Genomic DNA, 55,155 nt, shown 5'->3' with positions numbered 1-55,155 from the left:
GGGGTTGATGCCCGGGGATCTTGATGCGCCGCACAGCTGGACGTACGTCGGAGACGTTGCCCGTACCCTCATCGCGGTGGCAGACGACCGCACCGCCTGGGGACGCGCGTGGCATGTGCCGACTCCCGAGCCGATGTCCGTGCGCCAGCTCGCCAACCGTGCCGCGGAGCTTGCGGGGGCGCCGGAGGCTCGGGTTGCGAAGCTGCCGGCGTTCATGCTGAGATTCGCCGGTTCCGCCGCGCGCGAGCTGGTGGAGATGCTGTACCAGTGGCAGCGGCCGTTCGTGCTCGACTCCACCGCGGCGACTGTTGCCTTTGGCATCAAACCGGTGCCGACCGACGACGCACTACGAGAGATGCTCGGAAAGGGCACCGATGAGCTCTAGCAGACCCGGCCGCGCGTTCCGGCGCCTCCTCATCACGCTGGTGGTGCTGGCGCTCCTGCTGGTCGTCGTCGACCGGGCGGCGGCGTACGTCGCGGAGAACCAGCTGGCCTCGATGGCCGAGAAGGAGGCGGCGCAGTACGACGTGCGCGCCGCGGACACCTCGGTCCACATCGGCGGGTTCGGCTTCCTGCCGCAGCTGGTGAAGGAGGACTTCTCCAAGGTCACGCTGACGATGAAGCAGCCGACCTTCTCGGGCATCCCCGCGGAGGACCTGAAGGTCGACCTGACTGACGTGCATGTACCGAAGGCGCTGCTCACCGGCGACCGAGGTGCGGCGGTGACCGTCGACTCGACCGCACTGCGACTGCAGCTCGCCCCGGCGGAGCTGGCCAAGCTGGCGGCGCGCAGTACCGGCCTGAGCGGCCTGACGATGGCCGTCGTCGACGACAAGCTGCACGCGAAGCTGTCCCTGCGTGGTATCAACGCCGACGTCACGATCGTCCCCAAGGTCAGCAAGGGCCGGATCGTGCTCGTGGTCGACCAGCTGTCCGACTCGATCCCGTCCTTCATCCGCAGCGCGGTCAAGAACCAGCTGGCCCGCGGCATCGTCATCCCCAAGCTGCCGTTCGGCGCCCAGCTCGACCAGGTCAGCGTCGAGGGCAGCTCGGTCCTCCTCACCGCCTCCGCCGCCGACCTGAAATTCAACACCTGATCCCGAAAACTGCCCTTGGGTTCCGATGGTTCGCGATATATCGTCGAACTATCGGAACCTCGAGGACGGAAACGGGTGGTTGTGATGGGTGGATCGGCGTACGCCGCGGGCTGGCCGTGGCGGGAGTTCGCGCGTCAGTGCGGGAGCTTCGACGAGTTGAAGGAAGAGCTGCGCGCGGCGATGACCGGCCGGCGTGGGCCGCGTGGGCACGGCGGCCACCAGCAGCACTTCGGCGGCCCGCAGTGGGGCATGTTCGGCGGCGGACAGATGTTCGGGCCGCCCTGGGGCCAGCCGCCGCGGTGGCGCGGGCCGAAGGCGCGGCGGGGCGACGTACGGGCGGCGATCCTGGCCGTGCTGGCGGAGCAGCCGATGAACGGGTATCAGATCATCCAGGAGATCGCGGAGCGCAGCGGTGGTATGTGGAAGCCCAGCCCGGGCTCGATCTACCCGACGCTGCAGCAGCTCGAGGACGAGGGCCTGGTGACCGCGGACGCGGAGACCGGACGGCGCACGTTCCGGCTGACCGACGAGGGTCGCACGTACGTCGCTGAGCACCAGGACGAGGTGTCTGCGCCGTGGGAGGCGATGAGCGCGCCGACCGGTGACGACGAGAGCGGGCTGAAGCCGATGCTCGGCCAGGTGGCCGGTGCGATGTGGCAGATCCTCGCGACGGGTACGCCGGAGCAGCAGGCGAAGGCAAAGGAAGCGCTGGGCGAGCTTCGGAAGAAGCTGTACGGCATCTTGTCCGCGGACGACGGCACCGACGGCGCGGAAGGCAGCGACGGCGCAGAAGGCACTGGGGACAGGTCATGACCACGCCTGCCCACGACGACGGCGCTGACTGGAGTGGTCGCCGGGGCGCGCGTACACCCCGGGGCCCTCGGGCACCCCGGGGCGGAGCGCCCTGGGACGGCAAGTGGAACGGCCCCGGGCGTGGCTGGCCGGGCGAGCTGCGCTGGGTCGGCGACTGGAGCGGCCCTGGTCCGGAGCGGCACAGCGACGTACCGCAGAAGCCGGTGCGCATCGGTGACGCGGAGCGGGACCAGGCGGTCTCGCAGCTCAGTGAGCACTTCGTGGCCGGTCGGATCACGCAGGCCGAGTTCGAGGAGCGGAGCGAGCAGGCGTCCCAGGCGCGGTACGTCGCTGACCTCGTGCCGCTCTTCGACGACCTGCCCCAGGAGCAGCCGCAGCCGGCGGCCGTCGTACGGCGCCGTCCGAGCGGACCACCGCCGTTCATGATGCTGCTGCCGTTCCTCATGGTCGGTCTGGTGATCAGCTCGATTGCACTGGCCGCACCGTGGTTGCTGTGGGGCGTCTTCTGGGTGGTGATCATCAGCGGCATGTCCCGCCGCCGGTGGAGTCACTACCGCCGCTGACGAGCCCTCGGGATCTCTTCGGCGAACTCGACGACGAAACCGTCCGGGTCCGTCACATGGACCGTCCGGTGTCCCCACGGACGGTTCGCCGGCCCGCTCAGCACCGGTACGCCGGCCGCCCGCAGCCGCTCGGCCACGTCGTCTGCGGACGTGACCGCCACCACCACTTCCCCACCGGCCCCCGGCGCCACCGCCCGACCGGTCAACCACTCCGCCCGCCGCCGCTCGTACAACGCGAACCGCACCCCGCCGGCAGCGAACTCCGCGTACCCCGCGTCCATGAACTTGTACGACAGCCCGACCACGTCCCGGTAGAACTCCACCGACGCGGTCAGGTCCGAGACGTACAGAATCACGTGACTGATCTCCACGGCATGCCAAAGTACCGTGATCGGCACCGACAATCCGGGAGACGCTCATGGCGAAGGTACGCGTGGAGAACTTCACGATCACGGTCGATGGCTTCAGCGCCGGCGTCAACCAGCGGATGGACGCGCCTTTCGGCGACGGTGTCGACGGCCTGCACGACTGGATGTTCGCGGCCCAGGACGACAAGGCGGCCGGCCGGGGCGGGATCGACGCGAGCTACATCGGGCGCTACGACGACACCACCGGCGCGACGATCATGGGCCGGAACATGTTCGGCCCGTTCCGCGGTCCGTGGGAGGACGAGTCGTGGCAGGGCTGGTGGGGCGACAACCCGCCGTACCACCGCGACACCTTCGTGCTGACCCACCATCCGCGCCCGACGCTGCCGATGAAGGGCGGTACGACGTTCTACTTCACGGACGACCCGATCGAGCAGGTGCTCGAGCGCGCCCTCACCGCGGCGAACGGCAAGGACGTGACGATCGGGGGCGGCGCGGCCACGGTCCAGCAGTACCTGCGCGCCGGCCTGATCGACGAGCTGCACGTCGTCGTTTCCCCGATCCTCGCGGGCGCCGGCGAGCGTCTCTTCGACAACCTGGCCGACGGCCTCGGGAACTACCGGGTCGACTCCGTCGTCAGCTCGCCCAAGGCGACGCACGTGCAGATCGTCCGTCGGTGATCACGGCACGCGGGTGAGCCACTCCTCGGTGCCGAACTTCTCCACAACCCGTTCCTGAGCGAGCGAAACCGTGTCGTCATCGATCGTCCCGGAGGACAGCCCGTAGCGGCTCCGGAAGGTCCCGACCATCCGCGAGATCACGTCCGAGCGCTCCAGCCCGGTCTGGCTACGCAATGGGTCGACGCGCTTCGCCGCGCTCGGCGTGCCCTTGTCGGACAGCTTCTCGCGGCCGATCCGCAGTACGTCGAGCATCTTCGCGGCGTCCATGTCGTAGGCCATCGTGACGTGGTGCAGGACGGCGCCACCCGCGAAGCGCTTCTGCGCCGCGCCCGCGATCTTGCCCGCCGGCGAGGTGATGTCGTTGATCGGCTGGTACGTCGCCGCGATGCCGAGATCGTTGAGCGCACCAATGACCCAGTCGTCGAGGAACGCGTACGACTCGACGAACGACAGCCCGGAGACCAGCGACTCAGGTACGTACAGAGAGTAAGTAATGGTGTTGCCGGGCTCCACGAACATCGCGCCGCCGCCGCTGATCCGCCGGACGACGGTCACGTCGTGCCGGGCCGCGCCGTCGAGGTCAACTTCGTTACGTAAAGATTGAAAGCTGCCGATGATGACTGCGTTCGACGCCCACTCCCAGACCCGCAGCGTCGGCGGCCGCTCGCCGGAGCCGACCTGCTCGGTCAGCACCTCGTCCAGCGCCATCTGCAACGCCGGCTCCCGCGGTACGTCGTGGACGAACTCCCACGCGTGGTCACGCCACCCGGTGGCGCCGGTGAGCGCACGCCGTACCGCGACGGCTACCGCCTCCGGAGAGAACCCGAGCATCTCCACGCCGTCACCGAGCACGCCCCGCACCCGGGCCGCGATCTGCGCTGCCGGCGTCGCCACCGGCAGACCGCCGAGCGCGCCGTTGATCCGCTCCAGCGCGTCGTCCGGCTCGAGGAAGAAGTCACCGGAGATCTGCGCGCTCCGGACGTGCTCGTCGACCACGTCCAGGTCCGCGACCACGAGCTTCCCGCCGGGCACCTTGTACTCACCATGCATATTCGGAAACAACTTGCCCGGTTCAACGGTTGTTCCCACCACTTCACGTCTGCTTCGGCCTACACTCCGGGCCATGGCGGAGATGAGTATGAACAAGGCGATCCATGCCGCGTTCCGGCGGGACCTGGATCGCTTCATTGACGCACTGGGGCGGTTCCCGGCCGGGGACCGGCAGCGGGCCATGCAGCTGACTGCGGCCTGGAGAAACTTCGACGAGCAGCTCGTCCGGCACCACGAGGGTGAGCACGAGATCGCCTGGCCGGCGTTGGAGAAGGTCGGCGTGAGTCGCGACCTGCTCGCGCAGATGGACGCCGAGCACGACACGATGGCCACCGCACTCGCCACGACGCGGTCGGCGATGGCCGCGCTGCACGGGTCCGGCAGCGCCGAGGACGCGGCGGCCGCACTCACCGCGATGCGGGAGCTGCAGCGGGTCACGGTCCAGCACCTCGACCACGAGGAGGCGGAGATCGAGGCCGCCTATCTGGAGAACCAGAACCGCCCGGAGATCAAGGCGATGGGCCGCGAGTTCGCCAAGGTCGGACCGGTCCAGGGCGGCACCTTCTTCGCCTGGGCCCTCGACGGCGCCGGCCCGGCCGAGTCCGCGGCCATCACCGGCACGGTCCCGAAGCCTGTCCTGGCAGTGATCACAGGTCTCTTCGGCCGCAGCTACCGCACCACAGTGGCTCCGGTATGGCGGAGCTGATCAAGCAACCAGAGCTGACCAGGCAACCAGAGCCGATCGGGCAACCGGACCTGATCAGGCAGCCGGCTTGAGCTCTACGGCGACCTGCCAGACGCGCCCGCGGACGGTGTCGATGTCCGCGGAGGCGTCGACCTCGTAGTGGATGCCGCGGCCGGCGTACAGGTTGAGGAGCGGTGCGGTCTGCGTGTGGTACACCTCGAACCGGCGGCGGATCACTTCTTCGGTGTCGTCCGAGCGGTGCTCGATCTCGGCGCGGCGCAGCAGCCGGTCGACCAGCACCTCCGAGTCGACGAGCAGGACCAGGGCCGCGTCGAGCGCACGCCCTTGCCCCCGCAGGATCTCGTCCAGGACGGCGGCCTGCTCGAGCGTCCGCGGGTACCCGTCCAGGACCCACCCGGACCGGGCGTCGTCCTGGGCGAGCCGGTCGCGGACCATGTCGTTGGTGACCTCGTCGGGGACGTATTCGCCCGCGTCCAGGTAGCGCTGTGCGGTCCGGCCGAGCTCGGTGCCGCGCGCGACGTTGCTCCGGAAGAGGTCTCCGGTGGAGATCACCGGTACGCCGAGATGCCCGGCCAGGTGGCCCGCGTGCGTACCCTTCCCCGCTCCGGGCGGGCCCATCAGCAAGACAGTGGTCACCGCGATCCTCCTGGCTGTCCGGTAAGCCCAATACAATATTGGACCTTTCGCCCGCGCGATACGGCGTACATCACTCCGTACCGCGCGGTTACGTCACACCCCGCGCAAACCTGCGCGCAGCAACCGGATTTGCTACTTCGCGCGCATGTCCATCGTTGCCAGGTTCAGAATTCCCACTCCGGGCGCAGCTCGATGGTGTCGCCCGGGCCGGCGAACTGGGCCGCCAGCTCCTCCGCGCGCTCCCGGGTGGCGCAGTTCAGCACGAAGAACCCGGCCAGCTGCTCCTTCGTCTCGGCGTACGGCCCGTCGGTGCTCACCGGCCGCTTGCCCTCCCAGCGGTAGACGCGGGACGTCGACGGCTTGTCCAGCGCGAGCCCGCTGACCAGCTCGCCGGACTCGGACAGCTCGGTCAGCAGCCGGTCGAACTCCTTGCCCATCGCCTCCCGCTCGGCCGCCGGGACCGCGCGTCCGACCTCGGTGAAGTCGATCGTCGGATGTCCCCACGGCTCCATCTGCGAGTGGATCAGCACCACGTACTTCATCTCTTGACCTCCAGTTCGCCCGGTCGCCCTCTGCGCCCGGCACCCACTACGTCGGAGGCGCCCGGAACCCCTCGACATTTTGCCGCCCTGTATCTCAGGTCACATCCGGTCACACTCACCGCACCGAGCTCCGTCAGCCTTTCAGAACCCCACGAAGGAGCGGAACGATGATCCTGGTGACAGGCGGGACCGGAACGATCGGCAAGCTGGTGGTACCGCAGCTGCGAGCGGCCGGCCGGGAGGTGCGCGTACTGAGCCGGCACGCGCAAGCAGGTGGCGTCGCCGTCGACCTGATGAAGGGTGACGGCCTCGACGAGGCCCTGGAGGGCGTGGACGTCGTACTGCACCTGGCCGGCGGGCCGAAGGGTGACGACATCGGCACCCGCAACCTGGTCGCCGCGGCGGAGCGAGCCGGCGTGGGCCACCTGGTCCACATCTCGGTGACCGCGGTCGACCAGCTCCCGCTGGGCTACTTCAAGTCCAAGCTGGGCGCCGAGCAGGCCGTACGGGCGTCCTCGGTGCCGTGGACCGTACTGCGGGTCGCGCAGCTGCACGACTTCGCCTGGAACACCGTGCGGGCAATGGCCAAGCTGCCTGTCCTGCCGATGCCCGGGGGCATCCGCTTCCAGCCGGTCGCTGCGGAGGACGTCGCCCAGCGACTCGTAGAGCTCACGCTCGGCGCACCGCAGGGCCTCGTCCCCGATCTGGTCGGCCCGCAGGTCTACAGCCTGCCGGAGCTCGCCCACGACTACTTGCGGGCCACCGGCAAGCACCGGGTCTCGCTGCCGATCCGCGTGCCCGGCAAGGCCGGCAAGGTCTACCGGGCCGGCGGCAACCTCACCCTCACCGGCGCCGACCACGGCACCCACACCTGGCCAGACTTCGTCGCCGCCCAAGCCTGACCAGCCGCGCAAGCCCCGCAAGCCCGGCAAGCCCGGCAAGCCCGGCAAGCCCGGCAAGCCCGGCAAGCCCGGCAAGCCGCGCAGGCTTCCCCGGGGGCTGCCTGCCAGGCCATCCTTGGCGCATGGCGATGGTGGGGCGCCAGGGGGAACTCATGGCGCTGCAGGGGTGGCTCGACCAGGCCCGCGCGGGAAGCGGGCGGCTGGTCGTGTGTAGTGGCGCGGCCGGGATCGGGAAGACCCGGCTGGCCCAGGAGTTCGCCGGCGTCGCACTGGCCGGCGGTACGCCGGTTGTCTGGGGCCGGTGCGCCGAAACCGACGGCGCACCGGCGTACTGGCCGTGGCGGCAGGTCCTCCGGTCGCTCGCCCTCGATGCCGACCACCTCCTCTCCGGCGACGACCGCTTCCGCCTCTTCGAGCAGGTGACCGACGCGGTACGGCGAGCAGCGGGTCACGGCCTCGTCATCGTGCTCGACGACCTCCACCGCAGCGACGAACCGTCCGTGCTGGTCCTGCGCCAGCTCGCCGGACACCTCGCGGAGCTCCCAGTCCTGCTCCTCGCCACTACCCGCGACCCGAACAACCTCGGCGACCTGTCCACCGCGGATCGCCTGCCACTGCAAGCGTTCGAGCGCCCGCAGGTGGCCGAACAGTTGCAACCAGCAACAACCGATCCCGAGCTGGTGGCCGAAGTGCATCGGATCACCGGCGGCAACCCCTTGTTCGTCCGTGAGGTTGCCCGGGCGATCGCGGACCGGTCCTGGCAGCCGGACCAGCCGCCGCGGTCGGTGCTCGACATCGTCGCGGCACGGCTGGACCGGGCGTCGCCGGCTTGCCGCGCGCTCGTCCAGGCAGCGGCGATCGCCGGCCGCGATGTCCAGCTGCCCGCGGTCGCCAAAGCCCTGCGCCGGCCGGTCGAAGACTGCCTGCCGCTGGTCGACGAGGCGATCGAGCTCGGCTTCCTCGAGCACGTCGGTACCGAGGTCCGCTTCGTCCACGCGCTGACCCGCGACGCGGTCGAAGCCTCCCTCACGACAGCAAATCGCATCGCCCTGCACCGAACTATTGCCGATGCCCTCGACCCCGAGGATCAACTCGCCGAGATCGCCGGCCACCACGTAGTCCTGGCCCGGTACGGCGACGGCACCACGGCCCGTACCTGGTTGGTCCGCGCTGCGGAGGACGCCGTACGCCGGCTTGCCTACGAGGAAGGCGTCCGGCTCTACCGCGAGGCGCTTCAGACGCGGCCGATCGACACCGCGGAGTCCTGCGAGCTGCAGCTCGCGCTAGGGCGTGCGGCCTACCTAGCCGGCGACCTGACCGCGTGCTGCGCGGCCGCAGTCGAGGCAGCAGCCCAGGCCCGGACCCCGGAGCAGGCGGCCGAGGCGGCGCTCGTACTCGAGGCAGTCCCCGACCCGAGCATCAACGCCACCACAGAACGCCTCTGCGCCGCTGCGCTGGCCCTGGCCGTCGACACCGCGACCAGAGCGCGACTGGTTGCCCTCCGCAGCCATCTGGCCTTCTACGCCGGTGAGCAGTCGCTACTGGACGCGCTGAGCGCAGAGGCGCTGACACTCGCCCGCAGCAGCCAGGACGACAAAGCGCTGGCCGCCGCACTCCGCGCCAGGCAGGAGGCCTGCCCAGGTCCGGACGGTCGCAGCGAGCGGCTGGACCTAGCGACAGAGATGCTCGCACTGGCCCAGCGGACAGGTGACCCGCGCGCGGAGATGTGGGGTGAGATCTGGCGGTTGGACGCGTTGATCGAGAGCGGTCGACTCTCCGCGGCCGCCGAGGAGCTGCCGCGGCTGCAGGTCGCGACTGATCGGCTGGGCGGACCTGTGGCCGCATGGCACCACGACCGGATCGCTGCCTGCATAGCCCAGGCCCGTGGTCGGTACGCCGAGGCCGCCGCGCTAGGGCGTCGCGGCTACGAGCGGATGCGGCCAGTCGAACGTGCGCCCGCCACCGGCGCGTACTTCGCCCTGCAGGTCGCGCTGGCCGCGCACACCGGGATCACCGACGACATGCGCCCGTTCACCCAGCAGGGCTTCGATCCACCACCCCGGTTCGCCACGGTGTCGTTGCTGTCCCGGGCGCTGCTCCTCCTCAGTGCAGGCGAGCCCGAGCAGGCCGCAGCGTCGTACCGCCTGGCTGGTCCGGTCACGGAGTGGTCGTTGCCGGCCTTCTTCGTCCTGCCCGGCTACGTGTACGGCGCACTCGCCAGCTGCGGCCTTAAACAGCACGACGACCTCGCCGTCCTGCTGGACCGCCTCCAGCCGTTCCGCGGAGAGCATGCCGTAGGCAACGGAGTCGCGTACATGGGTCCGGCCGAGCTCGCGATCGGGAAGTCCGCGGCCGCGCTCGGCCAGCTCGACCTGGCGATCGAGAACCTCACCGCGGCAGTGACCGCGGCCGAGACGGCCGGAGCCGCCGGGTTCGTCGCGGAGGCGCAGTACCACCTTGCCGCGGCTCTGGACAGCGCCGGCGACCGCGAGCGAGCCCGGCCGCTGGCCGTCGCAGCTCACCGGCAGATCGAGGCGCTCGGCATGACGGCGTACGTCGATCGGGCGGCCGCACTGCTGGCCCGGCTGACCGGCGGCCACGGTCTGAGCGGACGCGAGGTGGAGGTCGCCGGCCTGGTCGCCGAAGGGCTGACGAACCGCCAGATCGCCACCCGGCTGGTGATCTCCGAACGGACCGCGCAGAACCACGTCCAGCACATCCTGACCAAGCTCGGCTTCACCACCCGCAGCCAGATCGCGACCTGGTCCGCCCGGCGCTGAGTACCCCGGATGAGTGATCTGGCGGATTCCGCCCGGCGCTCCGGCTCCTAGCGTGAAGAACGTCCGCACGAACTAGGAGGAAACATGCAGTGGATCACCGTCGTCACCCCGCCGTTCGCGACGATCGAGCAGTTCGACCAGGTCATGCACGAGGTCGGCACCGAACCCGAAGGCCTTCAGGAACGGTATGTCGGCAAGGCCGCCGACGGCCTGCGCGTCGTCGCGCTGTGGGAGTCGAAGCAGCACGCCGACCGGTTCTTCGCCGACCACCTCGGTCCGGCGCTGGCCAAGGTCCTCGGCCCGGAACCGTCCGGCCGGCCGGAGATCCTCGGCGTCGAGATTGCCCGGACCTACATCCGCCAGCCGGTGGGCTGAGACCAGAGCCTGAGACCTAGAGCCGCCAGCCGGTGGGCTGACGGTTCAGGTACGGGTCGAGAAGCCCGGTCGTTCGGGGGTCGGCCGGGTGCTGGGTGAGGTGGCGGGCGATGCCGGCCAGGAGGTCTGCCACCTGCACCCGCGGGTCGTGCTTCGAGTCGACCTGCGTGAAGCTCAGCAGCGGCGGCGGCTGGATGGTCTCGGCCAGGAAGGCACCCAGCCGGGCAACCCGTCCGCGGGTCAGGGCGCTCTGCTCGTCGTGGACCACGGCGACGGAGCGCTGACCGGCGCTCCAGAACAGGAGGGTCTCGGCCAAGGCCGGCACCAGCGGCTCCAGAGGCGGCGGGATGGAGGGGTCCTCGTCGATCAGGCGCTGCATCACCTCCTCGACCCGAGCGCGGGACAGCGGCAGATCGGGCGGCATCGTGGCGAAGAAGCGGTCCACGGCCGCGTGGTCCATCAGCCTGACCCGCTTGGTCCGGGTCAGGTCGGTGAACGCGGTCAGGAACTCGGTATGCGGTCGCAGGGCGAGCGCGGCCGCCGAATGATCTGTCCCGAGGCTCGTGCCCGCGCCGTACGACGGCTCCTCGGTGAACAGCTCGAACACCCGCGCGGCGACGTACGTCGTCTTGTCGATGACGTGGACGTGCGCGTGTCCACGCAGGGTCGTCAGCAACCACTCGAGCGCCGGCCGCTGCTCGCGCCGCAGCAGCTGGCTCGACTTGTACTCACCCCGGCGCCGCGACCGCAGTACGGCGATCAGGTCGGCCGCCGTGGGTACGTCGAGATCGATGCTGGCGTGGGTGATCAGGGGCGAAACGGGATCGAGGAGGTTCGATCCGGAGAACCCGGACTCGTCACACGCGACCTCGACCGACATGCGACCCATGGTGGTCTGCGTACCCACCACGGCACCACCGAATTCTCAGGGCTTGCGACCGAGCGCCACCAGCAGCAGCTGGCCGGCACCCGCCGCGCTGACCCCTGGACCGTCCAGCGGCCAGGAGGCCAGGTCGACCAAACCGGGCGGAACCAGCTGGAGCCCAGTGAGGAAGCCGCCGACCTCGGCGGGCGTGCGGAACCGCAGGTTCGGGAATGCCTCCCCCAGCTTCTCCTCGATCGACCTCGCGAACGAGGCGAACCGGCTGCCGTCCCGCGGGTTCACCGGGTGCGTCAGCGCCAGGTACGAACCGGCCGGGACCGCGGCCAGGTACTCCGCGACGATCCGGGCGGCCTGCTCGGTGTCCGGGATCGCTTGCAGGACCATCCCGAGCAGGAGCCCGACCGGTCGGGAGAGGTCGATCGCCTCGGTGACGACGGGATGCCGGAGCACGGCGGCCGGGTCGGTCAGGTCGGCCTCGGCGAAGAAGCTGTGCTGGTAGTCGGCGAGCAGCGCCTGGCCGTGCGTGACCGCGGTCAGGTCGTTGTCGACGTACACCACGACGCCGTCGGGATCGGCGCGCGCGACGATCTCATGGGTGTTGTCGAGCGTCGGCAGCCCGGCGCCGAGGTCGAGGAACTGGCCGATGTGGCCGTCGATGACCATCCGGCCGATCGCGTGCGCGAGCCAGCGGCGGTTCGCCGCAGCGAGCTGCGGGGTCTCCGGGGCCAGCTTGACGACGTCCTGGTACAGCCGGCGCTCGACCTCGAAGTTGTTCTTTCCGCCGAGGAACAAATCGTAGAGCCGCGCCTCGGACGGCTGGTCGAGATCGATGGTCCGGTACTCGGCGGGCGCGCCCCGGTGCGTGTCGTCGGCCTCCGGCATCGCCCGGTCCCACCTCGTCTCCACACCCGTTGCCACAATCCGAAAAGCCGGATTGCCCGAGAGGCTACCGCTCCTTTCCCCGACCCGAGAAGTTGGGCCGCCCGCGATGAGTTTTGGCCGGCTCGCTCGTCTCAACGAAGACAACCCAGCAAGGAGGACCGAATGGCGAAGGTGCTCTACTCCGTGACGATGTCGGTGGACGGGTTCATCACCGGACCGGGCGGGGACATGCAGTGGATGCGGCCGTACCTCGGGCCGAACCCGGCCGTCGACGAGCTGACCCCGCGGATCGGGGCCATCCTGGTCGGCCGCCGGTCGCACGACGGGGACGATCCGTACAAGGGTGAGGCCGGCGAGGGTGAGGCGTTCGGTGGTGGATGGAGTGGGCCGCTGTTCGTGCTCACCCATCGACTGCCCGAGCGATCGGAGCTGGACGTCACGTACGTCGACGACTTCACCAAGGCGCTCGCGGCCGCGAAGGAGGCGGCGGGCGACCGGTACGTCAACGTGATCGGTGCCAATGTGGCGAAGCAGTGCATCGAGGCGGGCGAGCTGGACGAGGTGCTGGTGTTCTACGCCCCGGTGCTGCTCGGCGACGGGACGCGGCTGTTCGACCACCCGGGCGGGCGAACGGTGCCGCTCCAGCGCATCCGCAGTACCGAGACGCCGACGGCCAACGGGTTGTGGTTCACGGTCGGTTAGAAATCGGCGGCGGTCGAGCTCATGACGGCCCGGACCTCTACCGAGCGCCCGGCTCTCCGGGCGTCCGGCAGGAGTCGCGCGAGCTCGACCGCCCGCTCGCGGTTCTCGACGTCGATGACGTAGTAGCCGTCGATCGGCGCCGGGTCGTCGGCGCAGTCGGGCAGCCGGACGGACAGTTCGGGGTGCGCGAGCAGCTCGCCGCAGACCAGTTCGCCGGCGTCGTACGCGGCCCGCTCGAACTCGTCGCGGCGCAGCCCTGGCTCGCCATCACCCTGCAGGATCAGTAAGAACTTCATCGGCGCACTCCTCTCACTGGTACGACGGAGTCGAGGCCGCGGTTTTGACATGATGGGCCGATGTTCGTGCGTACCGAGCGGCTGGTCCTGCGCCGCTTCGCTCCCGAGGACGCCGCCGCCTTCGCCGCCTACCGTTCCGATCCGGACGTCGCGCGGTACCAGTCGTTCGAACCGCCGCTGCCGCTGGCCGAGGCGATCGAAACGGTCACGCACTTCGGCGCGGGCGATCCGGAGGCGGCCGGCTGATTCCAGTACGCCGTCGACCTGGACGGGGTGCTGATCGGCGACCTCGGTCTGCGCCTGTACGACAACCTGATGCAGGCCGACCTCGGGTTCACGTTGTCCGCGGCCCATCAGGGCAAGGGCTATGCGTCCGAGGCGGTTCGCGGGCTGCTGGAGCACCTGTTCGTCGAGCGCGAGCTGCACCGGGTCTCGGCCGAGGCCGACGCCCGCAACACCGCCTCGGTCCGCCTGCTCGAACGCGTCGGCTTCCGGCGCGAAGGCCTGCGGCGGTCCAACACCTGGTTCAAGGGCGAGTGGACCGACGACGTAATCTTTGGCTTGCTACGCGACGATTACCTCAGCCGAGTGCGGCCCAAGCCCGGGCCGTCAGTTTGATCGAGCCGTCTGCCTCGATCGGCAACCGCGAGCGCACCTCTTCCTCCAGCGCGGCCTGATCGGCCGGCGACAGGCTCCGCAGGTAGGCCGGTGCGACGCCCTGACCGCCGAGGAACGGCTGCCAGTAATCGTCGAACGACGCGAACACCGTGGGTACGACGATCTCGCGCGTATGCATGGTCTCGAACCCGGCCTCGCGGAACAGCCGCTCCAGGCCGTGCGGCGTACAGAACGAGAACCGCCGGCCCTCGTCCTCGTCGCCGTCCTGCGGGCGGATCGCGTGCACGGCGTCGAAGAAGTAGCGCATCAGTTGCATGCCGTCCGCGTAGTCCCAGACGTAGACGGCGACCGCCGACCCGATCTCCCGCATCCGGCGCAGCGCCTCGACCCGCTCGGGGATGAAGTTGAGCACGAGCCCGGCAACCACCACGTCGTACAGTCCGTCGGGCAGGTCCGCGGCGGAGCGCACCTGGAAGTCGGCCCGCGGATCGTCGACAGTGCGCCGCGCGTAGCCGACGAACCCGGCCGACGGATCCACCCCGAGCACCTCCGCGGGATCCCCCAGCTGAAGGATCGTGCTGGTCAGCGCGCCGGTCCCACAGCCGACGTCAAGCCAGCGCAACCCGGCCGGCCGGTCGAGCCAGCCGACGAACTCCGCCGCCACCAACCGGCTCCAGCGGCCCACGTACGACTCGTAGATCTCCCCGCTCGACCACTCGCTCATCCCCGCAGACTATGCCCGCGATGGCTGGGATCACGCGACCTTCACGCCGGTCAACTGCTCGGCGACCGACCAAAGGCGCGCGTTCGTCTGCTCGTCGAGAGCTCGCGTGGGTTGGTTGGTGAGCTTGGTCGGTCCGACCAGGCCGAAGAGGCCCGAGGGTCCGTAGTACGCGCCGTGGCCGGCGTCCGGGCTGGTTGCGGCGTACAGGAGGGGCTCTGTGCCGATTTCGACGTCCTGCTTCGGGATCGGGTTGTAGCGCATGAACAAACGCATCAGGAGCGGGGGCTGCTCAGCGCCCAGTGCGGCGCCGGCGGTCTGCAGGTTGGTGCGCGTGTAGCCGGGGTGGGCGGCGTTGCTGAGCAGGTGCCAGCCGCGATCGGTGGCGAGCTTCGCGAGTTGGTTGCTCATCATCAGGTCGGCCAGCTTGGACTGCGCGTACGCCGCCGTCCGCCGGTAGCGCTGCTCCCACTGCAGGTCGTCGAACTGGATCTGCCCGCGGTTGGCGGCCCCGCTGCTCATCGTGCTGACTCGGGCGCCCGGGGTGCGCAGCAGGAGCGGCAGCAGCTGGACCGTCAGCGCGAACGGGCCCAGGAAGTTCGAGCCGAACTGCAGCTCGAAGCCGTCCTTGGTGGTGAACCGGCGCGGCGGGATCATCACGCCGGCGTTGTTGATCAGGACATCGAGCTGCGGCTCGTCGGCAGTCAGCTTCTCGGCGAACTCGCGGACGGAGTCCAGGTCGGCGAGGTCGATCCGGCGTACCTCGAGCTGGGCATCGGGGTGCGCGGCCAGGATCTCGTCGCGGGCGGCCTCGCCCTTGGCGACGGTCCGGACCGCCATCACCACCCGGGCGCCGGCCGCGGCCAGGCGCTTGGCGGCTTCCTTACCGGTCCCGCTGTTGGCGCCGGTGACGACGATGAGTTTGCCGCTCTGGTCGGGAACGTCGTACATGAGCTGCTCCTGGGTAAAAGACTGATGGTCTGTTATGTCCAGACGTTAACAGACCATCGGTCCGATAACAACAGACCAGCGGTCTGTAGAATGTGAGCGTGATGACATTCCAGCGCGCGCGGAGCGCGGAGCAGCGGGCGGTGCGGCGGAAGGCGATCCTGGAGACCGCGGCCGCGATGCTGACCGAGATGCCGGTCGCCGACCTCAGCCTGAACGAGCTGAGCCGCCGCGTCGGCCTGGCCAAGTCCAACGTGCTGAACTACTTCGACTCCCGCGAGGCCGTGCTGCTGGAGCTGTCCAGCAGCGAGCTCGCGACCTGGGTCGACGAGCTGGAGAGCGCCCTGGCGGACGTGTCCACCGCGTTGCCGGTCGACGAGCGCGGCGAGCGGCTGGTGGCGGCGGTGGTCGAGACGCTGAGCCGGCGGCCGGTGTTCTGCGACCTGGTCAGTGCGCAGGCGTCGGTGCTCGAGCGGAACATCACGACCGAGACCGCGCTGGCGTTCAAGCGCGCGGCCGCCGCCGCCTACGCGCGGATGATCTCGGCCGTGGCGGCGGTCCTCCCGGAGCTAGGCCCGGACCGGGCAGGCCACTTCATCGCCACCGCGAGTCTGCTCGCCGGCGCGATCTGGTCGCATTCCCACCCGGTCCCGGCCATCATCGCGGCGTACGAGGCGGACCCGTCGCTGCACGCCATCAGGATCGCCTTCGGGCCGACCCTCACCGAGAGCCTGACAACCTTGCTGTACGGCGCCCTCCCCCGGCCTACGGCGTGAACACCGGCGCCGTGTCGACGTACACGCGGTAGTCGGTGACCAGGCCGGCCGCGTCGACATCCCAGATCGAGACCGCGGGGACCGTGACTAGGAGGGCCATGCTCCCGGAGGCGCGGGTGACGCTGGCCGACCTGTTCGACGAGGCTCAGCAGGTGCTCGCCCGGGCGATGCCGCGGGAGAGCAGTTGCTGCCACGCGGTTGATCCGGCGACGCTCGTCGAGACCCGGTACTCCGCCGAGCGGATGCCGGCGCCGAACGCGTACGTCGCCGAGATCGCGTACCGGTCCGACGACTACAACTCGTTCACCGAACTGACCCAGGGCGCGCGGCACGCCGGGATCCTCAGCGAGGCGACCGGCGGCGACCTACGCCGGAGTCTGCGGTACCGCGAGCTGGTCGGCCGGATCAATGCTCAGTGACCCGGCCGACTGGGCTCTACCGGCTTACGGGAGGTAGTAGTTCGGGTTCGGGAGCTTGAAGGTGCGGTCGGCGAAGCCGCCCTTGAGGTCGGAGAACTGGTCGCCGAAGTTGGCGACGATCTCGTAGCCGAGCGACTCGATGTGCGCGCGGGTGGCCGACTTGTAGTGGATCGTCGTACAGGCGCCGTTCGGGTCGGCGGCGCACGCCTGCCTCAGGTAGTCCGGGTAGTCCGCGAGGGCGGGCTTGGTGAACAGGCCGTCCTCACCGTTGCGCAGCGGGGTCGGGTCCGGGTAGCCGGCGTCGACGCCCACACCGTCGGACGTCAGGTTGCCGAGCGTGGCCTTCTCCTGCGCGGCACCGCGGCCGGTCAGGAAGAAGATCGCGTACCCCTCGCGCTGGGCGGTCTTCGCCAGGTCGACCATGCCCGGTACGGCGGGGAACTTCTGGTTCAGCACGAAGTCCGCGTTCGTGGTCGGGTTGAACGCCCAGTTGCTGGCGATCTCGTAGTTCCACGTGGCCAGCGAGGTGTCGTCGACGTCCAGCAGGATCGCCTTGGTCCGCCGCGTGTGGTGCGGCACCGAGATCCAGCGCTTGCCGGCGGCCGCGACCGAGCGGGCCTCCTTGGCGTAGTTGCTGTCGTCGGCGAAGGCGCCGGAGCCGAGCGGATCGCCGTAGTAGTTGCGCAGCTGCTGACGCAGTACGTCGATGTTCGTGACCTGCTTCTCGCTCCGCGGCGTCGACGTCTGGATCGCCGGCTGCTGCGCCGCAACGCCGGCCGAGTACGCGACGCCCCCGATGACCGATGTCATTGCGACGGCGGCAACGCTGGTCAGAACGGCCCGGCGGGACGGCCGGCGCCAGGAACGGATGCCCATGGTGACCCCTTCGGAAAACAGATGGCTTTGCGTCAGCAAACTAACCCAGGCCGGGCCGCGATCGACGCAGGCCGGTGGGATTCCAGGGGAATCCTGCGTTCAGACAGATTTCACGTACCGGTGGCACGGCACCGGTAGCGTTCCGGAGTCGACTGCTGCCTCGTAGTCGAACGCTCCGCCATCCGTCCAGCCACTGCGCTCGTAGAAACGGCGAGCACGCGCGTTGCCGGTCGCAACCGCCAACCAGGCCTCGCCGTACCCACCAGCCCGCACCAATTCTTCGGCCGCACCGAGGAGTACGCCGGCCACCCCGGACCCCCGGTGGTCACGGGACACGTACACCTGCTCGACCTCGTCCCCCACCACCATCACGAATCCCGCTACCTCGTCCCCCACGACAGCAACGGTCGTGTCCGCGATCCGCTCGGCGGCCCGGGCCCAGAACGATTCCTCGGTCCGCACTGCCACCAGCTCGTCCGGAACATGTCCGAGATGCCCGTCCCGCCACCCGTCGTACCAGATCCGGGCCACCGCGTCGGAGTCGTCCGCACCGGCCCTCCGGAGCTCTACAGTCATGCCGATCAGCGTAAGCACCGAGAGGGACCGGCAGCCGATGACGACGCCACTGGATCCATACCATCCGCTCGTACCGTGGACGCAGACGATCGTCGACGCAGTCCGGGACAAGGTACGGCGCCACATCCGGTGGCGTGGCGTCGAGGTCGTCGTCCTGCCCGACGACCACCCCGGCGTGGACCGGGTGTCGGCTCTGCGCGCTGCCAACGGACCGGTCGCCCTGCCGCAGCTACTCGCCGACGTGGTCCGGGACGCCCGAACCCGCGCCGACGAGTTGCACCCGTTCTGGGACAACAAGCTGCTCGTCGAGGCGACCGGGGTGGTGATGTCGCAGGCCGCAGCGCTGAGCAGCCCGGAGGTTGCTCCAGTCGGAGATCTGCCTCAGCCCACTCCCGGCGCCGATGCAGCGCGCCGGCAGCGGGCAGGCGACAGCGGGCTCTTCCTGCCGGAGGCCGAGCTGGACATCGGTCTCGGCGATGTCTGGACGCAGCAGCACCTGCCCGAGCTCTGGCCGAAGCTGGAGTCCGCCTGGCTCGCCGGTACGGAGGACCGTCCGGACCTCACCTTCGCCGGGCGGGACCCCGCGGCAGCGAAGGCCACGCGCGCGCTGCTGACCGAGATCGTCCGCCAGCAGGGCGACGGCAAGCCCGTCGAGGCCGAGGACTACGCCGCACTGTCCGACTCGCTGCTGTCGACCACGCCGGGTTGGCGCTGGGACGAGATCGTGTCCCTGCTGCCGGGCACCGACGAACTGTCCGAAACCGACCGCTGGCGGTCCCCCGACACGCTTCGCGTCGGTTTCCACGACGCGGTGCAGAACCACAACCCCCGGCTCGCCACCGACGCGGTTCGGGCGGTGGCGGAGCGGGCTGACCCACTGTTGCGACGGCTCGTCGACGATCCTGCGATCGGTCGGCCGCGGCTCGTCGCAGGTGGCGGTGATGCCGGTCGTGGCGCCGTGTGGAGCTCCACCTTCCGGCACGGCCGCGGGCAGCAGGAGCGTTAGTCGGGGTCGTAGGCGAGGTTGGGGCGGAGCCAGCGCTCGACCTCGGCGACCGGCAGGTTCCGCCGTACGGCGTAGTCCTCGATCTGATCCCGGCCAAGACGGCCGACGCTGAAGTAGCGCGCGGCCGGGCTGGCGAAGATCAGGCCGCTGACCGCGGCGGCCGGGGTCATCGCGAAGGACTCCGTGAGGCCCAGGCCGATCTTCTCGGCCTCGAGCAGGTCGAAGAGGTCCTGCTTCTCGCTGTGGTCGGGGCTGGCCGGATAGCCGAGCGCTGGGCGGATACCCCGGAAGCGTTCGGCGTGCAGGTCCTCGAGCACGGGCTCGGCGTCCGGCTCGAACCACGCCTTGCGCGCCTCCAGGTGGATCCACTCGGCGAACGCCTCGGCCAAGCGGTCGGCCAGTGCCTTCACCATGATCGAGCGGTAGTCGTCGTTGCGTTCCTCGTACGACTTCGCCAGCGCTTCGGCACCGTGGATCGCGACCCCGAACCCGCCGAGGTGGTCGCCCGCCGGCGCGATGTAGTCCGCGAGGCACCGGTTGTGCCGCCCGGCCGGCTTCTCGGTCTGCTGCCGCAGCATCGGGAAGGTCCGGTCGATCCCGTCGAGGACGATGTCGTCGCCCTCGCTGTGCGCCGGCCAGAACCCGTACACGCCCTCGGCCGTGAACGACCCGTTCGCGATGATCTCGTCCAGCAGCGTGTTCGCGTCGTCGAACAGCTCGCGGGCGACCGGCTGGTCGAGGATCGCCGGGTACTTGCCCTTCAGCTCCCAGGCCAGGAACAGGAACTGCCAGTCGATCAGCTCGCGCAGCGTCGCGATCGACGGCGTCACCCGGCGCAGGCCGGTGAAGTCCGGCACCGGCAGCTCGCCGTACTCGACCGGCTCCCGGTTGGCGCGCGCCTCGGCGAGCTTCAGCAGCGGGCTGCGCTGCTTGTTCGCGTGCTGCTCGCGGAGCCGGTCCTGCTCCAGACTGTTGCTCTTGGCAAGCTCTTCGGCGCGCTCGGGGTCGAGCAGGTCGGACACCACACCGACCACCCTGGAGGCGTCCAGCACATGCACCGTGGTCTGGTTGTACGCCGGAGCGATCCGGACCGCGGTGTGCTGCTTCGACGTCGTCGCACCACCGATCAGCAGCGGCAGCTTCAGCCCGCGCCGCTCCATCTCGGCGGCGACCGACACCATCTCGTCCAGCGACGGGGTGATCAGCCCGGACAGGCCGACCGCGTCCGCACCCTCGGCCACCGCGGTGTCGAGGATCCGGGCCGCCGGCACCATCACGCCGAGGTCGATCACCTCGTAGTTGTTGCAGCCGAGCACCACGCCGACGATGTTCTTGCCGATGTCGTGGACGTCGCCCTTGACCGTGGCCAGCACGACCTTGCCCTGGCCGCGGACCATCTCCTCGCGGCCTTCGCGGCGGGCCTGCTCCTTCTCCTCCTCCATGAACGGCTCGAGGTAGGCGACCGAGCGCTTCATCACCCGGGCGCTCTTCACCACCTGCGGCAGGAACATCTTGCCCGCGCCGAACAGGTCGCCGACGATCTTCATCCCGGCCATCAGCGGACCCTCGATCACCTCGAGCGGTCGCGGCAGCTGCTGCCGGGCCTCCTCGGTGTCGGCCTCGATGTAGTCCACGATGCCGTGCACGAGCGCGTGCGACAGCCGCTCCTCGACCGTCCCCTCCCGCCACGACAGGTCGATCTCGCGCTGCTTGCCCTTGCCCTTCACGTTCTCGGCGAAGGCGACCAGGCGGTCGGTGGCGTCGTCGCGACGGTTGAAGATGACGTCCTCGACCAGCTCCAGCAGGTCCTTCGGGATGTCCTCGTAGACCGCGAGCTGGCCCGCGTTCACGATGCCCATGTCCAGCCCGGCCTTGCCCGCGTGGTACAGGAACGCCGAGTGCATGGCCTCGCGGACGATGTCGTTCCCGCGGAAGGAGAACGACAGGTTCGAGATGCCGCCGCTGAGGTGGACTCCCGGGCAACGCTCCTTGATCAGCGGCAACGCGTCGATGAAGTTCTTCGCGTACCCGTTGTGCTCGGACATACCGGTCGCGACGGCCAGCACGTTCGGGTCGAAGATGATGTCCTCGGCCGGGAAGCCGATCCCGGTCAGCAGGTCGTACGCGCGGCCGCAGATCGCCACCTTGCGCTCGACGGTGTCCGCCTGGCCCTGCTCGTCGAACGCCATCACCACCGCGCCGGCACCGTACGCCATGATCCGGCGGGCCCGGTCGAGGAACTCCTCCTCGCCCTCCTTGAGGCTGATCGAGTTGACCACGCCCTTGCCCTGCACGCACTTCAGGCCGGCCTCGAGTACCGACCACTTCGAGCTGTCGATCATGATCGGGATCCGGGCCACCTCGGGCTCGGTCGCAATCAGGTTCAGGAACGTGGTCATCGCCTGCTCGCTGTCGAGCAGGTCGGCGTCCATGTTCACGTCCAGCAGGTTCGCGCCGCCGCGGACCTGCTCGAGTGCCACGTCGACCGCGGCCTGGTAGTTGTCGCTCTCGACCAGCCGGCGGAACTTCGCCGACCCGGTCACGTTGGTCCGCTCGCCGATCATCACGAACCCGGTGTCCGGCGCGATCCGGAACGGCTCGAGCCCGGAGAACCGGGTTGTGTGATCGGGCGATACGACGGTCCGCGGGGTCATGCCGCGCACCGAGTCGGCGATCTGCTTGATGTGCGCGGGCGTCGTACCGCAGCAGCCGCCGACGATGTTGACCAGGCCGGACGCGGCGAACTCGTGCAGCAGGCTCGAGGTCTCCTCGGGCGTCTCGTCGTACCCGCCGAAGGCGTTCGGGAGGCCTGCGTTCGGGTGCGAGGCGACGTACGTGTCGGCGAACCGGGCCAGGTCGGCCACGTGTGGGCGCAGCTGGGCGGCGCCGAGCGAGCAGTTCACGCCGACGACGAGTGGGTCGGCGTGCTCGATGGAGCTCCAGAACGCCTCGATGGTCTGGCCGGAGAGCGTGCGGCCGCTGAGGTCGACGATGGTGACCGAGATCCACAGCGGGAGGTGCGGCGCCACCTCGCGGGCGGCGGCGACGGCGGCCTTCGCGTTCAGGGTGTCGAAGATGGTCTCGATCAGCAGTAGGTCGACGCCGCCCTCGGCGAGCGCCGCGATCTGCTCGGCATACGTGGCCTTGACCTTCTCGAAGGTGACCGCGCGGTACGCCGGGTCCTCGACGCGCGGGCTCAGCGAGAGCGTGACGTTCAGCGGGCCGATCGAACCGGCCACGAACTTCGGGCTGTCTGGGGTGGCGAACTCGTCGGCCGCCTGCCGGGCCAGCTTGGCGGCGGCGAGGTTCATCTCGCGGACGTAGTCCTGCAGGCCGTAGTCGGCCTGGCCGATGCTGGTCGCGGTGAACGTGTTCGTGGTCGTGATGTCGGCGCCGGCCGCCAGGTACTGCCGGTGGACGTCGAGGATCACGTCCGGCCGGGTCAGGTTGACCAGGTCCGGGTCGCCGGTGACGTCGTGGGTGTGGTCGCCGAACCGGTCGCCCGTGAAGTCCTCGGGCTTGAGCTTGGCGTTCTGCAGCATCGTGCCCCAGGCACCGTCGAGCACGACGATCCGCTGATCCAGCAGCTCGCGCAGCGCGGTCTCACTCATCTGCCGTCCCCTCCAGAAACGATCTCCGGAGGCGCCCTTGCAGGGTGCACGCGGGCCTCGCCGTGGTGCACTCAGGTCGAGCGTGGCGGACCCGGGGCCCGTTGCAGCGCCTCTCGGCCTGGATCGTCCATGCTAGCGGCGGCACTGCCGGTAACCAGCACCTCAGATCACATTCTAAGACGGTGTCTCAAGGCGTGATCAGGGCTTGGAGTCCCGGTGCGTAGAGGCCGACGACCTGGTCCAGGTCGGCGGTGGCGATCGGGCCGGTCTTGTCGATCGCGATCGCGGCGCCGAGACCGAGCAGCTGGCCGGTGACCAGAGCGGCCCGCAGTTCGGCGTCCGCGCCGCTCAACCGGGCGGCGAAGGCGCGGGTGACCTGGTCGCGGAAGTGCTCGCGGATCTGGGCCCGCTCGTCACCCTTGCCGGCTGCGAACACGACCCGGACGAGCAGGTCCTGGTCGTTCTCCCTGCGGTACTCGACCAGGGTCCGGACGGCGTGCTCGCCGAGCCGCTCGTTCGGCGCTTGCAGCAGCAGCTGGGCCGCCTCGCTGAAGTCGGCGACCTTCTCAAAGAGCGCTTCCTTGCTGCCGTAGTACTTGACGATCAGGGCGGCGCTGACGCCGGCGTCCGCGGCGACCCCGCGCAGCGTGACCGCGTCGTACGGCTCGCGGGCGAACGCCTTGCGCGCCGCCCGCAGGATCGTCGTCCGCCCCTGGTCGGTCACGTCGCCGGCACCTCGACCGGCACCGGCTCGGGCCTGCGGGCCGGGATGAACAGCACCAGGCCGGCGGCGGCTACGGCGGCGATCCCGGCGATCACGAAGACGATCAGGTACGCCGACAGCGCCGGCGCGACCTGACCCGCGCGGGTGATCGTCACGCCGGCCAGCACGCTGGCGACGATCGTGCTGCAGATCGCCTGCCCGATCGTGCGCATCAGCGTGTTCAGGCCGTTCGCGGCCGCGGTTTCGGTCACTGGCACAGCATGCATGATCAGGGCGGGCAGCGCCGAGTACGCGACGGCGGTTCCGGCCGACACCACGGTCGCGCCGAGGACGATCGCGGGGATGTTCGAGCTGGTGAACAGGCGGACGACGTACCCCGCCGCCATGATCAGGGACGCGATCCCGAGCGTGAACCGGGGTCCGCGGGCCTTCGAGATCCGGGCGGACACCGGCGACAGGAACACCATCGCGACACCGCCGGGCAGCAGGCACAGTCCGCTGACCACGATGGATTCGCCCAGTCCGTAGCCGGTCCAGGTGGGCTCCTGGACGAGCTGCGCGGTGCTCAGGGAGTTGGCGTAGAAGGCGAAGCCGATCAGGAGCGCGCCGAGGTTGGTGAACAGGACGCCGGGGCGGGCGGAGACCCTCAGGTCCACGAGCGGGCTCTTGGTACGGAGCTCGTACCAGCCCCAGAGCGGGATCATCGCGACGGCTGCGACGTACAGAATGATCAGGGTGGTCGGACTCCAGCTGCTGCTCTTGGAGACGGCGAGCAGGACGCAGACCAGGAATGCGCTCAGGCCGAGCGCGCCGAGGATGTCGAAGCGACCGCTGGTGCGGACCGCCGACTCCGGGACGATCAGGAGGACCAGGACCACGTCGAGCACGCCGAGGCCGAGGTTGATCCAGAACATCGTGTGCCAGTTCGCGTACTCGACGACGAGGGTGGCGGCCGGGATGCCGAACGCGGCGCCGATGCCGAGGGTCGAGCTCATGATCGCGATCGACGGGATCACCCGGGCCGGCGGGAGCTCGTCGCGGAGGATGCTGATGCCGAGCGGTACGACGGCCACCGCCGCGCCCTGGAATGCGCGCCCGACGATCAGCACACTCAGCGCGGAGCTGCTCGCGCAGAGCAGCGACCCGATCACCATCGAGCCGAGCGCGATCAGGAGGACGCGGCGCTTGCCGTACATGTCGCCCGCGCGCCCGAGCAGCGGGGTGAAGACCGCGCCGGTCAGCAGGGTGATGGTGATCAGCCAGCTCACGTCTGCGATCGAGCTGTGCGTAATCCGCGGGAGGCTGGGCAGCAGCGGTACGACGATGGTCTGACTGATCGAGACGAGCACACCACAACAGGCGAGCGCAGCCAGAATCAGCCGCGGGTGAGCGGCGGGCCGGACGGTCAAGGCGAATCCTCACGAGGGTGAACAGGCGTTTACCGCTCTAGGGTAAACGACCGTTCACACCGACGCGATCGGACCAGGCGAAACCACCGCGCACAACAAACTCACCCCACCCCACTCGGCATTCGGCCTCACCGCCCCGACAACACCTCAAAAGCTTCGGGTGGAGAGGTAACCGGCGTACGCGTGCGATCGGGCCCGGTGGGGGCCGGGCCCGATCGGTTTCGGTCCGCTCAGCGAGGGGGTGGCGCTGGGGTCAGCGGACCGGGCCGGTGATGAGCTCGATGGTGGCCTTGTGCGACTGGCCGGACTGGTCGGTCCAGCCGACCTCGACCTTGTCGCCGGGGTGCTGCTTGTTCAGGAGCTCGGACAGGGTGTCGGGCGAGTCGACCGTGTGGCCGGCGAAGGAGGTGATGACGTCGCCCGCGGTGATGCCGGCGTCGTCGGCCTTGCCGTCTGCCAGGACGTCGCCGACCACGGCTCCCGTCGTACCTTCGCTGGTCACGACCGAGATGCCGAGCATCGCGGAGGCGCCGATGTGGACGGTGCTCGAGGACTTGCCGTTCTCGATCTGGTGGGCGATGTCGATTGCCTGGTTGATGGGGATCGCGTAGCCCTGGGTGGTGGCTCCGGTGCCGTCGCCGTTGCCGTCGCTGTTGCCGAAGCCGCCCTGGCCATTGCCGTTGCCCTGGCCGTCGCTCGGGCCGTTGCCCTGGTCGCCGTTGCCTTCGTTGAAGCCGGGGAACCCGTTGCCGTTACCGTCGCCCCACCCGGCCAGGCTCGCGATCGACGTGGCTCCGCTGGTCGCCGACGTCTGGCCGGGCCGTCCTTGGCCGCCGTTGTTGCCGTTGCCGCCGGCCACGTCCACGCCGACGACCTCGCCGTTCGCGTTGACCAGTGGGCCGCCGGAGTCGCCGGCCTGGATGTTCGCGTTGGTCTCGATCAGGTTGGTGAGGTTCTCCGGGTCCTGGCCGTTCTCGTCGGTCGCGGTGATCGCCTGGTTCAGCCCGGTCACGCTGCCGGCCGCGTAGCTCGGCGCACCGCCCACACCACCCGCGTTGCCGACGCCGACCACCTGGTCACCGAGCTTGACCTGGTCCGAGTTTCCGGTCTTCGCGGTCTGCAGCCCAGACGCGTCCTTCAGCTTCAGGACGGCGATGTCGTGCGCCTCGTCGTACCCGACGACACTCGCGCTGTACGTCTTCCCGTTGCCGATGTCCGTGACGGTGATCGAGGTCGCGCCTTCGATCACGTGGTGGTTGGTGAGGATCTCGCCGTCCGCGGTGAGCACGATGCCGGTGCCGGCCGCCCGCGCGCCTTCGAACCCGAGCACGGTGTTCACGTCGACCAGGCCGGGTGAGACCTTGGCCGCCACGGACGCCGCGTCGAACGCCTGCTGGGACAGCTGCGAGCTGTGCGCGCCACTCCGCTGATCGATGCCCCAGGCAACCGATCCGGCGACGAGCACGGCCGCCATCCCGAGCGCCGCCGCGCCGAACAACCGCCGCCCACGCCGCTTCGGCGGCGGCGGCGTGAACGGGTGCCCGTACGGCGGGAATCCACCGTACGGCGGCTGCCCACCGCCGTACTGGCCGCTGCTGTACTGGCCTCCGCCGTACTGGCCATCGCCGTACTGGCCGCCGAAGTACGGTCCGGCCTGCTGCCCGCCGTAGTACGGCCCAGCTTGCGGAGCGCCGTACGCGCTCGGCTGCTGCTGTCCGCCGTACTGCGGCGGCTGCGGCTGCACGCCCTGCGGCGGCTGCGGCTGTTCGCCTGCCGGTGTGCCCTGTTGTCCAGCGCCCTCGTTCATTGGTCTTGCCCTCCTCGGCCCAGTTCCCTCTGCTACGAGTAGAGCTCGCGAGGCTGAGAACTCCATCGGGCGAACCAAGGAATCAGCTGAGAATCTTCTGCACCGCCACCACCACAGCCCGGCGTCGGATGATCGCGTTCGGTACCGACTCGCCGTACTCCGGATTCATCGACGTCCAGCTGGTCGCGACCGCCTGGATCAGCGCGAGCAGGCTGACCGGGGAGAACACCCGCGGCACCACGCGGCGGCGCATCCCCTTCTGCAGATCGTCCAACCGGCTCTGGTTGACGGCGATGATCGCCTCGAGTGGCTGCCCATCGGGTCGCTCGAGCCGGTACCAGGTCGAGAGCCGAAGCCGGTCCGGGTGCGCCTCGAAGTAGTCGAATACCCGACCCGCGTACGCCGGCAGGTCATCGACGTCGAAGCCGACCTCGTCGAGGTAGAGCTCCACCGAGTGACTGAAGACGGCGTCGAACAACTGGTCCTTGTTCCCGAAGTAGGCATAGAGCATCGCCTTGTTACAACCCGCCACCTCGGCGATCCGGTTGATCCGCGCACCCCCGATCCCCCGAGCCGCAAACTCCTCAGTAGCCGCGGCCAGAATGCGCGCCCGAGTCCGATCCGAGTTCCGCTGCTGCATACAAGCCAGCGTAGCAACCAACCGGTTGGTTGTGATCTAACCAACTGGTTGGTTAGTCTGCGGAATATATCCAACCGGTTGGTTAGTTAGGGTGAGTATGAGCAGAACATGGTTGATCACTGGTAGTTCACGGGGGTTGGGTCGGGCGCTGGCTGAGGCGGTGCTCGGGGGTGGGGATCGGGTGGTGGCTACGGCGCGTACGCCGGAGCAGCTCGAGGATCTGGTGGCGAAGTACGGCGAGCAGGTGCGGGCCGTTGCGCTGGATGTGACGGATGCGGCGGCGGCGCGGACCGCGGTGCGGACCGCGGTGGATGCGTTCGGTGGACTGGATGTGGTGGCGAACAACGCCGGCTACGCGAACAGTGCGCCGATCGAGGAGACGCCGGACGAGGACTTCCGGGCGCAGATCGAGACGAACCTGTTCGGGCTGGTGAACGTGACGAAGGCGGCGCTGCCGGTGTTCCGGGAGCAGCGGTCGGGGCACTTCCTGCAGTTCTCGTCGATCGGTGGGCGGGTCGGCGGGACACCTGGGATGGGGGCCTATCAGACGGCGAAGTTTGCGGTCGAGGGGTTCTCCGAGGTGCTGAACAACGAGGTCAAACCGTTCGGCGTGAAGGTCACCATCGTCGAGCCCGGCGCGTTCCGCACCGACTGGGGCGGCTCGTCGATGCAGCTCGCGGAGGTCCACCCTGACTACGACTCGACCGTCGGTCAGATGAACCGCTACCGCGCGGAAACCGACGGCACCCAGGCAGGCGACCCGACCCGAGCAGCCCAAGCAATCCTCGCGGTAGTCGCACTCGACGAGCCGCCGCTACGTCTGCTGCTGGGCAAGGACGCCTTGACCCACGCCGAGCGGGCATCCAAGTCCCGGGCGGAGGAGGCAGCGGCCTGGGCCCACCTCACCACCTCCACCGACTACGAATGATCTTGCTGCTTCACCCCACCCGCAGCCCCAGGACCGAGCAAGAAGCTCGGCCCTGGGCGGTGCATCCCACCAGTACCCGGCAGGACGCGCTGGCAGCCGCCCGGTGAGTAGCCGGGCGGCGCGAGCTGCGTACAGCTGGCGAGCTGGGTCGGGTACAGCTGCTGCCCCGGGTCGCGAGCAGCTGGTAAGCCGGGTGGGGTGAGCTGGTGAGCCAGGTGCGCTAGGTGGTGCGCGCTTGCGGTGTAGCCGCGGTTTGCAGTGCTGGACGGGGGAGCCGACGGGCGGCGCGCTCGTGCGGGTTAGCGGAGGGGGCTGAAGAATTCTCGGACGTCGGTCAGCAACAGGTCGGGGGCTTCTAGGGCTAGGAAGTGGCCGCCTTGGGCTTCTAGGTCGGTCCAGCGGGTGATGTTGTTGGAGTGTTCGCAGTAGCGGCGGATGGCTACGTCGTGGGCGGAGATCAGGGCCGCTGTGGGGACGCCGGAGTTGGGGCGGGTCCAGGACTTGGGTTGGGCGTAGCCGATGTACGCCGCGGAGCCGGCCGTGCCGGTGAGCCAGTAGAGCATCACGTTGGTGAGGATCCGGTCCTTGCTGATGATCTCCTCGGGCAACGTCTCCGCCGGATACGTCCACGCGCGGAACTTGTCCATGATCCACGCCAGCTGCCCCACGGGTGAGTCGGTCAGTCCGTACGCCAGCGTCTGCGGCCGCGTGGACTGGATGGCGATGTAGCCGAACTCCTCCTTCATGAAGCGAGCGATCCGCGCCATCCGATCCTGCTCCAAAGGAGTCAGCGACCGCAGCTCGTCCTCCGGCAGCTCCAGCGGCGGCAGGTTCGGCCCGCCGTTCGTGTGCACGCCGACCACAGCAGACGGCGCCGCCCGCCCGACCTCCGGCGACACCGAGCCGCCGAGGTCGCCACCCTGTACGCCGTACCGCGTGTACCCGAGCCGGTTCATCAGCTCGGCCCACGCCCGCCCGATCCGCTCGAAGGTCCACCCCGCGTCAGTCGTAGGCCCGGAGAACCCAAACCCGGGCAGCGACGGGATCACCACATGGAACGCGTCGGCAGCCGACCCACCATGAGCGACCGGGTCCGTCAGCGGCCCGATCACGTCCAGGAACTCGGCCACCGACCCCGGCCACCCATGCGTCAGCAGCAGCGGCAGCGCGTCCGGCTCGGCCGACCGGATGTGCAGGAAGTAGATCTGCTGCCCGTCGATCTCGGTGGTGAACTGCGAGTACGAGTTGAACTCCTTCTCCGCCGCCCGCCAGTCGTACGACGTATGCCAGTAGTCGACCAGCGAGGACAGCCAGGAGACGGGTACGCCGGTGTCCCAGTCGTCGCCGGGCAACGCAGCGGGCAGTCGCGCAGCAGCCAGCCGCGCGTGCAGGTCGTCGAGGGTGCTCTGCGGGATATCCATCGTGAAGGGCTTGATCATGTTCCACAGCCTGTCAGTCGGCTAGGACACCTTCAGTCCTAACCAGCAGGCAGAATACAGAACATGCTCGAAACCTCCGCACGCCTCCTCAAACTCCTGAGCCTCCTGCAGCAGCCGAAGGAGTGGAGCGGCTCCGCGCTGGCGGACGAGCTCGGCATCGGCGTCCGGACGGTTCGGCGGGACGTCGACAAGTTGCGCAACCTTGGCTACCCAGTCGATGCGGTGCCCGGCGTAGCTGGCTACAGGTTGGGCGCCGGGGCTGCGCTGCCACCGCTGCTTCTGGACGACGAGGAAGCGGTCGCCGTGGCAGTCGGCCTCCGCGCAGCAGCAGCCGGCAGCGTGGCGGGCGTCGAGGAGTCTTCCGTCCGCGCGCTGACCAAGCTCGAGCAGGTCCTCCCGTCCCGGCTGAGGCACCGCATCAAGCTCCTCCAGGACATCACCGTCACCCCCGCGGGCGGCCCGTCCGTCCAGCCCGACGTACTCCTCGCGGTGGCAGCCGCATCCAGAGACCACCACCGCCTCCGCTTCGACTACCGCAACCACGACGGTACGGCGACCACGCGCACCACCGAGCCGCACCGCCTCGTCCACACCGGCCGCCGCTGGTACCTCGTCGCCTGGGACCTCGACCGCGACGACTGGCGAACCTTCCGCCTCGACCGGCTGGAGCCGCGGATCCCCACCGGCCCCCGTTTCACCCCGCGCGACGACGTACCGGACCTCGACCGAACCACTCGCGGCGTGGCGTCCGGCGCCTACCGCTACCAGGCCCGCGTCCTCGTCCACGCCTCAGCCGAGCAGGTGGCCGACCGCTTCGCACCGACCGTCGCCACCGTGACTCCGGTAGACGAGGCAACAACCCTCCTCGAGGCCGGCGCCAACTCCCTCGACGAGCTGGCCTTCTACCTGGGCCTCGCCGGCCACCCCTTCGAGATCCTCGAGCCGCCCGAGCTGATGGACCACATCCGAAAGCTCGCGACGCGCTTGACAGCCTCCGTACCGCCGGAGTGAGCGGTAGCGTTCTCGCATGGCGATCGCCGGGGTGGATGATCGGTACGTCGACACAGTGCTGGGCCGGATCCGCTTGCGGGTCGGTGGCTCAGGTCCGGTCATGCTGTTCTGGCCGAGTCTGCTGATGGACGGGACGCTCTGGACCGCGCAGGCCGAGCACTTCATCGACCGCTACCAGGTCGTGCTCGTCGACCCGCCCGGCCACGGCGACAGCGAGCTGCTCACCAAACCGTTCACCTTCGACCAGTGCGCCGAGGTGATCAAAGCGATCGCGGACGACCTGCAAGCATCAAGAATCCATGTCGTCGGCAACAGCTGGGGCGGCATGATCGGCGGCACCTTCGCCGCGCGCTACCCGGACCGGATCAGCACGGCCGTCCTGATGAACGCGACCGCCTCCCCCGCCGGCCGCAGACAACGCCTCGAGTACGGCGTACTCACGCGATCCGCCCAGCTCCTCGGCGGGATCCGCCGCCCGCTCACCGGCCCGGTCCGGGACGCCTTCCTCGGCCCGACCGCGAAACGCGAGAAGCCGGAAGTCGTTGCCACGGTCAACGAGCTGGCACAGAAGGTGAACATCAGGTCCGGACGGCACGCGGTGACCAGCGTCGTCCCGCACCGCCCGGACCAGCGAGAACTCTTCGGCACGATCCAAGCGCCCGTTCTGGTGGTCGCGGGCGCCGAGGACAAGACGTTCCCGGTCGCCGAGAGCGAGGAGATGGCCGACTCCATCCCGGGCGCGCGTTTCGTCGTACTCGAGCAGTCGGCGCACCTGGCCGCGCTCGAGTCCCCGAAAGAAGTCAACGCCCTGATCGACGACTTTCTCGCCGACCAGGGCGTCTGACTACCCAGCTGTTGTTCAGTGCCGGCTGACGACCGCCCCGGACTTCGGGTCGAGGATCAGCTTGTCCTTGCTCGGGCGCTGCCAGAAGTTGAACATGCTGTTCAGGCTGCCGGCGCGCTGGTCGAACGAGTGGTCACCGATCCGCCCGGTCCGCCAGTTGTCCTCGATGAACTTCAGCACCGAGCTCTGGTCGGTCAGCGAGTGGTCGACGTGGTTGGTCTTCGCGTACGGCGAGACCACCAGCAGCGGCAGGCGCGGGCCGTAGCCGCAGCGGTCGGCGTACCCACCGGAGACCAGGCCCTTGCCGCAGGTCGCGGCCTGGTCGAGCGCCGGGTCGTTGGAGCCGTTCACCATCGGCGACTTCGCGTGGTCGTACCAGCCGTCGGAGTCGTCGTAGGCCAGGACGACCGCGGTCGACGACCACTCCTTGGACTTCTGCAGCTGGTTGATCTCGCGCACGATGAACGCCTGCTCGTCCAGCGGGTCGGAGTACCCCGCGTGGCCGTCCTGGTACTCGCCGGCCTTCAGGAAGCTGACCGCCGGCAGGTTGTTCGCCGCGACGGCCGCGTCGAAGTCCGACGTGTCGTACTGGTGGTTGGCCTGGTCGGTGTAGCCGATCGCCCGCACCGAGCTCGGCGGCAGGTGCTTCGGGTTCGACGTGGACTTGTAGTACTGGAACGGCGAGTGGTGCGGGCTGTAGTCGTTGGACGTGTTGCCGCCGATGTTGGCGTGCTTCGCGCCGCAGACGGCCTTGCCGTTGCTGGTCGAGGTCGGCTTGAAGCCGCCCTGGAACCAGCCCCAGGTGACGTGCTTCTGGTTCAGCAGGTCACCGATGTTCTGCCCGTGCATCACGGCCAGGTTGTTGGTCGAGGCGCCGTTGTTGTTCGAGCAGTCGTCGTAGAACGGGTCGGGGTCGTTGGTGATGGTCCCGATGCCGTTCTGGTCCGGCGACTGGACGGCGTACGCGTCCGTGGTGGGCTGGCCGGTCTTCGGGTCGAAGGCCTGGGCGCCGTGGGTCTGACCGGCGATCAGGTTCAGCGCACCCGGGGTCGACGGGCCGTACACGGTGTTGAACGAGTTGTCGTTCAGCGAGTAGTGCTGGGCGTAGTTCCACATCGCCGTGACCGTGTTGCCGTCGTAGTAGTCCATCACCAGCCCCGGCTCGCCGAACAGGATCGGCTGGCCGGTGCACTTGTCGGTCTCGGTGAACTCGACGAACTTGTCGTTCTTGCCGCCGTCGGCGGCCTTCTGCTCCGGACCGTAGCCGTGGTTCTGGTCGCAGGTCAGCGCCTGCGACGGCGCCAGCCGCTTCGGGTTGTAGGCGTTCGGGTTGTTCGTCAGCAGCTGCCTGGTCAGCCCGTTGACCTTCGGCGTGTGCCGCGCGGCCGTGAACGGCGTACCGTTCTCGTTGGTCGCCTTCGGGTACGTGCCGAAGTAGTGGTCGAACGAGATGTTCTCGCCGAAGATGACCACCACGTGCTGGATCGGGGTGGTCGTGCGGACCGTGTGGTACGACGCCGCGACGTTGGCCAGCTGGTCCGTCGCCGCGTTGTTCTGCTGATGAGTGTCGCCGCTGCAACCGGCGGCCAGCACCAAGCCGGTCGCGGCCACGGTGGCCGTGGCGGCGACACGGAGTCTTGCGCGCATGCCTTCTCCTCCTGGGTAAATCATGCGAGCAACGACCGCCCGAAGTGGTCGTTGCCGTCCCGAACACCGGGAAGCACAAAGAAATAGCCGCCACCGACCGGCCGGATGTAGTCGACGAGAGGTTCGTCGATCAGCCGGGTCTGGACGGCTTCGAACTGCCGGGCGATGTCCTGCTGGTAGCAGCAGAACAACAGGCCCAGGTCCAGGTCACCGACGGCGTCGGTGCCCCGGTCGTAGTTGTAGCCACGGCGCAGGAACTGGCTCGCGGCCGTGGCCGGGGTCCGCGGGTTGGCCATCCGGATGTGGCTGGTCAGTGGGATCGCGCCGCCGGTCGGGTCGCCCGCATAGTTCGGGATATCGGTCTCGTGGTTGCCGTCCAGCGGCGCACCGGAGTCTCGTCGCCGGCCGAACATGTTCTCCTGCTCACCGAGCGACACCCGGTCCCAGAACTCGACCAGCATCCGGATCTGCCGCAGCACCTGGTAGCTGCCGCCCTCGGTCCAGGCCGGCTCGCCGTTGCCCTTGCCGACCCACACGAGTTTGTCGTGATCCGAGGCGGCGGGTTTCACGATGCCGTCCTTGAAGCCCATCAGGTTGCGCTGCGCACCGGACGGCCGCGGCGGGTTCTGGAAGCCGTCGACCCGCCAGCGCAGCTGCATCGCGCCGCGCGTGTGCCGGGCGATGTCCCGCAGCGCATGCAGCACGGTGTCAGACTCGGTCGCGCACAGCTGCAGGCTCAGGTCCCCGTGACACTGGCTCTCGTCCAGGCTGTCGTTGGGGAACTCCTTCATCGGCTTCAACTTCGCCGGCTTGCTCGACTGCAGTCCGTACCGCGCGTCAAACAGCGAAGCGCCGACCCCGACGGTGACGGTCAGGTCGTCGCCAGGCATGTCCGGTCCGAGTACGCCGGAATCGGCCGGCGGACCGGTGATCCCCAGCGGCGGCAGCGCGCCGCCCGCGGTCAGCAGCCGCGCCCGCTCAGTGAGAGTCTTGAACAGCTCCGCCAGCTCGGCTTTGTCAGCGGCGATCACGTCGAACGACGCGAAGATCGCCTGCTTCTGCGGATCGGTGGTGATACCAGCTTGATGTACGCCGTGGAACGGTACGGCGGCCGTCGTCGCCGCGTCGGCGGTCAGCCCGGCCACCGCCGAAGTACCAGCGCCCGCGACAGCGGCCGCACCGGCGCCGGCCAGCGCACCGCGTAGGAAGGACCGGCGGCCGACGTCGCTCATGAGGTCCTCCGGACGTCGCAGATGGCGGCGACCGGGGCGAGCGACTCCAGCAGCTCGCCGACCGCACCGTTGAGCTGTTCCCGCGTAGTCCGGTCCAGCTGACCAACCGGGGTCGTCTTGTGCGCGGTGAGCAGCACGCGCACGCGACCTTCCCACTTCTGCACGTCGGTCAGTCCGGGGTACCGAGACTTCAGCACCGGGTCGAGGATGGCGAGCACCTTCGCCGTACCGTCGAGGTTGGCCAGCGCGGTGTTGAGCGACGTACCGCTGCCCTGATCGTTCTCGCCGGTCAGCTCGAACTGCAAGGCGTTCTCCATGATCTCGTGGGCGCGCAGCCCGAGATCGTTCGGATCGACCTGCTCGTTGGGCAGGTCAGCCTGCAGGCCGTGGACGTCGACGGCAAGCTGGTCCGCAATCGGCTTCAGCGAAGCGGCGGACGCGTTGTGCCACAGGCCCTTCTCCAGCGGGTGGAAGCCGGCCGAGCCGTCGATCTTGTCGGCGAAGTCGCCGAACGCGTCGTACGCCGCACCGAGCGAGTTGTACGCCAGGTGCGCGGGCAGCCAGTCCGCTCGCGCGGCGACCAGATTGCCGCCGTCCACGTCGGCGCGCAGCTTGTCGGTCTTGACGACCAACTGGGCGACGCCGGTGGCGACTACGGCCTCGTACTGCTTGACCAACGGCAGCATGTCGTTCTTGGTGACCGGCACCACGGCTGGTCCGCCCTGGTCCGAACCAGTCACCGTGACGCTCGGTCCGGTGATCGCATCGGTGTCCTCGATCAGGCAGCGGATCGCGTACCGGCCGGCGCCGAGCTGCACGTCCATCGGCGCGCTCGTGTTCGGCCCGAGGCCTTCGACCTCGCCGTACACCTTGTTGCTGCCGAGCTCGACCAGGTCGACCTCCGCGGGCGCGTCGCCGGTGTTGTGTACGACGAGTGTCTGCCGTCCGGTCTTCACGTCGGTCAGGCCCTGGCCGCACTGGCTGCGGGACACGCTGATCCCGGCCGGCGCACTGGCCGCGTCCGCCGCCGAGGAGCCCTGCCAGGGCCGCCAGATCGCCAATGCCACGACCGCGCCTACGGCGACCAGCGAGACTGCCGCCGGCAGCGGACGGGGAGTGCGCACGAGATGTTGCTCCTGAGGCTTGGCAGATCTATTCGCCGCCGATACTAATCCTGCCGCTCCCGGGGACAAGCCTTGTTGGCCCGCTCGTCACCCAGTGTTCGCCCTAGCGGCGGGCCGGTACCGGGGTGCGAGACAGGTCCGAGGCGACCACGATCTCGCCGTCGAACTCGGCCGCGGCTTCGCTGAGAAAACGCTCAGGCTCCAAGTAGCGCTGGGAAAAGTGGGTCAGGACCAGTTTGCGGACGCCACACTCGGCCGCGACGCGCGCGGCCTGCCGGGCGGTCAAATGCCCGAAACGACGGGCCAAATCGGCTTCCGACGAGAGGTACGTCGACTCGATCACCAGCAGGTCCGCGTTCTCGGCCAACCGCAGGACGTTCTCGCACAGCCGGGTGTCCATGATGAACGCGAACCGCTGGCCGGGCCGCGGTTCGCTGACCTCCTCGACCCGGACCGTCCGGCCGTTCACCTCCAGGACACCGGCCTGCTGGAGCCGGCCGATGGCCGGGCCAACGATGCCCAAGGCAGCTAATTTGTCGGGCCGCATCCGGCGCCCGTCCGGCTCGATCAACTGGTAGCCAAATGATTCCACCGAGTGCTCGAGCCGCCGCGCCCACAGCTGCCCGAACGGGCCTACCGACAGCAGCCCGTCCTCCTCGATCGGCTCCTCCAGCAGCTCGGCCCGCTCGAAGAACGAGGCGGCGTACCGGAGCCGGGTGAAGTACTTCTGCCCCGACGCCGGATAGTGCGCCCGCACCGGATGCGGTACGCCGTCCAGCGACAACCGCTGCACGATCCCGGGGACGCCGAGGCAGTGGTCGCCGTGGAAGTGCGTCACGCACAGCCGCGTGATCGCGCCGGCCGAGACCCCGGCGTACAGCATCTGCCGCTGCGTCCCCTCACCCGGATCGAACAGGAACCCCTCGTCGTCCCAGCGCAGGAAGTAACCGTTCTGCGTCCGCTCCCGGGAGGGCACCTGGCTCCCGGTGCCGAGCACAACGAGTTCACGCACCCGCCCAAGCTAACGCAGGGCCGCCTCGAACGCCGACCGGAATTCCGCCACGTGTGCCGGCTCCCAGATCAGCGGCGGCCTGATCTTCAGCACTCCGCCGCCCGGACCAGTCGTCCCAACCAGTACGCCGTGCCCCCGCAACCGCTCGGCGAAGTCCGCCGCGCCGGGCAGCTCGACGCCGATCATCAGCCCCTGGCCGCGCACCGGCAGATCCGGCACCAGCGCCTCGATGGTCGACTTCAGCAGCGCACCGACCTCGCCGGACCGGGTGACGAGCTCGTTCTGCTCGATCACGTCCAGCACGGTCAGCGCGGCGACGCACGAGACCGGATTCCCGCCGAAGGTGCTGAAGTACTCGTCCACGCGGGTGAAGGCCTCCGCGATCTCCCGCCGGGTGACGAGCGCCGCGACCGGGTGCCCGTTGCCCATCGGCTTGCCGAGCGTGACGAAGTCCGGGGTCAGTCCGAAGTCCTCGAACCGCCACAGGTGCCGCCCGCCGCGGCCGAAACCGGCCTGGACCTCGTCGGCGAGGAACAACCCGCCGCTCTCGTGCGCCTCGTCCTGGAGGCCACGCATGAACGAGGCATCCGGCGTCAGGATCCCCGCGCTGCTGAACACGCTGTCGACCGCGAGCAGCGCCAAATCATGCCCGGCCGACTGCAGAGCAGTGCGGGCCGCCCGGACCCGCTCACCAGCCGCGATTCCGTCATCCGCTGGGTCCCGCGGCGCCTCGAACACCGCGACATGCGGCGGGCGCGCGCTCGCCGGGTAGGTGTTGGTCGAGAACGCCGCCGTCGCCTCGCTGACTCCGTGGTACGCGAGATCGGCGACGACCGCTCCACTCCGTCCGCTGACCACGCGCGCCATCCGCCAGGCGAGGTCGTTCGCCTCGCTCCCGGAGTTCGCGAACACGCACGTGTCCAGCCCGTCCGGCATCGACGCCACCAGCCGCTCGGCCAGCTCGACCACGTTCGGATGCAGGTACCGCGAGTTCAGGTTGAGTACGGCGGCCTGCCGCGACAGCGCCTGGACGACCGCCGGATGCGCGTGCCCGACGACCGGAACGTTGTTGTAGGCATCGAGGTACCGGCGACCGTCCGCGGTGTGGATCCACGCACCCGCGGCCCGGGCGACCTGCAACGGCTGCCGGTAGAACAGCGGTGACAGCTGACCACCGAGCGCGGCCTGCCGACGTTCCAGCAGCGTCGGGTCGGCGGCCGTGGAGACGCGAGACGTCCCGCACAGGCGATGAAAGCGATGCGCCAGCTCAGCACGCGGAAGCTCCGCCAAGTGGTCGAGGATCCGCCAGCTTCCCGCTACCAGGCTGGTCAGGTACTCCTCGTTGTCCGGGTAGAGCGGCGCCCGCCACGCCGAGATCAGCACGCTCGCCACCGAGCGGGCCAGGACCAGCTCCCCGATCAGTTCGACCTCGGGCGGCTCCAGCGGCAGGACCCGCTGGTAGCCGTCGAGGAACCGTCCAGCGTCGGCCCACAGGTCGTCGGACTCCCGCAGCAGCGAGGTCAGGCTGATCGCGAGCTCGGCGACGCGCGCCGTGTGGTGCATGTCCCCGAAGTCGATCACGCCCGTGATCGCGCCGTCCCGCATCAGCACATTGCTCAACGTCACATCGCCGTGGAGCACCCCGGCAGGCAGCGCGCGGGTCGCGGCATCGAGCCCTTCGAACCGATCGAGCAGCTTCCGCACCGGCTCGCGCCGACGCTCCTCGGGCAGCCGATCGGCGTACGCCGTGAGGCTCGTGACGACCCGCGGATCCCAGTCCAGTCGTCGGTACGCCGCCGGATGTCCGAAGCCCTGCATCGCCCCTGTCAGCCGGGCCGACATCGCCCCGAAGGCAGCCGCGAACCAGCCAGGCAACGCGATCAGATCGGCAACCTCTCCGGGCATCATCGTCATCACCCGCACCAGATGCTTCCGACCGTCCGCGGCCTCGACGGTCCCGACCGCGCGCCCATCCAGATCAGCGAGCACGCGCGGGATCGGCAGCCCGGCATCGACCGAGGCGACGTGGTCCATCGCGGCGCACTCCATCGCGACCTGGTCCGCGTCGTCGCCGGTGTTCGACACCTTGACCACCAGCCGCTGCCCGTCGGCAACGGCCAGGAAGTTCCGGTCCCGTTCGCTGCGCAGCTCGGTCACCTCGGCATCAAGCCCGTACCCGGACCGCAGCAGCTCTGCCGCGGCCCGAACGTCGACGTCCGGCGGATCCTCGATCATGCTCGGCGTCCGCACCACCTGGCTCACAGCACGGCCTCGGAGAACACCGGGCTCTGTCCACGAATCCCCAGCGGCACCAGCGGTTCGAGGTACTCCGGTACGCCGTCCGAACCGATCCGGAACGGCGCGTCGTGCCCGGGATGAACCACGTCCGCCAGCTTGGTCACGCGTTCGACCGAGGCGTTCGCCCGGCGCCGGTCGTACGGGTGGCCGGATGCGGCTCCAGCTCGCAGCACCGCGGCCGTCGGTACGGCGTCGGCGCTGAGCACCGCCGTCCCGAAGCCGGTGTCGACGGCGAGGCCGATCGACCCGGGCGTGTGGCCGGGCAGCTCGAGCACCTCGACACCGGACATCGGCTGGTCACCTTCCTTCGTGATCCGGACGTCCAGGTTCTCGAGCAGGCGGCGGGTCCAGCGCGGCGTACCGAGGTCGTGCGCGGGCGGGCTGACCAGGTTGTCCAATTCGTCGGGGTGCAGCAGCACCCGGGCGTTGCGGAAGAGGTCGACGTTCTGCACGTGGTCCCAGTGAACGTGCGAGAGCACGACCGTGCAGATGTCCCCGGGCTGGAGCCCGTGCGCGGCGAGGGCCTCGAGCAACTGCCGGCGCCGGCCGACGTGACCGCAGTCGAACAGCAGACAGTGGCCGTCGCTCTCCACCAGGTGGACCGAGCAGAAGGCCGGATTGCCTTGTGCGGTGCTCAACGAGTAGCCGTTGAGCAGCGGGATGAGCGTCGTGATCATCAGCTCCTCCTCGACGGATTGGTGGTGCGGCGGCGCCCCGGGCGCGGGTTATGAGCACGCAAGGCCCGGGACGCCGCCGGCTCAGGTGAGGGCCAGTGGTCCGGCCTCGATCAGCAGCGACGGCGTCACGACACTGTCCATGAAGGTCTGGTCGCCGAGCTCCCGGACCGCACCGACCGCCAGCACCGCGTTCAGCACCTCGTCCATCCGGAACGTGAAACGCACTTGCGGGTGCCAGGCGACCAACTTGCCGTCCTCGGCCCAGTACGTCGCGTCCCGGGTGGTCCCGGTGACCAGCGTCTGCTTCGGGTGCAGGACCCGGAGGTAGTCGAGCCGGTTGACCACCAGACCGCTGCCGCACTCCGCGAGCAGCTCGTCCTCGGTCGCGTCACCGGCGTCGAGCAACAAGTACGACGGGACCGGGTCGCCGCCGAACCGCCAGCCGTCCGGCACCGCATGACCGGTCGGTACGCCGCCGGTCAGCCCGGCCCGGCGCCGGTCCGAGACCACGCCCGTGAGTACGCCGTGCTCGATCAACGGCGTCCGGCGCCGAACGTTGCCTTCAGCATCGAATCCGCTGAGCAGTCCGGCCGGATCCGTCGCGTCGTCGATCAGCGTGAGCTGCTCGCTCACCACCTGCTCGCCGAGCCGTCCGGCCAGCACTGATCGGCCGCTCGCGTAGTGCTGCGCGCCGAGCGCCCAGTGCCCGAAGGTAGCGATCAGCGTGTTCACGGCACTCGGTTTGAGCAGCACACGGCAGGTGCCACGGAAGTTCTCGCGCACCGGCAGCGGACGTAGTGCCGCCCGCAACCGGTCCGGGATCGTGTCGATCGCGATCAGGTCGGCGTCGCGGTGCACGAGCTTGACGCTCGCGGACTGCCCGTCCTGTTTCGCGATCGCCTGGATCGATGCCTTGGTCAACGTCTCGGACCGGAACAGCCCGTCCGCGTCGGCAACCACCCGATCCAGTACGTCGTACCTGATCGCGCCGCCGAGCCGCGCGGTAGCATCGAGGCCGTCGCGCACGGTGGTGAACCAGACGTGCCGTACGGCGGGATCGCAGTCGACGATCGACTGCGCCGGCTCGACCACGAACTGCTCGTCGTCCGCGCCATCCACAACGGTGAGCCGATCCTCCGTAGGAGATGCAGGAAGGTCGGCGAGCGCGGCCTTCAGCCGGCCGGCGAGGACGTCGACGGCCGTGGGATCGAGGGTCTCCAGCGTTCCCCCAGCGCTTCGGCCGTCCCGGTTGACCTTCACCCGGACGCGCAGCCTGCGTTCGCTGTGCTGGGCGGTGATCTCGGACTCGGCGTACCGGAGCAGGTCGGCGTTCTCGCCGAGCACGTCCAGGCGGGTGCCTGGTCCGAGGATGCGCAGCGCCTGCTCGACGTCGGTCCGCTCGATGCTCATCGTCCCACCTGCACCTTCTGGAAACGGCCCGGAACGGTGCCGTGGCCGACATGAGCCACCTGCAGCGGCTCGCCCTTGTTGCACGACGGGACGCCGTGCACCCGCCACTCGTCCGGACCGCCGAGGGCGTCCAGACCAGCCCAGAACTGCGGCGTGACGCTCTGGTAGCTGCAGTTCTTCAGCAGCCGGCCGAGCTTGCCGTCGCGGATCTCCCAGCCGAGCTCGGTGGTGAAGCGGAACGACATCCGCTGGTCGTCGATCGAGAAGCCGCGGTTGGTGTCGACCAGGATGCCGCGCTTGGTGCCGGCGATCATCTCCTCGAGCGAGGACTCCCCCGGCTCCAGGCAGATGTTCGTCATCCGTACCAGCGGCAGCCGCTGCCAGCCGTCGGCCCGGGACGCGCCGGTCGGCTGATCACCGAGCGCGGCGGCGGATTCCCGGCCGGACATGTAGCCGAGGAAAATGCCGTCCTTGATCAGTTGGGTTCGCTGGGCCGGCACGCCCTCGTCGTCGTACCCGAAGGAACCCAGGCCGCCGGGGATGGTGGCATCGGCGTACGCCGAGACGATCGGCGAACCCCAGCGGAAGTTGCCGCGGCGCTCCGGGGTCGCGTAGGTGCCACCGGCGAGGCTGGCTTCGGTCCCGAGCGCGCGGTCGGCCTCCATCGGGTGGCCGGCGCACTCGTGCAGGACCATCGCCAACTGGTTGCCACCGGCAATGAGAGTGGTGACCTCGTCCGGGCACTGCGGGGCAGTCAGCAATGCGACTGCTTCGGACGCGACCCGGGCCGCGTTATCCACCAGGCCCAGCGACTCGACGTGCTCCCAGCCGGCGGTGGCGAAGTCGCCGCGCTGGCCGCGGATCTGCCGTGGGACACCCTGCGGGAAGGACCGCCGTTGCAGGTCCTCACCGTTGCCGGCGTTGACCATCAGGCCGCCGCCGCTCTCGGTCAGGGTCTGCTCGACCAGCGCACCTTCCGTGTTCGCGAACACCTTCTCGTCGCGGTAGAAGTCGACCGAGGCCTCAATCTGCTGCACCAGCGGACCGGCCGTCGACGCTTCCTTCACGGCCGCGGACAGCAGGTCGAGCTTGGTCGGCAGCGCGACCTCGAAGGGGTCGATCCGCATCGGCGAGGACCAGGTGGCGCGGGTCGTCACCGGCTCGCCCAGCGCGACGTGGCCGCCGCCACCGGTGGCGCGGGCCTGGCCGACGGCCTGCGCGATGACGGCGTCGAGGCCGTTCGGGTCGAGCCGGTGGGTGGCAGCGAAACCCCAGTGGCCGCCGATCAGGACACGCAGCCCGAGGCCGAGCGAGTCGTCGTACCCGACCTCGCCGGGGCCGTCGAGCTCGACGAGAACCTGCTCGTGGGTACGCCGGACCACCCGGACGTCGCCGTACTGGACGTCGGCAGGCAGCAGGGCCAGCACGGTCTCGGCGGTGTCGCGCATCGGTTGAACCTCCGATTCGAGGGGATGATCCTCACCGTAGCAGACACTACGAGATTCTGAATAGATGTTGTGACTGCTACAGAGGATCGATGTGGGCATGAGCCGGCCCCGGTCGCGCAGGGTGCGCGGCCGGGGCCGGATGTCAACGGTGGTTGGGGTTCAGCGCTTCTTCGGCCGGACGTCGATGGCCAGGCTGATGCTGAACGCGACCACGATCAGCGCGCCGCCGAGCAGCGTCAGTGCCGTGTCGCCGAGGGCACCGGAGACGGTCAGCACGAACAGGATCACCAGCGCCAGCAGCACCGCGGCCGCGATCTTCCAGTCGTCGCCGATGATGAAGTCGTACCAGAACTGGCCGAACGCCTTGAGGAACTTCATTTCTGCACCTCCACGGGGATACCGCCGGCCGGCGCCGGAGCGGCCGGCCTGCGCAGCACCGCGACGAAGATCCGGCTGAGCACCAGCCAGGCGGCGATCAGGACCAGGATCATCAGGTCGTGGCCCGGCCAGTCGAGGCTCGCGCGGCCGTCCCGGAAGATGCCGATGCCCTCGACCGCCCAGTAGGTCCCGAACGAGGCGAGCAGCAGGCCGACGCCGTACTTGAGCAGGTTCTCGTTGATCATCGACAGCGGCCGGCGCAGCGCCACCGCGATGCCGAGCACGATCACCACCGCCGCGGCCGCACCGAGGCTGGCAGCCGGGATGTTGTTCGCATTCAGGCCGAAGGTGAGCACGATGAAGACGACCTCCATGCCCTCCAGGAAGACGCCCTTGAACGAGACCATGAAGCCGAACAGGTCCAGGCCACCCCTGGTCTCCCCGGCCGCCTTGGCCGCCTCGACCTCCTCGCGGTAGATCGCGTCCTCGTCATGCACGGCCTTGCGTCCGGACGATCGCAGGATCGCCTTGCGCAGCCACTGCAGGCCGAAGACCAGCAGCAGACCGCCGATCGCGAGCTGCAGCGCCGACTCCGGCAACCAGGTCGCCAGCGCGTAACCGGCCGCCACGGTCACGACCGCGAGCGCACCGAGCGCGGCGACCGTCCCGATCAGGGCGGACTTCCAGCCGCGGGTGTAGCCCATCGCCATGACGATCGTGGTCGCTTCCACCATCTCCACGAAGCACGCGACGAACGTCGCGACGATCAATCCCCACGTTGCCGCGTCCATCTCTCACCAGCCTTCCGTTGTTTGCAACATATGTTTCACGTAACGATAGTTACATAAATCTCGCGGTGTCAACGAAACGGAGGGGTTAGCTGAGGGCGGTCACCAAGGTGCTCGCGGAGATGTTGCCGCCGCACGAGACGACGGCCACCCGCCGGCCCTCGAGCTCGGTACGCCGGGCGCGTGCGGCGGCGAACGCCATCGCAGCGGAACCTTCGATCAACTGGTGCTCGGTGTCGATCACCATCCGCAGCGCCGCGCTGATCGCGTCCTCACCGACCAGGACCCAGTCGTCGACCAGCTCACGGCACAGGTCGAAGGTGATGCTGCCCGGTTCGACGCTGCCCGCCGTACCGTCGGAGAGCGTGTCCTTGGCGTCGACCTGGACGATCTTGCCGGCCCGGACCGAGGCCGCCATCGCGTCGTCGCGGACCGGAGAGGCGCCGTACACCCTGATGCCGGGCAGGTGCTTCTTGAGCACCGCCGCGACACCACTGATCAGCCCGCCGCCACCAACCGCGACCACGACCGCGTCGAGCGGTTCCCCGGCGAGCTGCTCCAGGATCTCCACCCCGACCGTGCCCTGCCCGGCGATCACATCGGGGTCGTTGTACGGCGGTACGTAGGTCAGGTCGTGCTCGGCCGCGAACGCCCGGGCCTTCGGCTCGAGCACACCCGAATCGTTGCCCTCGGCCCGTAGTTCCAGGCCGAGCCGGCGGAGCGCCGCGACCTTGCTCGGCGACGCGTTCTCCGGCAGGTAGACGATGCCATGGCCGCCGAGCGTGGCCAGCGCGTTGCCGACCCCGAGACCGTGGTTGCCGGTCGATGCAGTCACCACGCCGGCCTGCCGCTGCGCGTCGGTCAGCGTCAGGATCTTCGCCATCGATCCGCGCGCCTTGAACGAGCCGGTGCGCTGCAGGTGCTCGCTCTTCACCAGCACCTCGGCGCCGAGCTCGTCGCTGAACGCTCCGTAGCGTACGAACGGCGTCAGCGTCAGGTGCTCGCGCAGCTTGGGTGCGACGCGCTCCGACCGCTCGGCGGCTTCCGCGGGACTCAACGTCATTCAGTTCTCCTTCATCCGGTGGCCACTGACAGCTGGGTCCGGAGGCCGGCACGCAGCGGGATACACATCGGCTTACCACTGACCGGGTGCGGTACCACCTTGGACTCCACCCCGAACACGTCGCGGATGATGTCGCAGGTGAACACGTCCTCCGGCGGCCCTTGGGTCACGAGCGCGCCGGACTTCATCACGAACACGTGGTCGGCGTACTCCGCCGCCATGTTGAAGTCGTGCAGCACCATGGCCACCGTCTTACCCTGCTCCTGGTTGAGCTGGTGCAGCAGGTCGAGCACCTCCAACTGGTAGGCGACGTCGAGGTACGTCGTCGGCTCGTCCAGCAGGATCAGGTCAGTGCCCTGAGCCAGGCACAGCGCGATCCAGACCCGCTGCCGCTGACCGCCGGACAGCTGATCCACATGCTGGTGCCGGAGCTCCGCCGTGCTGGTCACCTCCATCGCCCACTCGACCGCGTCCTTGTCGGCGGCGCTGGGCACCTTCAGCGAGGTCCGGTGCGGGTGGCGGCCGAACCAGACCAGGTCCTCGACCGAGATCGATTCGGGCGTGACCAGGACCTGCGGCAGGATCGCGAGCAGCCGGGCCACCTCCTTCGTCGGTGTGTCCTGGATCGACTTCCCGTCCAGGATCACACTTCCCTTGGCCGGCGGCAGCAACCGGGCCAGAGCGCGCAGCGCGGTGCTCTTGCCGGAACCGTTGGGACCGATCAGCACGCTGACCTTCCCGTCCGGGATGGTCAGGGTCAGGTCGTCGGCGATGACCGTGCGGTCATAGGCGAGCTGGACGCCTTGTGCCTGCAGACGCATGGCGGTTCTCCTACTTTCCGGTCTTCACGAGCAGGTACAGGAAGTACGGACCCCCGACGACCGCGGTCACCAGACCGGCGGGAATCTCGAGCGGTGGCGCAAGACCGCGGCCGAGCATGTCGGCGACCAGCATCAGCAGTACGCCGAACAACGCGGACGCCGGGACCGACGCCAGGTGCTTGCCGCCGAACACGCGGCGCGCCATGTGCGGCGCGATCAGCCCGACGAAGCCGATCGTGCCGGCGACCGCCACCGCGGCGGCAGCCAGCGCGACCGCGGCGAGCAGCAGCATCCGCCGCGTCTTCTCGACCGGCTCCCCCAGGCCGGCGGCCAGGTCGTCACCGAGACCGAGGACGTCGAGCTTGCGGGCCCAGACCACGATCACCGGGACGAGCACCAGCACCCACGGCAGGATCTCCAGCACGGCACTCATCGACCGGCCGAACAGACTCCCGGTCAGCCAGATCAGCGCCGCGCTCACGTCGAGTGGATTGCGCACCAGCAGGAACCGGATCCCGGCCTCGAACGCGGCACTGACCGCGATTCCGACCAGCGCGATCCGGACCGGCGTCGCACCCCGCCGATACGCGAACAGGTAGACCAGCACGGCAGCCAGTACGCCGCCGACGAAGGCTGCCGGTACGACGGCCAGCACCGGGACACCCGGGATCGCGAGCAACAGCAGCATTCCGCCGAAGCCGGCACCCTTGGTCACGCCAATGATGTCCGGTGCGGCCAGCGGGTTGCGGATCACTCCTTGCATCACCGCTCCCGACACCGCGAGCGCCGTACCGACGAGCCAGCAGAGCAGCACCCGGGGCAGCTGGAAGTCGAGCACGATCGCGGCTGCCTGATCGGCGGTGTCACCGGTCAGGGCGTGCAGGACGTTCGAGGCGGAGACCTCGGTCGCGCCAACGCTCAGGCTGTAGAAACTCAGTACCAGCGCGAGAACGGTCAGCGAGATCATCAACGGACCCGGGTGCCGCCGGGCGAGCGACGTCCGCCCGACGCGCCGCGCGACAATCGCCGTACTCATGAGGTCACCTTCTGCCGGCGGGCCAGGTAGACGAAGACAGGTGCACCGATCAGCGCCGTCACGACACCGGCCGGGACCTCGAACGGCGGCTTGACGTAGCGGGACACGATGTCGGCGTACAGCAGCAGCGCCGCGCCGCCGGCCGCGCACAACGGCAGCAGTACGGCGTAGCTCGAACCGACCAGACGCCGCATGATGTGCGGGACGATCAGCCCGATGAACGCGACCGGACCGGCCACCGAAACGGCCGCACCGGACAGCACGATCACCAGCGCGGAGCCGATCAGCCGGGTCCGCTCGACGTTCTGCCCCAGCCCGCGGGCCATGTCGTCACCGAGCGCCAGCAGGTTCAGCGGCCGGGCCATCGCGAACGCACCGATCAGCCCGAGCACCAGCCACGGCAGCAGGTTGCGGATGTCGGTCCAGCCGGCGAAGTTGACGCCGCCCACCAGCCAGAACAGCACGCTGTCCGCGGAGTTCTCGTCGAAGATGATCAGCACCTGGGTCAGCGAGATCAGCAGGCTGCTCGCGGTGACGCCAGCCAAGGCGAGCCGGACCGGACTGATCCGGCCGCGGCCCGAACCTGCGAGCAGCATCACCGACACCCCGGCTGCGGCCGCACCGCCGAACGCGAGCAGGATCGTTGGTGCGCCCGACAGCGACGGCACCACGGAGATCGCGAGGACGACGACGAAGACCGCGCCGGCGTTGACACCCATGATCTCGGGTGCGGCCAGCGGGTTCGCTGCGACCGCCTGCATCAGCGCGCCCGCCACCGCGAGGGCGGCGCCGACGAGCAGCGCCAGCACCACCCTCGGCAGCCGGATCGACTGCAGGATCAGCTCGTCCGGCTGATCGGCCCGGAAGATTGCCTGCGGCAACCTCGCGAGCGAGATCTGCTGGCTGCCGATCGACATCCCCCAGACGAAGCCGGCCACGACCACGAAGAGCAGCGCCAGCGCCACCCAGGTGACGCGCTGCTTGCTGGTGACGATCTTCGGACGCCTGGGGGTGGCGTCCTCGGTCGGTGCGGGCGCGGTGCCCACTGACGCAGGTGCTGACATGTCACTTCCCGTAGAGGAGTTTGACTGCTTCCTGAGCGACCACTTCGGAGGCGATCAGGCCGCGGGACCGGGACCACTCGTTCGGGTTCACGTCGTACGTCGCGCTGTTCTTCACTGCCGGGATCTGCTTCCACAGCGGGCTCTTCGCCCAGGTGTCGCGCAGGGTCGGACCGTCGTTCGGGGCGATGAACATGATGTCCGGCTTGTTCGCGACCAGGGTCTCCAGGGTCATCGAGACCGACGCGTCACCGCCCGAGTCGGGCAGCGATGAGGGGATGCCGATGGCGGACAGGACACCCGGCGTGTAGGCCTTCGGCGGGAAGCCGGTGAAGCCCTTGTCCGAGGCCCGCACGAACAGCGCCTTGCGGCTCTCGTTCGCGCTCACCTTCGACTTCAGGCCGGCCATCGTGCTGGCGTGCTCGGCGAGCCGCTTCTTCATCTCGTCGCACTTGTTCAGCGCGATCGCCGTCGACATCTCGCTGTCCAGCACCTGCTGGTAGTTGCCGTTCAGGCTGGCGAAGGCGATGGTCGGCGCGATCTTCGACAGCTGTGCGTAGATCGCCTTGTGCCGGCCGCTGTCGGCCACGATCAGGTCGGGCTTCAGGGCGGTGATCACCTGGATGTTCGGCGTCGCCCGCAGACCGACCGACTTGTAGGTGCCGACCTGCTGGCGCAGGGCCGGGATGATGCGCTTCGGCTGGTTGTCGTCGGCGACACCGATCGGCGACATCCCGACCGCGACCAGGGCGTCGACGAACGAGTACTCCAGCGCCACCACCTTCGTCGGCGTACCGGTGATGGTGGTGCTGCCGAGGTCGTGCTTGACCGTGCGGGTGGGTTTCCCGCACTAGCCGAGGTTGACGTCCGGGCTGACACCTTCGGCGGCCGCGGCGCGGTCGGCGTTCGGCGCGGCGCCGGTGGCGGGCGACGCCGCGCTGCCGCAGCCGGCCAGGGCGACCGCGGCGGCGGTCAGGGTGACGGCCGCGAGCACGCGCCGCAACCTGGAAGATCGGTGGGACATGGCATTCGCTCCTGAGGTCGACAATGCCTTGCAGGGTGGGGTTCAGCCGGCCGCGGTGAGGGACAGGGCCGGTTCGTCGACGTCCGGGCGGTCGGCGAGACCGGGGCCGTCGTAGAGGTTCCAGGGGGCCCGCTGGTAGCTGTTGCTGCAGGGCAGACCGGGCGTGAGCCGGTAGGTGCCAGTGGTCAGGTCGACCAGGCTGGACACGATGGTGGCGTAACGGTCGAGCTCGTGCCGGCGCGGGTCGACGTGCTGGCAGACGGCGTTGGGATGACTGAAGTGGTCGCTCATCGTGGTCTGTACGACGGTTTCGACCGCCTTCTCCGTGGTGCCGTCCTGGCGGACCCGGCGCAGGCCCTCCTCGACGCGCGGCACCCGGTAGAGGGAGTCCACCGAGAACGGGGTGTAGGTCTGTTCGATCTGCGGCGGGACGAAGGCCTGGAAGTGGTTCCCGTGCACCAGCAGGCCGTCGGTCGGGTACATCCAGCCGTTGCGGCCGGGCGTCGTCTCGACGTCGATGGCGAACCCGTCGCGGTGGGTGAGGAGCAGGTTGCTGGACAGGCTTTGCTTGGCGTGGAAGACCACCTGCAGTGCGTCGTACAGGTCCCAGCTCTCCAGGACCCTCCGGCGGACGAAGGTGCCCGGCACATTCAGGCCCGAGCCGAAGCCGGCGCCGAGCCCGTTGGCGTTCAGCGCCAGGCCGGCCGAGTTCGCGCCGTGCCGCGCCAGCTGTCCGGCCTCGACGTGACCGATTATCGTCGGCTTGCCCGGCTGGGAGACGCGGAGCAGGACGACGGTGTCGGCGACACCGGCCCACAGATCCCAGTTCTGCCCGGCCCAGACATGTCCGAGCGGGTTGGCCTGCGGCATGATCGCGAACGACGTACAGCCGTCGTCGCCCTGGTTCTCGAAGGGGTTGCCCCGGGTCAGCTCGCCACGGCTGTTCAGCGCGAGGATCTCCGCGAACGTCCGGCCGGAGCCGTCGGCGATGCCGCGGACCTCGTCCAGCAGCTCGGGAGCGTGCGGCTCGATGACCGGCACCCAGTACGGCGCACGCTCCAGCACGTCGGCCCAGCTCAGCCCGGTGGCACACGGAACCGACTCGGCGTAGAAGGCGAGCGAGCGCTCGATCTGCGGACGCGCGGCCTCGCCGTACTGGCGGCCGCGATCGCGAGCGTCGGCGCCGGAGATGTCGATCGTGGGTAGCTCGGACACGGAGTCGCTCCAGGGGCTGGACGGTTCTGGATCGGACCGTTCGTTGTGTTCACTACGAATATTCATCTGACGGTAGTGATTGCTACAATCGCTGTCAACGGGTAACTGCAGCGTTTACCGGGCGGTGACCTGGCGGTTCGGATGACATGATCTGTGTACTGCCAGGTACGAAGCGGAGGATCGGTGTGACCAAGCCCAAGGCGCCCACCCTGCCGGAGCGGGTGGCAAGCCGGATCGACGTCCTGACCGCGACCGAGCGGCGGATCGCCGAGTACCTGTCCGCCCACCCGCAGGAGGCCGCGTTCTCGTCGGCCGAGGAGCTCGGACGGGCCACCGGCACCAGCGACGCCAGCGTCGTACGGACCGCCAAGGCGCTCGGGTTCGACGGCCTGCCGGGGCTGAAGCGTTCGCTACAGGGCGAGCTGCAGGCCCTGCTCAGCCCGGCGAACCGGCTCAGCAACAGCCTCGGGTCGTTCGAGGACGGCGCCGAGGGCATCCTCACCGCGACCCTGCGCGACCACGTGGAGCGGCTGCAACAGGCCGAGCGGACGATCGACCCGCAGCAGTTCGAGCGCGCCGTCGAGCTGATAGACACCGCCCGCGAGACGGTCATCTGCGGCTTCGCCGGCCTGGACGGAGTCTCGGCATACACCGCGACCCACCTGACCCGCATCGGCCGTCGCGCCCGCGCCGCGTCCGACACCGGCTACCGGCTCGCCGACCGGCTGTTGTCGCTGGGTCCGGAGGACGTCGTGGTCGTGATCGCGCACAACCGGATCATCGTGGAGACCCGCGTCGTGCTCGACCTGTGCGCCGAGGTCGGTGCCCGCGCGATCCTGATCACCGACACCTTGGGTGAGGCGCTGCGCAATCAGGTCGACGCCGTCCTGTCGGCGCCGACGAGCCGGCCGGGCACGTTCACCAGTCAGGCGACCGTGCTGATCCTGCTCGAGGCCTTGGTGATCGCCGTCGCCGCGCGCGACCAGGACCGCTCGCTCGAGACGACCGACCGGATGAACCAGCTGCGCGAGGACCTGATGGGCTTCTCCCGCGCCGACGAGGTCGCGCTCAACCTCCCGGCCCGCCGCCGCGGCCGCAAGCGCGGCGCCTAGGACACGCCCTAGATGGTGCCCTCGGTGCGTTCGTAGACGTCTGCCTCGAACTCCTCCAGCAGCCGTTCGCAGTCGGCCACCTTGGACCGGGCAAGGTCTTTGCCCTCGGCATCCATCCAGTCGCGGCCCTCCACCTTGGCCAGCCAGCGGCGGAGCTTCTCCAGGTCCTGGCGGATCTCCTCCGCCTCCTCGAAGGTGTAGTTCTCCCGGAACCGCTCGAACTCGATCTCCTTGACGAACTTGGTCTCGCACTCCTCGACGATCTCGGCGTACTCCTTCGCGGACTGGCTGCGGAAGCCGTCCACGAACTGCCGGCGGGCGTCCTCGTCGACCTCGGTCAGGGTCAGGAAGACGCTCGAGCCACCCAGCTCGGTCACCTTCTCCCGCACCTTCTCCAGGCCGGCGCGCAGTTCCTCGCGGTCCGGCAGTACGCACACCGCCTGCTGCACGTAGAACCCGCCCAGCCGCTTCAGTTCCCGCCACACCGCCACCCGCGCCCGCGACGACTCGCTCGGCACCTTGTAGATGAGCAGGAGCCAGCTCTCCGCTGCGGGACTCTTGGGCTTGGTACGACGGGTCGCCATGGCGGACAGGTTATCCGCTGACGCGGCTGCGGATCCCCTCGACGAGATACGGCATCACCTCCCGCCAGTCCGCGACCAGCCCGACGTCGCAGTGCGCGAAGACGTCCGCGGCCGGATCGTTGTTGATGGCCACTACGGTCCCGGCCCGGGCGGCACCGGCCAGGTGATTCAGGTTGCCGGACAGGCCGACGGCGACGTACATCCGCGGCGCGACGCTGCGGCCGGTGATGCCGATCTGGCGTCCGTGCGGCATCCAGCCCTGGTCGGTGACCTTGCGGGTGGCGGCCAGCTCGGCGCCGAGCAGGGCGCGGATGGGTTCGAGCTCGCCGTACGTCGCTGGGTCCACGCCGCGGCCGACGCTGATCACTACCTCGGCTCGGTCGAGGGCGTCGCCTTCGTTGCCTGTTCTTCGCTCGGACCTCTGCAGTGCTGGGTCGTGGGCGACCGGCAGGAGTTGCTCGTCGATGACATGTGCTTCCCGTGGGCTGCGGATCGGGAGGAGGCCGGTGCGGAGGGTGGCGATCTGGGGCGATCCGTGAGTGACGATCTGGGCGAGCATGCCGCCGCCGGACGGTTTGAGCCCGGACAGCCGGTTGCCTGGTTCGACGCTGAGGCTGATCAGGTCCGACATCAACCCAGCCCCAAACACCACCGCCAGCCGCGCCAACACTTCCCGATCCCAAGGCAGAGCAGCACCCAACACAGCCCAAGGCTCCCGCTCCCCAATCCACCCACCCAACGCCGCCACCACCGCCCGAGGCTCATCCCCACCCAACGTCACCACAACATCAGCCCCCCACCGGCTGAAATCTGTCGTGTTCTCACTGGTGCGTATGGCGGTCACCGTCCCACCGGTTTGAGCCGCCAACGAAGCCGCCGCCCCCAGCAAAGCCCGAACACCAACCTCAGGCCCAGGCCCCACCAGCACCACCACTTCTCCTGAAGTAGTTGAAGGTGCCCGGCGCGGCACAGACCCAGAGTCTGTCGCCGCCGTCGGTTTGAAGCAGCCTCGGGCTGTTAGTTCTTGTACGGCTTGGGTGGCTTGGGATTGGGGGGTGCCGTGGAGGATGAGGGGGGTTCGGGTGTGGGGGGCTGGGTGGACCTGGGTGACCTTGGTGGGGCTGGCGGGGAGGCCCCAGGGGGCGGGGGGTAGGTCGGCGGTGGTTACCGTGCGGATGGTGGAGGCGGGTGGCCAGGTTTCGGGGGGTGCCTTGCAGGGGTCGCAGGAGCGTTCGGCGACGGCGACGACTGCGGGGAGGGTGACGACCACCGACTCGGTGCCGCTGTCGTGCTGGACCACCGTCCGCAGGTGTTTACCGTCGGGCTCCACGGACAGGACTGGCCCGGTGAAGGGCAGGCCCAGTAACTCGGCGAGCATTGCACCGACCGCACCCGTGCTGCCGTCGACCGAGCTGGCTCCTACCAGTATCAGGTCCGGTGGATCGTCGAGCAGCGCGACAGTCGCCGCCAGAGCCCGGGCAGTAACCAGACAATCGGACCCAGCCAGCGCAGGATCCGTCAGCTGCACCGCGTCGTCGACACCCCAGGCAAGAGCCTCCCGCAGTACGTCGGCAGCCGCCGGCGGGCCCATGGTGATCGCCGTACTGCGACCACCCGTCTCCCGCGCCAACCGAACCGCCTGCGCGACGGCTCGACGGCACCACGGGTTCATCTCGGTGACCGCACCGGCCCGCAGCAGCCGCCCTTCGCCATCAAGGCGCCCACTGTGATCGCCCTTCGGCACCTGCTTCACCAGCGCGGTCACAAGTAAGGATCTGTTCATCGATTGGGTCGCAGTCTGTCCGTCGAGACCGGAAGCAACTCTCTCCTCCCGGAGATCGGGAACTGTCGGTCCAGACTGATTGGGTGAGCCGCGTGTCCCGGTTTCGCATGTACCCGACGCCCGCGCAGGCCAGTGCCTCGCGGCAGCAGTGCGGGCATGCCCGATACGTATGGAATCTGGCACTCGAGCAGTGGTCGATGTGGACAAGGGACAGGAAAGCGCCGCCTGCCCACCTCGAGCAGGCTCGGCAACTGACCGAAGCACGGGCGACGTTCGGGTGGCTGCGGGCGGGATCGCAGACCGTGCAGCAGCAGGCGCTGCGGGACCTCCACCAGGCGGTCACGAACTTCTACGCAGGCACCCACCGACGCCCGACCTGGCGCAGGATCGGAAGACACGAAGGGTTCCGCATTTGTTGGATCTCAGGCGCGCCGGATCGTGACGCTGAGCCGGAAGTGGGCCGCCGTCAACGTGCCGAAGGTCGGTTGGGTACGGTTTCGGCTGTCCAGACCGGTACCCGTCGCGAAGTCGTACCGCATCACGTACGACCGGGCGGGTCGATGGCACATTGCATTCGCCGTCGTACCGCCGCCAGTCCCCGGACCAGGTACAGGACAGATCGCCGGCGTGGACCGCGGCATCACCGTCTCGGCCGCCGTGTCCACGGGTGAGCTCCTGAGCTGCCCTGGGCTGACGGAGGCTGAACAGCAGCGACTCAAGGATCTGCAACGTCGGTTTGCGCGATGCAACCTTGGTTCCAACCGCCGCCAGCGAATGAAGGCCGCGATCGCCAAGCTGTACGCGCGGGGTCGCGACCGTCGTAAGGACTGGGTCGAGAAGACCAGCACGGATCTCGCCCGGAGGTTCGACGTCATCCGCGTGGAAGACCTGCGGATCGCCCAGATGTCGAGGCGCCCCAAGCCCAAGCCTGCCCCTGACCGGTCCGGCGCCTACCTGCCAAATCGGCGCCGTTCCAAGGCTGGTCTCAACCGGGGGATCCTGGCCAATGGCTGGGGCCAACTGGTACGTCGTCTGGAGCACAAGGCCGCCGGCCGTGTCGAGAAAGTCAAATCTGCGTACACGTCGCAAACCTGTAGCGTCTGCGGGCACTGCGCTTCGGAGAGCCGCAAGAGCCAAGCGGCCTTTCGGTGCGTAGCCTGCGGACATGAGGCGAACTCGGATGTGAACGCAGCTGTCAACATCGCGGCCGGACGGGCCGTCAGCGCACGTCGAGAGACGCTGGTACAGGTCTCGCTGAAGCGTGAACCTCAACTCCCTACCTCCGCGTAGTCGTTGGAATCCCCACCCCTGCAGGGTGAGGAGGACGTCAAGACAATCCGGTCCCGACCGCCAGCCCGATCGCGAAGGTGACGCCGGCTGACAGGCCGCCCAGGAGTAGCTGACGGCCGCCGCCGTACCAGAACGGGCGGGCGGTGATCTTGCCGACGATGCCGCCGGTGACGACCAGGCCGATCGCGCTCAGCAGCAGCGCGGGGAGAACAGACGCCGCACCGAAGAGGAACGGGATCAACGGGACCAGCGCACCGACAGCGAACGCGGCGAACGACGACCCGGCCGCCACCCACGGCGACGGCAGGTCGTTGGGGTCCACACCTAGCTCTTCCCGCACGTGGACGTCGAGCGCCACGTCCGCGTCGACCGTCAGCTCGCGCGCCACCTGAGCGGCCAGCTCCGGGCGCAGACCCTTCGCCTCGTACATCATCGCGAGCTCGCGCTCTTCTTCTTCCGGGTGGATCCTCAGCTCGCGCCGCTCCACCTCGATCTCTGCCTTCATCAGCTCGGTCTGCGACGAG

54 protein-coding genes and 3 pseudogenes (2 of these 57 only partly in view) are annotated in these 55,155 nt (G+C 69.2%); 20 read left to right on the top strand and 37 right to left on the bottom strand.

The features are described 5' to 3' along the window. The 4 genes from AB0E69_RS05595 to AB0E69_RS05580 all read left to right on the top strand — a co-directional run. Positions 1-385, top strand: partial view of an NAD-dependent epimerase/dehydratase family protein gene (locus tag AB0E69_RS05595; RefSeq protein WP_360139995.1) — the 3' end only. The gene continues 518 nt to the left of window position 1, outside the view; the window shows 385 of its 903 coding nt (coding positions 519-903); the start codon falls outside the window, past its left edge; it ends in the stop codon at positions 383-385. Then, a complete protein-coding gene (locus AB0E69_RS05590) occupies positions 375-1,097 on the top strand; it encodes a DUF2993 domain-containing protein (RefSeq protein ID WP_360139992.1) in 723 nt (240 codons plus the stop codon). The genes AB0E69_RS05595 and AB0E69_RS05590 overlap by 11 nt, the downstream gene beginning before the upstream one ends. Before the next feature lie 84 nt (positions 1,098-1,181). Further along, entirely contained in the window at positions 1,182-1,910 is a 729-nt protein-coding gene (locus tag AB0E69_RS05585; protein WP_360139989.1) for a PadR family transcriptional regulator, read from the top strand. Further along, complete coding sequence (locus AB0E69_RS05580; RefSeq protein WP_360139986.1) at positions 1,907-2,473, top strand: DUF1707 domain-containing protein; 567 nt, start codon at positions 1,907-1,909, stop codon at positions 2,471-2,473. Before AB0E69_RS05585 ends, AB0E69_RS05580 begins: the two co-directional genes overlap by 4 nt. Here AB0E69_RS05580 and AB0E69_RS05575 read toward each other — a convergent pair. Continuing rightward, positions 2,461-2,844, bottom strand: coding sequence for a VOC family protein (locus AB0E69_RS05575; protein WP_360139983.1), 384 nt, complete (start codon positions 2,842-2,844; stop codon positions 2,461-2,463). The two genes, AB0E69_RS05580 and AB0E69_RS05575, sit on opposite strands and share 13 nt — an antisense overlap. Positions 2,845-2,891: 47 nt before the next feature. Between AB0E69_RS05575 and AB0E69_RS05570 the strand changes: the two genes are divergently transcribed. After that, a complete protein-coding gene (locus AB0E69_RS05570) occupies positions 2,892-3,521 on the top strand; it encodes a dihydrofolate reductase family protein (RefSeq protein WP_360139981.1) in 630 nt (209 codons plus the stop codon). Here the strand turns inward: AB0E69_RS05570 and AB0E69_RS05565 are convergent, their stop codons facing one another. After that, positions 3,522-4,571 (bottom strand): lipoate--protein ligase family protein, encoded by a 1,050-nt coding sequence (locus AB0E69_RS05565; protein WP_360139978.1) that lies wholly within the window; start codon positions 4,569-4,571, stop codon positions 3,522-3,524. Positions 4,572-4,644: 73 nt separating this feature from the next. Between AB0E69_RS05565 and AB0E69_RS05560 the strand changes: the two genes are divergently transcribed. Next, a complete protein-coding gene (locus AB0E69_RS05560; protein ID WP_360139975.1) occupies positions 4,645-5,277 on the top strand; it encodes a hemerythrin domain-containing protein in 633 nt (210 codons plus the stop codon). A gap of 54 nt (positions 5,278-5,331) precedes the next feature. Here AB0E69_RS05560 and AB0E69_RS05555 read toward each other — a convergent pair whose 3' ends face one another. Continuing rightward, a complete protein-coding gene (locus tag AB0E69_RS05555; protein ID WP_360139972.1) occupies positions 5,332-5,913 on the bottom strand; it encodes an adenylate kinase in 582 nt (193 codons plus the stop codon). A gap of 164 nt (positions 5,914-6,077) precedes the next feature. Continuing rightward, a complete protein-coding gene (locus AB0E69_RS05550) occupies positions 6,078-6,455 on the bottom strand; it encodes a YciI family protein (protein ID WP_360139969.1) in 378 nt (125 codons plus the stop codon). 167 nt (positions 6,456-6,622) lie between these two features. On the opposite strand from AB0E69_RS05550, the gene AB0E69_RS05545 reads away from it, so the two are divergent. The 3 genes from AB0E69_RS05545 to AB0E69_RS05535 all read left to right on the top strand — a co-directional run bounded on the left by AB0E69_RS05545 (position 6,623) and on the right by AB0E69_RS05535 (position 10,512). Continuing rightward, complete coding sequence (locus AB0E69_RS05545; RefSeq protein ID WP_360139966.1) at positions 6,623-7,357, top strand: NAD(P)H-binding protein; 735 nt, start codon at positions 6,623-6,625, stop codon at positions 7,355-7,357. 122 nt (positions 7,358-7,479) lie between these two features. Continuing rightward, positions 7,480-10,137 (top strand): AAA family ATPase, encoded by a 2,658-nt coding sequence (locus AB0E69_RS05540; RefSeq protein WP_360139963.1) that lies wholly within the window; start codon positions 7,480-7,482, stop codon positions 10,135-10,137. A gap of 84 nt (positions 10,138-10,221) precedes the next feature. Next, positions 10,222-10,512 (top strand): hypothetical protein, encoded by a 291-nt coding sequence (locus tag AB0E69_RS05535; protein ID WP_360139960.1) that lies wholly within the window; start codon positions 10,222-10,224, stop codon positions 10,510-10,512. 16 nt (positions 10,513-10,528) lie between these two features. Here the strand turns inward: AB0E69_RS05535 and AB0E69_RS05530 are convergent, their stop codons facing one another. After that, positions 10,529-11,392, bottom strand: coding sequence for a hypothetical protein (locus tag AB0E69_RS05530; RefSeq protein WP_360139957.1), 864 nt, complete (start codon positions 11,390-11,392; stop codon positions 10,529-10,531). Positions 11,393-11,437: 45 nt separating this feature from the next. Continuing rightward, on the bottom strand, positions 11,438-12,277 hold the full coding sequence (locus AB0E69_RS05525; protein ID WP_360139954.1) for an SAM-dependent methyltransferase: 840 nt from the start codon (positions 12,275-12,277) through the stop codon (positions 11,438-11,440). Between the two features lie 162 nt (positions 12,278-12,439). Here AB0E69_RS05525 and AB0E69_RS05520 point away from each other — a divergent pair, with 162 nt between their 5' ends. Further along, on the top strand, positions 12,440-12,979 hold the full coding sequence (locus AB0E69_RS05520; protein ID WP_360139951.1) for a dihydrofolate reductase family protein: 540 nt from the start codon (positions 12,440-12,442) through the stop codon (positions 12,977-12,979). Here AB0E69_RS05520 and AB0E69_RS05515 read toward each other — a convergent pair. Beyond that, complete coding sequence (locus AB0E69_RS05515; RefSeq protein WP_360139948.1) at positions 12,976-13,275, bottom strand: hypothetical protein; 300 nt, start codon at positions 13,273-13,275, stop codon at positions 12,976-12,978. The genes AB0E69_RS05520 and AB0E69_RS05515 overlap by 4 nt on opposite strands. A 60-nt stretch (positions 13,276-13,335) precedes the next feature. Between AB0E69_RS05515 and AB0E69_RS05510 the strand changes: the two are divergent. After that, positions 13,336-13,893, top strand: a pseudogene (locus tag AB0E69_RS05510) (GNAT family protein). Here AB0E69_RS05510 and AB0E69_RS05505 read toward each other — a convergent pair. Together AB0E69_RS05505 and AB0E69_RS05500 are read right to left on the bottom strand one after the other, a co-directional pair. Next, entirely contained in the window at positions 13,856-14,617 is a 762-nt protein-coding gene (locus AB0E69_RS05505; protein WP_360139945.1) for a class I SAM-dependent methyltransferase, read from the bottom strand. The pseudogene AB0E69_RS05510 and the gene AB0E69_RS05505 overlap by 38 nt on opposite strands. A 30-nt stretch (positions 14,618-14,647) precedes the next feature. Continuing rightward, on the bottom strand, positions 14,648-15,565 hold the full coding sequence (locus tag AB0E69_RS05500; RefSeq protein WP_360139942.1) for an SDR family oxidoreductase: 918 nt from the start codon (positions 15,563-15,565) through the stop codon (positions 14,648-14,650). Between the two features lie 101 nt (positions 15,566-15,666). Between AB0E69_RS05500 and AB0E69_RS05495 the strand changes: the two genes are divergently transcribed. Both AB0E69_RS05495 and AB0E69_RS05490 read left to right on the top strand, forming a co-directional pair. Then, positions 15,667-16,338 (top strand): TetR family transcriptional regulator, encoded by a 672-nt coding sequence (locus AB0E69_RS05495; RefSeq protein ID WP_360140420.1) that lies wholly within the window; start codon positions 15,667-15,669, stop codon positions 16,336-16,338. Between the two features lie 98 nt (positions 16,339-16,436). Next, on the top strand, positions 16,437-16,757 hold the full coding sequence (locus AB0E69_RS05490) for a hypothetical protein (RefSeq protein ID WP_360139939.1): 321 nt from the start codon (positions 16,437-16,439) through the stop codon (positions 16,755-16,757). A 24-nt stretch (positions 16,758-16,781) separates the two neighbouring features. On the opposite strand, the gene AB0E69_RS05485 is transcribed toward AB0E69_RS05490, so the two are convergent. After that, complete coding sequence (locus tag AB0E69_RS05485) at positions 16,782-17,633, bottom strand: HAD family acid phosphatase (RefSeq protein ID WP_360139936.1); 852 nt, start codon at positions 17,631-17,633, stop codon at positions 16,782-16,784. Between the two features lie 99 nt (positions 17,634-17,732). After that, on the bottom strand, positions 17,733-18,209 hold the full coding sequence (locus tag AB0E69_RS05480; RefSeq protein ID WP_360139933.1) for a GNAT family N-acetyltransferase: 477 nt from the start codon (positions 18,207-18,209) through the stop codon (positions 17,733-17,735). Between the two features lie 37 nt (positions 18,210-18,246). Between AB0E69_RS05480 and AB0E69_RS05475 the strand changes: the two genes are divergently transcribed. Then, complete coding sequence (locus tag AB0E69_RS05475; RefSeq protein WP_360139930.1) at positions 18,247-19,215, top strand: hypothetical protein; 969 nt, start codon at positions 18,247-18,249, stop codon at positions 19,213-19,215. On the opposite strand, the gene metH is transcribed toward AB0E69_RS05475, so the two are convergent. The 5 genes from metH to AB0E69_RS05450 all read right to left on the bottom strand — a co-directional run bounded on the left by metH (position 19,212) and on the right by AB0E69_RS05450 (position 27,406). Beyond that, positions 19,212-22,826, bottom strand: coding sequence for a methionine synthase (metH, locus tag AB0E69_RS05470; RefSeq protein WP_360139927.1), 3,615 nt, complete (start codon positions 22,824-22,826; stop codon positions 19,212-19,214). The genes AB0E69_RS05475 and metH overlap by 4 nt on opposite strands. A gap of 187 nt (positions 22,827-23,013) precedes the next feature. After that, complete coding sequence (locus tag AB0E69_RS05465; RefSeq protein ID WP_360139924.1) at positions 23,014-23,550, bottom strand: TetR family transcriptional regulator; 537 nt, start codon at positions 23,548-23,550, stop codon at positions 23,014-23,016. Next, on the bottom strand, positions 23,547-24,959 hold the full coding sequence (locus AB0E69_RS05460) for an MFS transporter (RefSeq protein WP_360139921.1): 1,413 nt from the start codon (positions 24,957-24,959) through the stop codon (positions 23,547-23,549). Before AB0E69_RS05460 ends, AB0E69_RS05465 begins: the two co-directional genes overlap by 4 nt. A gap of 253 nt (positions 24,960-25,212) precedes the next feature. Next, positions 25,213-26,766 (bottom strand): trypsin-like peptidase domain-containing protein, encoded by a 1,554-nt coding sequence (locus tag AB0E69_RS05455; RefSeq protein ID WP_360139918.1) that lies wholly within the window; start codon positions 26,764-26,766, stop codon positions 25,213-25,215. An 82-nt stretch (positions 26,767-26,848) separates the two neighbouring features. Further along, the gene (locus AB0E69_RS05450) at positions 26,849-27,406 is read right to left on the bottom strand and encodes a TetR family transcriptional regulator (RefSeq protein WP_360139915.1); all 558 of its coding nucleotides are present in this window, start codon (positions 27,404-27,406) and stop codon (positions 26,849-26,851) included. Between the two features lie 97 nt (positions 27,407-27,503). Between AB0E69_RS05450 and AB0E69_RS05445 the strand changes: the two genes are divergently transcribed. Beyond that, positions 27,504-28,334: an oxidoreductase gene (locus AB0E69_RS05445; protein WP_360139912.1), complete on the top strand. Its 831-nt coding sequence runs from the start codon at positions 27,504-27,506 to the stop codon at positions 28,332-28,334. Positions 28,335-28,633: 299 nt separating this feature from the next. Here AB0E69_RS05445 and AB0E69_RS05440 read toward each other — a convergent pair whose 3' ends face one another. Continuing rightward, complete coding sequence (locus AB0E69_RS05440) at positions 28,634-29,773, bottom strand: epoxide hydrolase family protein (protein WP_360139909.1); 1,140 nt, start codon at positions 29,771-29,773, stop codon at positions 28,634-28,636. 63 nt (positions 29,774-29,836) lie between these two features. On the opposite strand from AB0E69_RS05440, the gene AB0E69_RS05435 reads away from it, so the two are divergent. Further along, positions 29,837-30,784, top strand: a complete 948-nt coding sequence (locus AB0E69_RS05435; RefSeq protein WP_360139906.1) for a YafY family protein — start codon at positions 29,837-29,839, stop codon at positions 30,782-30,784. A gap of 16 nt (positions 30,785-30,800) precedes the next feature. Continuing rightward, positions 30,801-31,628 (top strand): alpha/beta hydrolase, encoded by an 828-nt coding sequence (locus AB0E69_RS05430; protein WP_360139903.1) that lies wholly within the window; start codon positions 30,801-30,803, stop codon positions 31,626-31,628. Between the two features lie 15 nt (positions 31,629-31,643). On the opposite strand, the gene AB0E69_RS05425 is transcribed toward AB0E69_RS05430, so the two are convergent. From AB0E69_RS05425 to AB0E69_RS05345, 17 genes and pseudogenes are all read right to left on the bottom strand, one after another. Next, positions 31,644-33,275, bottom strand: a complete 1,632-nt coding sequence (locus AB0E69_RS05425) for an alkaline phosphatase family protein (protein ID WP_360139900.1) — start codon at positions 33,273-33,275, stop codon at positions 31,644-31,646. Positions 33,276-33,295: 20 nt separating this feature from the next. Then, on the bottom strand, positions 33,296-34,507 hold the full coding sequence (gene efeB, locus AB0E69_RS05420) for an iron uptake transporter deferrochelatase/peroxidase subunit (RefSeq protein ID WP_360139897.1): 1,212 nt from the start codon (positions 34,505-34,507) through the stop codon (positions 33,296-33,298). Next, the gene (locus tag AB0E69_RS05415; RefSeq protein ID WP_360139894.1) at positions 34,504-35,631 is read right to left on the bottom strand and encodes an EfeM/EfeO family lipoprotein; all 1,128 of its coding nucleotides are present in this window, start codon (positions 35,629-35,631) and stop codon (positions 34,504-34,506) included. Before AB0E69_RS05415 ends, efeB begins: the two co-directional genes overlap by 4 nt. Before the next feature lie 103 nt (positions 35,632-35,734). After that, complete coding sequence (locus AB0E69_RS05410; protein WP_360139891.1) at positions 35,735-36,643, bottom strand: ribonuclease Z; 909 nt, start codon at positions 36,641-36,643, stop codon at positions 35,735-35,737. Positions 36,644-36,652: 9 nt separating this feature from the next. Further along, positions 36,653-38,905 (bottom strand): aminotransferase class III-fold pyridoxal phosphate-dependent enzyme, encoded by a 2,253-nt coding sequence (locus AB0E69_RS05405; RefSeq protein ID WP_360139888.1) that lies wholly within the window; start codon positions 38,903-38,905, stop codon positions 36,653-36,655. Next, positions 38,902-39,618 (bottom strand): MBL fold metallo-hydrolase, encoded by a 717-nt coding sequence (locus AB0E69_RS05400; RefSeq protein WP_360139885.1) that lies wholly within the window; start codon positions 39,616-39,618, stop codon positions 38,902-38,904. Before AB0E69_RS05400 ends, AB0E69_RS05405 begins: the two co-directional genes overlap by 4 nt. 81 nt (positions 39,619-39,699) lie before the next feature. Beyond that, positions 39,700-41,028 (bottom strand): metallopeptidase TldD-related protein, encoded by a 1,329-nt coding sequence (locus AB0E69_RS05395; protein WP_360139882.1) that lies wholly within the window; start codon positions 41,026-41,028, stop codon positions 39,700-39,702. Then, positions 41,025-42,476 carry a TldD/PmbA family protein gene (locus AB0E69_RS05390; RefSeq protein WP_360139879.1) on the bottom strand — a complete coding sequence of 484 codons (1,452 nt, stop codon included), beginning with the start codon at positions 42,474-42,476 and terminating at the stop codon, positions 41,025-41,027. The genes AB0E69_RS05395 and AB0E69_RS05390 overlap by 4 nt, the downstream gene beginning before the upstream one ends. 159 nt (positions 42,477-42,635) lie before the next feature. Beyond that, complete coding sequence (locus tag AB0E69_RS05385; protein WP_360139876.1) at positions 42,636-42,854, bottom strand: hypothetical protein; 219 nt, start codon at positions 42,852-42,854, stop codon at positions 42,636-42,638. Next, complete coding sequence (locus AB0E69_RS05380) at positions 42,851-43,645, bottom strand: hypothetical protein (protein ID WP_360139873.1); 795 nt, start codon at positions 43,643-43,645, stop codon at positions 42,851-42,853. Before AB0E69_RS05380 ends, AB0E69_RS05385 begins: the two co-directional genes overlap by 4 nt. A gap of 85 nt (positions 43,646-43,730) precedes the next feature. Continuing rightward, positions 43,731-44,705, bottom strand: coding sequence for a pyridoxal-phosphate dependent enzyme (locus AB0E69_RS05375; RefSeq protein WP_360139870.1), 975 nt, complete (start codon positions 44,703-44,705; stop codon positions 43,731-43,733). 11 nt (positions 44,706-44,716) lie between these two features. Then, a complete protein-coding gene (locus tag AB0E69_RS05370) occupies positions 44,717-45,526 on the bottom strand; it encodes an ABC transporter ATP-binding protein (protein ID WP_360139867.1) in 810 nt (269 codons plus the stop codon). A 10-nt stretch (positions 45,527-45,536) separates the two neighbouring features. Continuing rightward, positions 45,537-46,562: an iron ABC transporter permease gene (locus AB0E69_RS05365; RefSeq protein ID WP_360139864.1), complete on the bottom strand. Its 1,026-nt coding sequence runs from the start codon at positions 46,560-46,562 to the stop codon at positions 45,537-45,539. Continuing rightward, entirely contained in the window at positions 46,559-47,626 is a 1,068-nt protein-coding gene (locus AB0E69_RS05360) for an iron ABC transporter permease (RefSeq protein WP_360139861.1), read from the bottom strand. Before AB0E69_RS05360 ends, AB0E69_RS05365 begins: the two co-directional genes overlap by 4 nt. 1 nt (position 47,627) lies before the next feature. After that, a pseudogene (locus AB0E69_RS05355) lies at positions 47,628-48,449 on the bottom strand (Fe(3+) dicitrate ABC transporter substrate-binding protein); the annotation flags it as partial. 24 nt (positions 48,450-48,473) lie between these two features. Then, the gene (locus AB0E69_RS05350; protein WP_360139858.1) at positions 48,474-48,647 is read right to left on the bottom strand and encodes a hypothetical protein; all 174 of its coding nucleotides are present in this window, start codon (positions 48,645-48,647) and stop codon (positions 48,474-48,476) included. Positions 48,648-48,689: 42 nt separating this feature from the next. Next, entirely contained in the window at positions 48,690-49,862 is a 1,173-nt protein-coding gene (locus AB0E69_RS05345; protein WP_360139855.1) for a C45 family peptidase, read from the bottom strand. 185 nt (positions 49,863-50,047) lie between these two features. On the opposite strand from AB0E69_RS05345, the gene AB0E69_RS05340 reads away from it, so the two are divergent. Then, on the top strand, positions 50,048-50,974 hold the full coding sequence (locus tag AB0E69_RS05340) for a MurR/RpiR family transcriptional regulator (protein WP_360139853.1): 927 nt from the start codon (positions 50,048-50,050) through the stop codon (positions 50,972-50,974). An 8-nt stretch (positions 50,975-50,982) separates the two neighbouring features. Here AB0E69_RS05340 and AB0E69_RS05335 read toward each other — a convergent pair whose 3' ends face one another. Together AB0E69_RS05335 and AB0E69_RS05330 are read right to left on the bottom strand one after the other, a co-directional pair. Beyond that, positions 50,983-51,558: a Chromate resistance protein ChrB gene (locus AB0E69_RS05335; protein WP_360139850.1), complete on the bottom strand. Its 576-nt coding sequence runs from the start codon at positions 51,556-51,558 to the stop codon at positions 50,983-50,985. Positions 51,559-51,568: 10 nt separating this feature from the next. Then, positions 51,569-53,323: an FAD-binding protein gene (locus AB0E69_RS05330; protein ID WP_360139847.1), complete on the bottom strand. Its 1,755-nt coding sequence runs from the start codon at positions 53,321-53,323 to the stop codon at positions 51,569-51,571. Positions 53,324-53,448: 125 nt separating this feature from the next. On the opposite strand from AB0E69_RS05330, the pseudogene AB0E69_RS05325 reads away from it, so the two are divergent. Together AB0E69_RS05325 and AB0E69_RS05320 are read left to right on the top strand one after the other, a co-directional pair. After that, positions 53,449-53,493 (top strand): annotated as a pseudogene (locus AB0E69_RS05325) (hypothetical protein); the annotation flags it as partial. Between the two features lie 286 nt (positions 53,494-53,779). After that, positions 53,780-54,631: a transposase gene (locus AB0E69_RS05320; RefSeq protein WP_360139844.1), complete on the top strand. Its 852-nt coding sequence runs from the start codon at positions 53,780-53,782 to the stop codon at positions 54,629-54,631. A 37-nt stretch (positions 54,632-54,668) separates the two neighbouring features. Here AB0E69_RS05320 and AB0E69_RS05315 read toward each other — a convergent pair whose 3' ends face one another. Then, on the bottom strand, positions 54,669-55,155 hold the 3' portion of the coding sequence (locus tag AB0E69_RS05315; protein WP_360139841.1) for a VIT1/CCC1 transporter family protein. It continues 233 nt past the right edge of the window; the window shows 487 of its 720 coding nt (coding positions 234-720); its start codon lies beyond the right edge, outside the window — the gene reads right to left on this strand; it ends in the stop codon at positions 54,669-54,671.

Source organism: Kribbella sp. NPDC026611 (genome assembly GCF_040638345.1).
Taxonomy (GTDB): Bacteria; Actinomycetota; Actinomycetes; order Propionibacteriales; family Kribbellaceae; genus Kribbella.
This window is presented reverse-complemented; position numbering and strand designations above follow the sequence as displayed.

Bases quoted from the DNA above. Each gene is read 5' to 3' on its own strand.
- AB0E69_RS05590 (WP_360139992.1), top strand. From the start codon at position 375: ATGAGCTCTAGCAGACCCGGCCGCGCGTTCCGGCGCCTCCTCATCACG.
- AB0E69_RS05585 (WP_360139989.1), top strand. From the start codon at position 1,182: ATGGGTGGATCGGCGTACGCCGCGGGCTGGCCGTGGCGGGAGTTCGCG.
- AB0E69_RS05580 (WP_360139986.1), top strand. From the start codon at position 1,907: ATGACCACGCCTGCCCACGACGACGGCGCTGACTGGAGTGGTCGCCGG.
- AB0E69_RS05570 (WP_360139981.1), top strand. From the start codon at position 2,892: ATGGCGAAGGTACGCGTGGAGAACTTCACGATCACGGTCGATGGCTTC.
- AB0E69_RS05565 (WP_360139978.1), bottom strand. From the start codon at position 4,571: ATGCATGGTGAGTACAAGGTGCCCGGCGGGAAGCTCGTGGTCGCGGAC.
- AB0E69_RS05560 (WP_360139975.1), top strand. From the start codon at position 4,645: ATGGCGGAGATGAGTATGAACAAGGCGATCCATGCCGCGTTCCGGCGG.
- AB0E69_RS05550 (WP_360139969.1), bottom strand. From the start codon at position 6,455: ATGAAGTACGTGGTGCTGATCCACTCGCAGATGGAGCCGTGGGGACAT.
- AB0E69_RS05545 (WP_360139966.1), top strand. From the start codon at position 6,623: ATGATCCTGGTGACAGGCGGGACCGGAACGATCGGCAAGCTGGTGGTA.
- AB0E69_RS05540 (WP_360139963.1), top strand. From the start codon at position 7,480: ATGGCGATGGTGGGGCGCCAGGGGGAACTCATGGCGCTGCAGGGGTGG.
- AB0E69_RS05535 (WP_360139960.1), top strand. From the start codon at position 10,222: ATGCAGTGGATCACCGTCGTCACCCCGCCGTTCGCGACGATCGAGCAG.
- AB0E69_RS05530 (WP_360139957.1), bottom strand. From the start codon at position 11,392: ATGTCGGTCGAGGTCGCGTGTGACGAGTCCGGGTTCTCCGGATCGAAC.
- AB0E69_RS05525 (WP_360139954.1), bottom strand. From the start codon at position 12,277: ATGCCGGAGGCCGACGACACGCACCGGGGCGCGCCCGCCGAGTACCGG.
- AB0E69_RS05520 (WP_360139951.1), top strand. From the start codon at position 12,440: ATGGCGAAGGTGCTCTACTCCGTGACGATGTCGGTGGACGGGTTCATC.
- AB0E69_RS05515 (WP_360139948.1), bottom strand. From the start codon at position 13,275: ATGAAGTTCTTACTGATCCTGCAGGGTGATGGCGAGCCAGGGCTGCGC.
- AB0E69_RS05505 (WP_360139945.1), bottom strand. From the start codon at position 14,617: ATGAGCGAGTGGTCGAGCGGGGAGATCTACGAGTCGTACGTGGGCCGC.
- AB0E69_RS05500 (WP_360139942.1), bottom strand. From the start codon at position 15,565: ATGTACGACGTTCCCGACCAGAGCGGCAAACTCATCGTCGTCACCGGC.
- AB0E69_RS05495 (WP_360140420.1), top strand. From the start codon at position 15,667: ATGACATTCCAGCGCGCGCGGAGCGCGGAGCAGCGGGCGGTGCGGCGG.
- AB0E69_RS05490 (WP_360139939.1), top strand. From the start codon at position 16,437: ATGCTCCCGGAGGCGCGGGTGACGCTGGCCGACCTGTTCGACGAGGCT.
- AB0E69_RS05485 (WP_360139936.1), bottom strand. From the start codon at position 17,633: ATGGGCATCCGTTCCTGGCGCCGGCCGTCCCGCCGGGCCGTTCTGACC.
- AB0E69_RS05480 (WP_360139933.1), bottom strand. From the start codon at position 18,209: ATGACTGTAGAGCTCCGGAGGGCCGGTGCGGACGACTCCGACGCGGTG.
- AB0E69_RS05475 (WP_360139930.1), top strand. From the start codon at position 18,247: ATGACGACGCCACTGGATCCATACCATCCGCTCGTACCGTGGACGCAG.
- metH (WP_360139927.1), bottom strand. From the start codon at position 22,826: ATGAGTGAGACCGCGCTGCGCGAGCTGCTGGATCAGCGGATCGTCGTG.
- AB0E69_RS05455 (WP_360139918.1), bottom strand. From the start codon at position 26,766: ATGAACGAGGGCGCTGGACAACAGGGCACACCGGCAGGCGAACAGCCG.
- AB0E69_RS05450 (WP_360139915.1), bottom strand. From the start codon at position 27,406: ATGCAGCAGCGGAACTCGGATCGGACTCGGGCGCGCATTCTGGCCGCG.
- AB0E69_RS05445 (WP_360139912.1), top strand. From the start codon at position 27,504: ATGAGCAGAACATGGTTGATCACTGGTAGTTCACGGGGGTTGGGTCGG.
- AB0E69_RS05440 (WP_360139909.1), bottom strand. From the start codon at position 29,773: ATGATCAAGCCCTTCACGATGGATATCCCGCAGAGCACCCTCGACGAC.
- AB0E69_RS05435 (WP_360139906.1), top strand. From the start codon at position 29,837: ATGCTCGAAACCTCCGCACGCCTCCTCAAACTCCTGAGCCTCCTGCAG.
- AB0E69_RS05430 (WP_360139903.1), top strand. From the start codon at position 30,801: ATGGCGATCGCCGGGGTGGATGATCGGTACGTCGACACAGTGCTGGGC.
- AB0E69_RS05425 (WP_360139900.1), bottom strand. From the start codon at position 33,275: ATGCGCGCAAGACTCCGTGTCGCCGCCACGGCCACCGTGGCCGCGACC.
- efeB (WP_360139897.1), bottom strand. From the start codon at position 34,507: ATGAGCGACGTCGGCCGCCGGTCCTTCCTACGCGGTGCGCTGGCCGGC.
- AB0E69_RS05400 (WP_360139885.1), bottom strand. From the start codon at position 39,618: ATGATCACGACGCTCATCCCGCTGCTCAACGGCTACTCGTTGAGCACC.
- AB0E69_RS05395 (WP_360139882.1), bottom strand. From the start codon at position 41,028: ATGAGCATCGAGCGGACCGACGTCGAGCAGGCGCTGCGCATCCTCGGA.
- AB0E69_RS05390 (WP_360139879.1), bottom strand. From the start codon at position 42,476: ATGCGCGACACCGCCGAGACCGTGCTGGCCCTGCTGCCTGCCGACGTC.
- AB0E69_RS05385 (WP_360139876.1), bottom strand. From the start codon at position 42,854: ATGAAGTTCCTCAAGGCGTTCGGCCAGTTCTGGTACGACTTCATCATC.
- AB0E69_RS05380 (WP_360139873.1), bottom strand. From the start codon at position 43,645: ATGGACGCGGCAACGTGGGGATTGATCGTCGCGACGTTCGTCGCGTGC.
- AB0E69_RS05375 (WP_360139870.1), bottom strand. From the start codon at position 44,705: ATGACGTTGAGTCCCGCGGAAGCCGCCGAGCGGTCGGAGCGCGTCGCA.
- AB0E69_RS05370 (WP_360139867.1), bottom strand. From the start codon at position 45,526: ATGCGTCTGCAGGCACAAGGCGTCCAGCTCGCCTATGACCGCACGGTC.
- AB0E69_RS05365 (WP_360139864.1), bottom strand. From the start codon at position 46,562: ATGAGTACGGCGATTGTCGCGCGGCGCGTCGGGCGGACGTCGCTCGCC.
- AB0E69_RS05360 (WP_360139861.1), bottom strand. From the start codon at position 47,626: ATGTCAGCACCTGCGTCAGTGGGCACCGCGCCCGCACCGACCGAGGAC.
- AB0E69_RS05350 (WP_360139858.1), bottom strand. From the start codon at position 48,647: ATGTCCCACCGATCTTCCAGGTTGCGGCGCGTGCTCGCGGCCGTCACC.
- AB0E69_RS05335 (WP_360139850.1), bottom strand. From the start codon at position 51,558: ATGGCGACCCGTCGTACCAAGCCCAAGAGTCCCGCAGCGGAGAGCTGG.